The organism is Hungatella sp. SL.1.14 (assembly GCF_024460495.1).
Lineage (GTDB): Bacteria > Bacillota > Clostridia > Lachnospirales > Lachnospiraceae > Hungatella > Hungatella hathewayi.
This window is the reverse complement of record NZ_JANFYJ010000002.1, coordinates 115,344-173,014: the sequence shown is the minus strand read 5'-3', so window position 1 is coordinate 173,014 and position 57,671 is coordinate 115,344. Positions and strand designations below refer to the sequence as shown.

Below are 57,671 nucleotides of genomic sequence, written 5' to 3'. Positions count from 1 at the left end.
TACATTGAGCCCTTCCATGTCCTTCTTGCATTCTTCAATATAACGCTTGGAAATAGTATCGGCATCCACACCCTCTTCTATGGCCTTCTTGATAATCTTGTCGTCCACATCGGTAAAATTGGAAACAAAATTCACTTCATAGCCCTTGTATTCAAAATACCGTCTGACCGTATCAAACACGATCATCGGCCTCGCATTTCCTATATGAATGAAATTATATACCGTCGGTCCGCAGACATACATCCTGACCTTTCCCGGCTCCAACGGCACAAACTCTTCTTTCTGCCTTGTCAAGGTATTAAATATTTTCATAATTTCCTCCTGATTCGTTATTTTCCGCAGCAGCCACCGCCGCATCCCTGACAGCCGCCGTCCATGATTTTATCATCATAACAGTAATCCCCCACTGCCGTCAATAAGGTAATTGCCTGTGCTGAAATTCCTTCCCCGCTGCCCGTAAAGCCCAGACCTTCCTCTGTGGTTGCCTTTACGCTGACACGGTCTGCCGGTATTCCAAGGGCAGCTGCGATGTTCTGTACCATCTGCGGTCTGTAATCCTTAAGCTTGGGTCTCTGAGCAATAATTGTCGCATCGATGTTCTCGATCACGTACCCCTTCTCTTCCAGAAGCGCTCCAACGCGCTTTAAGAGTTCCACACTGGATATTCCTCTGTAAGCCGGATCCGTATCCGGAAAATGTTCCCCGATATCCCCCAGCGCCGCTGCGCCCAGCAGGGCATCCATCACCGCATGAACTAACACGTCCGCGTCAGAGTGGCCTAACAGCCCTTTTTCATAAGGAACCTTTACTCCTCCGAGAATCAAATCCCTTCCGTCCGTCAATTTGTGCACATCGTAGCCCTGTCCGATTCTCATATGATATCTTAAATCCTTTCTGAAATCTATTCTAAAATCTGTATCGTTATCTGAATTACTATTGGCATAGCTGGTGGTATAGCTGGTTTATACAATCATGCGGACTGCCTTTTTGATACACCTCAGCTGTATGTCATTCTGACAGAAACAGCTCTCTCCATCCACATGGACCGCCATCGGCTTATCCACGTGAACCACAGCTTCCCCGCATGTATAAAACCGGGTTCCCTTATTATGGGACTGTCTTCCAAACATGGAATTTAAAAGCACCGGTATCAGTTTTCTCTTTTTTCTGTTGTTCATCACACAAATAGATAGTTTTCCATCGTCATAGCTGGCGTCCGGCGCGAATTTAAAACCGCCCCCTTCATATGGATGGATATGAGCGGAAATAAAATAGGCATGATTAAACTCCACCTTCTGAACCCCATCCAGCAGCAGATAACCCTTGGCGGGCTTCGCGAGAAGGAGCTGTTTGACCCCGATCAGAAGATAGGTCAGCTTTCCTATATGAAGCTTATTTAAAATTCCCTTCGTTCTGGAATAGAGAATATTATGGCAAACCGCCGCATCCATGCCGATTCCTGCACTGACGATGAATCTTCTGCAGGAAATCTCATCTCCTCCATAAGTAAGCACTCCGTAATCCATCTGTTTATGATACTTCGGATACAGAATCTTCTTCAGACAGCGTCCCGGCTTTCTTGGCAGCTTTAAGCTTCTTGCTAAATCATTGCCTGAACCGGCGGGAATATAACCCAGGGTAACGGGACTGCAGAAAGAAAGGCCATCCAGAATCTCGTTTACAGTGCCGTCTCCGCCGACTGCAACGATCACGTGCGGTTCCCTGCACCCTTCTGTCAGCTTTCTGGCAAAAACCTTCGCATCACCCGGCTTCTCAGTTATATACGCCTGATACTGGGCATTCTCACGCTCCAGAATCTTTTCCAGTTTCTTCCATACGTTCTTCCCCCGCCCGCATTTCGCATTCGGGTTTATGATAAAATAGTACATGGAATCCCTCCACCATTTGCTAATCTTAAGTATATCATAAATCGTATAAAATGAATAATAAAATTTTTTTAAAAATATTTCCAAAAAAGTGTTGACAATTAACACAATTCATATTATACTAGCAAAGCAGTCGGGAACACAGAGATAAAAAGTTCCGAGACAAGCATGGGATCTTAGCTCAGCTGGGAGAGCATCTGCCTTACAAGCAGAGGGTCACAGGTTCGAGCCCTGTAGGTCCCACGGATAAATAAAAATTATTTATCACACAATTTTATATGGCGGAATAGCTCAGTTGGCTAGAGCACACGGTTCATACCCGTGGTGTCGAGAGTTCAAATCTCCCTTCCGCTACTGAAAAACCCTTGAAGAATCAAGGGTTTTTTGTTATCTGTTTGAGTACCTTTAAGTACTTCAAATCGCTGCCCATAAGCAAGGAAATTAGTGAGTAACAACACCTCAACGGCAGATCATCCTATGAGATGACCGCCGTTGAGGTGCTGCGATCCGGCTTATTTTCTGTTCGTTTTCTCTGAAATCACCTCGAGAACTATCCGCCGGCTGCCAAGATAGGTTCCCACAAAATAGGTTCCGTACAAAACCAGCACAATTCCGCCTGAAAGATATACATAGTTTAATTGTTCCGCCAAGGAAAGATTTGTTATGGTATTCATGGTATAGGTAATCATGACCCAGGCATGCATCAGCGCCAGAAGGAACGGAAGGGCAAAATACGTGACAACCTGTACCCGCATGGCTTTGAGCATCATGCTTCTTTTTGTTCCCAGCTTTTGCAGCAGGAGAAAACGCTGTTGATTATCTGCAGTCTGAGAAAGCTGCTGCAACGCCAAAACCGCTCCTGCAGTTATTATAAAACAGATTCCAAGATACAGCCCAACATAAGACAGAAGGATATTTGCCATAGTAACCTCTACAAAGGTATCCTGTCTGGTAGTCCAGATCAGATTGGTATTCAAGGCGCGGACAGCCTCCACGAATTTTGTGTACCCTGTATTTTCATCTTTGAAATTGCCGTTCAGCATGGTGCGGTTTGCCGCAAGGCCGGACAACACCTTCTCAGGTACAATCACAGTACCGTTGTTCATCAACACATTTTCAATTCCCATGGTTCGCACATAGACGCCATCTTCCTTTAAATTCAGATCATATCCGTTGATGCGCAGCGGCTTTTTATGATTATTAGCATAATACTGGTAGATGCCGCCATATTCACTCATATTATATGTGATGGCAAACTCATTCTCCCCAAGAGAAATCCCTTCTTTCTTCTGAAGTTCCATCATCCGGTTGTATTCCTCTACACCCACAATGCCAATGGTAAAATTACCAAAGCCTTTCTCGCTCTCTTTCCGGGGATAGCCTTCCACTAAAAATGCCTGTTCCTTTAAGTCATCAGAAAAATAAATGGTCAGCTCTCCATATTCTTTAAAGATATCAGACAACGGAAATCCCAGCCGCTGGAGATTTTCTGTCAAAGAGCCCTCCCACAAGGCACTGTTTTCAACCATTTCATTGCTGCCTGACACATCAGCAGTTCCCCATTGCTGGTCAAGATTCTCATTCTGATCCCAGCCGTCGCTCTGATCCCAGCCGTCATTCTGGTCCCAGCCGTCATTCTGGTCCCAGCCGTCATTCTGATCCCAGCCGTCATTCTGGTCCCAGCCGTCATTATAGTTTTCAGGGTTATATTGATCCCAAGAATCATTATTATTTGCTGTATCATTCTGATCCGAAGAATCCAAATTTACCCAGGGATCATTTTCTTTTCCATAATCTTGATAGCTCCCTGGATAATTTCTTACCAACTCCGCATCATAGGGCATGGCTTGATCCGTACCTTTCACACTAGATTTCCCCAGGATCGGTCCCACCGCCATGGATGCCGCGGATAAAAAAAGCAGAATACAGATGACTGCTATGGACAACCCGGAGCTCTTAATTCTACTGCTGAGCTGCCGCAAGACAAACATGTTCAGGCCCCTGTAATAATAGCTTTTTATATTTCCAAAAACACTCAGCAAAATAGCCGAAACAGAAAAAAAGAACAGTATCGTTCCTACAGAAATCAAAAGAATCCCAAAAACCAGTGCGTTCATCATATTTTGAAGAGGATCATAAAACAAAAAGTAATATCCTGCCAGTGTGAGGAAAACGGACAGAAAAAACGATAATATTGATACAAATCCATTGGTTTTTATAGCTTCATTCTGTTTTTCTGCCTTCAGCAGTTCAATCAGCTTTAATTTCCGTATCTCTTTCTTGTTAAAAAGATGTACAACGGCAAAAAGCACAAAGAAAAACAAAATGCTGCCAGCAATAGCCTCCTGGGAAATGAAAAGCTTTGCCTGTTTCATGGGGATATTAAGCATCTGCGCACTAAAGATCATAAGCCCCTGGGACACAAGAATTCCAATGGGTATACCTACCGCCACAGCAAATATGCCAATCAGCAGAGTTTCCAACATCAAAAGGTCGGAAATATTCCGCTCGCTCATGCCGAGTGTCATATAAATACCGATTTCTTTCTTGCGGCGTTTTAACAAAAAACGGTTGGCATAGACAATCAGGAATCCAATAATCAAACAGACAAAAACCGATATCACCGCCATGGACGAAACAGTAAAGGATATATAGCTTAGGGTATCTGGTATCTTCAGCACTGAGAACTGCTTGCCTATGGAATTAAAAGAGTAAAACAACGCAACACCCAAAGCAATCGTAAAGAAATAGATCAGATAATCCCGTGCACTTTTGCGCACATTTTTAAACGCCATATCAAAAAAAACAGGACTCAGCTTACTTTTCCCATATGTTCTGTTATCCTGATGCACTTTTTTCTTAAAGGACATGATCGCTGTCACCTCCCAAATCAGATACCACCTTCATGATTTTTTGGAAAAAGGCTTTTCTGTCACTATTTCCACGATGCAGCTGGTGGAATATCAGTCCGTCCTGGATAAACAGGATACGGCTGCAGTGGCTGGCTGTAAATGCATCGTGGGTCACCATTACAATAGTCGCCCCTTTTTGCTCATTCAGGTATTCAAAATTATCCAGCAGCATGGATGCTGATTTAGAATCCAGAGCTCCGGTTGGCTCATCCGCCAAGATTAGCGACGGCTCTGTAACAATAGCCCTTGCACAGGCTACACGCTGTTTTTGCCCACCCGAAATCTCATACGGATATTTTTTCAGGATCTGGGTAATTCCCAGCTCCTGGGCAACATCTTTCACCTTTTTTTCGATTTGTCCTGGTCTTACTCCAAGAATAGAAAGGGCCAATGCAATGTTGTCCTTACAATTTAAAGTGTCCAATAAATTAAAATCCTGGAAAATAAATCCTAATTGCTCTCTCCGGAAAGCAGAAAGCTGGTTCTTAGTCATCTTGGTGATATCTTTTCCAGCAATGTAAATATTGCCTGAGGTTACCTCATCAATGGTCGCAATGCAGTTCAACAAGGTGCTTTTTCCACTGCCGGAGGCACCCATGATACCCACATACTCTCCGCGGCAAACCTCAAAGCCAATTCCGTTCAATGCATTTGTGGTATGCCCCTTAGTGATATATTGTTTTATAAGCCCTTCTGCAACCAATATTTTTTCCATGATGTTCTCCTTTTCTCTATCTCCTCGTGTATTCAAGGTATTATTCTTTACCATTGCAGACACCGGCACATGGACCGGCTGCCGTGTCAGAACGATGCGACAAACATGTAACACCCCTGCTATATAAAAATTTCTTAGACTTCCTTTTTATCTTAGCTGTGTTGAGAATACAAGCTTTCCCAAATATAGTCAATGCTCTTTGGAAAGCCTTAAAAAAAATTTAGCGAATATTAAGGAAATAATCCCTTACCTTTTCTTGCATACGACTTTCCTTCTGTAATGAAATAAACCTGAATACTCTTTTATACTGAATTCTATACCAGATACGGAACCTTGCGGCACGGCTAAAAACGATTCTGGAGACTTCACTTCTGAAGATAACCATATATCAAAAGTGAAAACTGTGGAAAATAATGACAAGTTGGCCCTTAATGCCGGTTCTACTGGATAAATTTAGATTATAGCGCAAAAAAACTGTTTTAGCAGGAAGGCGCATGGCTGAAGGAGTTCAGCCTCCACTTTCAGACAGGGAAACTGAGAGGCTTCCGAATTCACCAAGATCACTAAAATGCTGCACTCCTGCCGTTTTTCCATTTCTATTATAACGGAGCTTTAGCAAAGCCACGGTGCAGTATTTTATGATGTTTTGCATGATACTATTCTTATATAATGCCGTCTCTATTGAGCAGTTCCACTGTCCTTACTCTGTTTAAACCGAAAATGCAGTCCAGGGGTGAGACGGTCGCTTTTTCAAAAACTCTTTCAAATAGTCAAGCTGAGGATGGGCCTGTAAAAATGGTTCTACATCGAAGGCTATCACACAGGAACTTCCTCAGCGTGCTGAAAGCTTAAGTTCACGCGCCTGTTTGGAGCAGGCTATGATTCCGTCCACCACGTTCTTCAAGAAAGAGACTGCATCCTCCAGTTACGTTCTCTCGATTACCATCTAACAGTCGGCAAATCCGTTCTGGAACATGGCAGAGCAGGTGCCGGCGGTCATATGGACTGCCTTCAGCTTGTCCATCTCAAAAGTTTCCGTTGGTAGATTCTGGTCCGGATTACCATTCTCGAAAAAGGCCGTTCGATAAAGGCCGTGACCGGAACACTGTTTCCGATATGCAGCTGAACCTTAGCCGCATTAACCGCGGCCGGCAGACGGTATATCTCCATCAGTTCCTTGGAAGTGACCTTATCACAGTCAATATGTTCCACGTGTGCCGCAATTCCGTCCATCAGTGCCTTAGAGCATATGGTCATCGCCCGAATCTGTTGTGAAAATCAGGATATGGTGACGTTCCCTGAACCCCGAGGTTCCCACTCCCAATCTAAAAATTTGACAATATCCCGCATATATTTATCAATAGTAGCTTTACTTTTCTCCTCCAACACCAGATACTGCTTAAACTCTTCCACTAACTGCATTTCATTCCCCAACTCTCTCATTTAAAATTCTCCCTTCAGCCGTTTGTTTTAAAACTTTATTTATTGTAAACAAAAAAAGACCTCCACGCCACAATAGATTCTTTCCTTGTATCAGCAACGAAACTTCATCAGGGAAAAACACAAAGCATGGAGACCTATTCTTTTTTTATGAAACATAATGGTAATGCCTATAATGCCATTTTTGCAGTCTTATCAATAAATATTTCACAAACCGAGATAATGTGAATGAAAAACGCCTCCAGCTTACAGCTTCTGCACAATACTGAGCCACTTTTCCATTCCTGTATCCCGATTAAAATATGATATAAATTACTGTTCTATCGATATCATCTATGAACAACTGCCAGCTATACTGTTATGTTACCCTATCTGACATCATCCAAAAACCCTCAGCCATTAATCACGCCTTTACAAATTTCAAACCAACCATACAGTACTCTCCTGCCATATCCATTTCAAATCCCATAGTTTTTCTCATGGTTTTCCCACGCTCCAGGAAAACGAATTCGAGATGCTTATGATAACGGCCTGCTGATCTGAATTGCTCCTTCGGCTCTTAACGCTTCTATAATAGAAGATACCTTGTCATGCGGTATATACAGTTCATTTGATATTTGAAAAGTTGTCGGCGTATACCCGTATTTTTTTGAAAATTCTTCTGTATATGACAGCACTCTGTCTCTGTTGTTATTCACAGCAAAATACCTCGTATATCCATAATATAGGAAAAGTATTCACCAAAAATATTTCTTTTATTCAGATATGGACATGGATATTCTTTTGAACACACAGCCAAGACGAATCATCATAAGCGATAAGTTGAAGGATTCATAAAGACAAAGTTAGAAAGTACAGGCTAAAAAACTCAAAACCGAAATCCCGGCTATATTTTAGTTTTAATGGATAAGGATACACCAATAAAAGAACTGCCCCAAAAACAGGAAACAGTTCTTTTCACGTTACTTCGCTGTTACAATATTCTTAAGCTTTTCTTCCCCCTCCCTCAAATCTCCGTCTAATTTTCTGCCAACGATAAATCCGATTTTTAAATAGATTTCTTCAAGAACAGATGCAAATCTTATAACCGCATCAAACAGTTCATCATCATCTTTGTTTACACCCGGGTAAAGATGTGTTAGTTCCAATATGAACTCTCTGTAGCTGTTCTCAATAGCGCTTTCGCTTACCTCAATCGTTCCGTTTACCGGCCCTGGCTCATCCAGTAAGCAGGCAATCATACTATCCAGGCTTGCTCTCTCTAAAATCCCTCTGACACTTGACATATTTCATTTCCTCCTCTTGCATATTCTGGTATGCTGTCATTTCATTTTTAGCCGTCATTATAACATTATAATGACGACTCCGCCAAATGGATGAGAAACTTCAAATATTACTAACAAAATATCAAAATTCTCTCTGCCCTTTTTCATTCGACATTTATTTACATTTTTTTCCATTTCTGCTATAATTCTTGTTGGAGGGTTGTACAAATGGTAAACAATAAGATATTAATGTATATGAAGCTAAAGGATATTAATAAAACACAACTGTCTGCTTTAACAGGTATCCCGGCTACCACTCTGAACCGTATCATCAATGGAACCGTCATGAATGTAAAAACCGCTTACATGGAGAACATAGCAAAAGCACTGGGAACAACGATCTACAATCTCTTTGATTTACCAGAACTTAACCAACCTCTCATTACTGCATTGAGACCCGAAGAAGCCGGAACAGTAGTTGAAAAGTTATTATCCGAAGAAGAATCCCTGTTACTCTACTGGTTTCAAAACTCATCTCAGGATTCACGTGCCTCTATTCTAATGAAGGCCAGGAATGAATATTACGTAACCCAGAGAGAAATCAACGAAAAACTATCGATAGGGAAAGCTTTTGTATCTGATCCGGCAGACTATAATCAAATTGAATTTAATTTTAAGCATCCGAACTAAACCGGATGCTTTTTATTATCTCCCTTTCACAAACCAGCACAGGCGGATGACTTTTATTATCAGATGAAAATCCGTCTGACAGGACAAAAGAGACGGGTAAGGTATTTTCTACCTCCCCGCCTCTTTCGAAACAGATTGAATCCGTTATAACTGATAACCCATTATTCCATTATATTTCCCGGTAGTACGCGTCAGCATATACATTCTGATCCATGGCTTCTGTTGGCCGCGGCCCCATCACCTGATCACGCAAAACCCAGTAAAGCTCCACAAAGGTCATTTCATAGTACGGATTAACAAAGATGCCGCCGATACAGCAAAGCATCATTCCCAGCAAATACCAGCCGATAAAGGACAGTTCCAATACAAAGGTATTAAACTTGTTGCCGTCCATCATCTCTTTGCTGAGGCGGAATGCTTCGTGCCTGTCCATCTCCGGATTATCCGCCAGCAGATAGGGAATCATATAATACTCATAGTGCTTATAAATGCCGGGGATAACAAGCAGCAACGACCACAGCCCTTCAAAGAGCCCCTTTAAAAACATGGTCTTTACAACGTTTAAATAGTTTCCTCCGCCAAACGCGAAGAAAATACGGCCGATTCCGGCTGACTGCTGCATAACTGCGCTGTCCATAAAATAGCGCAGTTTACCTACTGCTACAACATTGCTTACAAAAACACCGACTGCAACGGCAATGATGAAGACTACCAGAAAAATCCCTAAAATCAACAAAAAAACCGCGGCATGGCGTCCATCCCGGATACTGCCGATAGAATATGAATTCTCGCTCGCCCTGCTGCCTGTGCTGATACTCACGCCTCCGCCGGAGCTTCCTGCCCCCAGTATTCCGGCGATGAAGCACACCAGAACGCCATACCAGTAATACGGCCTGAGGTCATTCTTTGCCCTGTCCTTTAACTCTGCTCTTGTCCACATACTCCATTCCTCCCGTCTCGGATCACTGTCATATTTCAGATATTACTATCCTATCATATTTTCAACAGATTATCTATTTCTGTTTCTTTACAATTCTCTGAAAAATCATTTGCTAACTGATCGGAGAAGGAACTACTGAAGGGGAGTAATTACTATAAAAATTTCAGTTCCTGCTGGCTGTATTCCTGTTTCGTCTCCAGCAGCACCGGCGTCTGCTTCAGCATTCCGCAGAACTTCGTATCATCCATCACCCAGTCTTTGATCTGATCATGCTCAATGATAAGAGGCATCCGGTCATGGGTGCTGACCATCGACTGATTTGCTTCCGTCGTCAAAACCGTGAAGCGTTTTTCATCTCCAAATACATTGTAAAAACCAGCCAGAAAGATTACCGGTGCGTCTTCCCTGTAAAATGTCACCCTCTCCTTTTTCCGGTTCCACTCATAAAACCAGGTACAGGGAATGATGATTCTTCGATGCAGGACACTCTCACGAAACATCTTCTTTTCCAGCACCGTCTCAGACCTGGCATTAAAGATTACCCCCTTTCCCTGAAATCCCGGGAAGCCCCAGTGCTGCCATTCCAGTTTCATTTCGTGGTTTCCGGCAGCCAGGACCGGCGCCTCATCCGTGGGATGGATATCCCTGCCCAGCCGTTCCAGACGAAGCTTGTCATTGACTGTTTCCACTAATTTTTCGATCTCCCGCGCCGTCTCATCGTCTACATAATATCGTCCGCACATATCATTCTCCTGTTCTTTTCCACTGTTTTACCGGTAGTATGCCATGTTTTCCTGTAAAATACAATATCCTGTCATCAGATTCCTGTGTGACAGGAGCGCTTTCCTCTTACCTTAAAACGCAAAAAAGGCCCCTGCAGCAATCCGGAACCTTTTTCACAATTTTCTATGCTTTACAACTCTTTATTTTTGAAACAGCGATGTAATCATCTTCCAGATCCGGGTAAAGATACTGGCGATCCGGTGGAATACATTTCCCTCCGGGTGGTAACTTTCATCCACCTCGGCAGCGTTACTTTTATCTTTTTCCCTGATCTCACCGGTCCTCAGAATAATCTGTACCGTACGCGGAGACGGGTTCTTATCCGATGTCAGCGATACGGGCTTCGCGTCCATATCAATATTTAAGATGGTCGTATCCTTTGTGGTATACTCATCCCATTTATCGTCGATCACCGTTTTGATAGTGTCTTTGGCATTTTTAAGCACATCCGTCTGATCCAGTCCGTTTCCCAATCCATCCAGCGTTCCTGCAAGGCCGTTTAATGTCTTCTGGGTACTGGAGTTTAAGGAATCGCCGACTGTTTTCAGCTGATTTTCAAAGGAAGTACAGAACACGGTCAGAGATTTTAAACTTCCGGCTGCGGCATCTGTCATACTTCCCAGATCACGCAGAGTCTCCAGCGTACCCTCGTGATAATAATTGACCGTCTTAGTCAGACTGTCTGCATCGGAAATAATATCGTCCAGTGTGTTGCACATACTGGCTGCCAGATGGGCCATGTCCGCGGTATTCTGCAGCATACCCACCGCGTTCCCTTTCTGGGAGGCCGCGGCCTTAAGAAGAACTTCCGTCTGTCCGATCATGGTCTGTATATCTGTAATCAGTCCGGTGTTCCCGGCGGTACCATGGAAGCCTTCAACGATCGCCCGGGCTGCGGCGGCGATATTTCCAGTGTCTGGCTGGGACGTTGTAGCAGTCTCATACAGAGCCTGAGAAGCGTATCTCATGAGTGCGTCTATTTCATCCGCAGCCATCCCCAGCTCATTGCGCAGATAGGAAGCCACCTCATCCTCATCTCCCAGATCCACACCCGCACTCTCCATCTCATCGATAAAATCTTCCAGACTGTCTTCACTGAAATATTCCGCTTTTTTTCCACCCAGTCCTCCGACCTGTGCAAGCAGCCCCGCAAGAGCCGGCGTCAGCGCACTCACGCCGCCATCCAGTTTGGCCTGCGACTGCTTAAAGATCTCCAGATCCGTTTTCGTCTTTTCCATCAGCTGTAAAAACGCCTGGGCTCCTAAATCCACCTGGGGACTGTTTAGCATGGAGCTGATCCCCTGTAAATCATCCCGAAGATCCCGCATGGTCGCCTTCATGTCCTCCAGATCCGGCGACAGATCATCGAGATGCCCAGTCAGTTCATTGACATGGGAATTCATGGTATCGAGATACTTTTCCGCCTCCCTCATATGTCCGGAGAACGGTTTAAACTGCCGGGACAGCTCATTTAAACCTGCCAGCGCTTCGTCTGCATCGGCGTACACCTTTCCCTTGGAATCTGCGAACAGCTGACGGCTGTGATCGAGTCCCCTGAGACCGTCAGCTGAATCTTCCACACTTTTCTGCATGCTGTCAAACGTATCAAACAGTGTGTCCAGACTGTCACTGATGGCATCCGCGGAATCCTCCAGGGTCGTCTTCGCCTCACGCAAATCTCCCACCTTGTCAAGCTGGGACGCAGTCAGCGGCACCATGGTAAAAACAACTCCACTGAAAGAGAAATCATCTGTACCGATCCGAATCGAATAATGCTGCTCTTCCCCCGGCAGTGCGAAAAATATAACCGCATTTAAATTGCCCATTGCCTGAACCTGAGCCCCTTCCGCTTCGAGGCTTAAATTCTTATCCATGTCTACAACGGTTCCGGCCATCAGAACCATGTTATTGCGGTAATAATCCGACACACCTTTATTCGGCGTAAGATCTACATTCACTTCCACCAGTCCGGCTGCGCCGCAGAGTTCTTCCGCCTTCTTTTCCAGTCCGTTTAAGCGGTAACTCACTAAAATATTCCAGGGAAGCTCTTCCTTTGTGGTCTCCGTACCACCTTCAAAATAGAAACGGTCCTCCGGATTTTCCAAATTAAATGTAAGCTTTCCGTCCTGCTCCGTCACAGGCTCGGAGTGATCCGTCATATTGGTAATCCGGTTGTACGTTCCATAATCAACAATCCGGCTGCTTCCGTTCATCGTGTAGCTTTTTACGACACTGCTCTCCTTAATCTCCCCGTAGGGATCCATCGTGATATAGAGCGTTTCATCACAGACCGGAGTGTCTGCCGCCGCTCCCGCCTCCATGGACGGACCGCACGCAAGCACGGCTGCTAAAACAAACGCTGAAATCCGTTTACTCTTTCTCATGGCTGTCATCTCCCTTTTCCTTCTGCTCCGGCTCTTCTGCCTCCGCCTGCGCGGAACCTTCTTTCTGCCCGCATTTTCCATCTGCAAATGTCGGGCTCACATCTGTCGTAAGACCTGCCTCTTCCGGTAACTCCTTCTCTTCCGATAACTCCTTCTCTTCCGATAACTCCTTCTCTTCCGTCACACGCTTCGCTCCCGGCAGACTTTTCCCTGCTGTCAGGTTTTTTGCTGCCGCCAGACGGTTCCGCCTTCTCTCTTTCCGTGCATCCGCCCGCTCCTGCTGCCGTTTGATCTGCTTATCAAATGCGGATAAGAGCGCCGGAAGCAGAGACAGTACCAGTGTCACGCTCAGGAAAGCCCCGCGTCCCACCAGACGCCCCACCTGGGAAATCGCCTGTATGGACGAAGTAAAATACAGCAGATATCCTACCACCATCAGAATACCGCCCGATGTCATGATTGAAAGCGTACTCTTATTGACAGCGGCAACGGCAGCCTCGCGGCGTCCCTTTTCCTTTCGAAACGCCAGGTAGTTGTTTGTCATCAGAATCGAGTAATCGATGGTAGCCCCCAGCTGCAGACAGCTGACGATGATATAGCCGATATAGATCATGGTGTCCCCCATCACATAGGGCAGCGTCATGTTTAAATAGATGGCAACTTCAATCGGCACAATCACCAGAATCGGCACCAGGACCGAGCGGAATGTCAGAAATACGACAAGTGCCACACCAGCCAGAGACAGCAGAGATACATGATTGTAATCCTCTGTCAGAATATCCCTGATGTCAATGGTTGTGGGCGTCATCCCGATCACGTAGGAATTGTCAGGATAATACTTATGTACAATCTCCTCCAGTCTGGCACTGCACTCAAACGCATAGTCGCTCTCCTGTAAGGTATTCATGGAAATCAGCATTCTGGCATAAACATCGCCCCGCAGCTGGCTCGTCAAATCATCAGGAAGGAAGCTTTCCGGTATTCCGTCAGGCATGGTTCCTGACATGGAAATCACATAATTGACAAAATCCAGGTTCTCCAGTTCCTTTGACAGTTCCTTTTCCGTCACGCCGGAACCGTTCGGCACGATGCAGATCGTCATGTTGGACTTTTTAAACAGACGGTCAATCTCCTGCGTGTCTTCGTAAACCCGCGTTCCCGGTCCCGCACCGATCGCATCGTCGCCGTACAGGAAGTGATTCATACCCTGCCCGAAATAACAGGGCACTGCTAAGAGCGCCGCCAAAAGGAACACCGGAATCCTGATCCGGTACATGGCCCGTGCAAATCCATCAAAAGAAGCGATAAGCGGCTTATGCGCCGTTTTCACAATCTTATCGTCAAACCGGAGAATCAGTGTGGGCATCAGCAGAAGCACCGTTAAAAGGCTGCATATGATTCCCTTTGCGAGTACAAATCCTACGTCCTTTCCTATGGTAAACCGCATAAACGCGATAACGATAAATCCCACAATGGTGGTCGCCCCGCTGGCGAGAATCGAACTGCAGGATTCCCTGATCGCCTCCACCATCGCCTCATGGATTTCCATGCCCCTGTTTTTCAATGCCGTAAAGGTATGAAGCAGGAAAATAGAATAGTCCATCGATACCGCCAGCTGCAAAATAGCCGCTGTGGAGAAAGTAAAGAAGGATATCGTTCCAAAAATAATATTCGACCCCATATTCAGTACAATCGCCACGATCATCACGAAAATAAAGAGAAACGGCTCCATCCACGACGTGGTGGTCAGCGTCAGGATCAGCCATATAATCACGATTGACATGGCAATCGCCATGGCGATCTCTCTTGTGATCGAAGCCTCCCGTTCCTTGCTGGATATGGCGCTTCCGGAAAAGCAGCCCCGGTCCTTACCGACGATCCGGTAAATTTCCTCGATGGCCGCATTGGTACGCGGCTCCCCGTCTTTATCTTCAAAGACAATGTCCATCAGGGCGTTCCCGTCTTTATAGTAATCGTCGATTGCAAGCAAATCGACGCCGATGAATTCCGTCATGCTTTCACTCAGAAACGGTGTTCCCATGTAGACATCGGTCGAGACGTCAGAACCGAGAACCAGATCTACCCCGTCAACCGCAGATATCTCTTCCCGGATGCGTTTCGCCTCCTGCAGAGATACGTCTTTTACCATAACACGCGCCATGCCGGGATAACCAAACTCCGCTTCCATCACATCCAGCGCCTGCTTTGTCGGTGCAAAATCCGGCAGGTATTTGCTCAGATCGTAATTCACCCCCACAAACGGGAAACAAACGGCGCAGAGAATTGTGGTTACCAGGAAAATCTTCTCAATGATCTTCCCGTGATACACAATAAAACGAATCACCTGATTGAAAATATCGCTGTTTCTTTTCATTATTGCCCACCTTTTGATTATTGTACAATCATTGACTTTTGAACACATGTGTATTATAATTCAATTGTTGATATATTTCAATAAGCAACGATTCGCTGCTTTGTGTGATAAGCACCACTTATTCGCTTTTGTGTTTAATATCAATCGAAACTGATAAATTTGTTTTTAAACAGGATTGTGAGGAGAAAAATATGGAATCACAGAAAGAGGACCGGAGAATTCGCAGGACCCAGAAAATGTTAAAAGACAGCCTGATTGAGCTGATGACCGAGAGAGATTTTAAAAATATTTCCGTCAAGGACATCACGGAGCGGGCAGATCTAAACAGGGGAACCTTCTACAATCATTACACCGATACTTACGATCTGCTGCAGAAGATGGAATCCGACGTACTGGCCGATTTTCAGGACATGATCGACAATTTCCTGTGCAGTTCTAAGAATGGTTCGCTGATGCCCATCCTGCTGCCAGTCATACAATATATTGAAGAAAATGTTAAAATTGCCAGAATTTTGTTTGAAAACAGCGCATCCAGTGATTTTGTCTACCGTTTCCATCAGCTCATTTCTGACAATGGAACCGCGATTTTTAAGAAACAGTATCCGGGAATCGACGACGTATCGCTTTCCTATTTCATTGAGTTCATCACATTCGGTTTAACCGGAGTCCTGCGCTGCTGGATCAACAACGGCATGAAAGAGTCCAAAGAAAAGATCGCGGAAATCGCAGATAAATCCGCCATGCAGGTGGCACAGAACCTTTGGGGGCACTAGAGTCATAATAAAACAGCAGAGAGCGACGATCAAAATCGTTGTTCCCTGCTGTTTTATTATCCTTTGTACTCATGCATAAATCCGCTCTGTGAGACGCTGCTCATCAGTTTCTCAATATTTTTCATATCATGCTTATCTACCTCTCGCGGCTCATAGCCGGTATGAAAAATCTTCTGCCCTTTCACTGAGATACATGGTATCTTTCTACCATCTAAAACAGCACTGCCAAAATAATCGGCCTCAAATTCATACCAGCCGCCTTCTAAGCCAGCCTGTCTTGCTGTTCCGTCCTCCTTTAAAATAAATGGGTGAATATCGATATAGCTCAATTGGGGATGGTACAGCTCTATACGGACAGGGCTCCAGTCTGTTACTACTTCGTATCCCTTTTCTTCCAGCTTATGCCGTAATTCTTCCGTATACCCGGCATCGAAATCAATGTCCACATCCCTGTGTTCTCTCGTCTGCCTGCCAACAAGCGCATCCACGCCCCAGCCGCCATCCAGCCAGTAACGGATTCCAAACTGCTCTAACATATCAAGTACTTTAAACAAATCAGCCTGCGTTACCGTTTCCTTTTTTCCATTCCACTACCTCGCTTTTCATTTTTATCCTGTCGGTCCGTTTCATCGGCTCATGCACCAGGCACCATTCGCACCTTACCTTATGCTCCATTGCTCTTATCCCCACCGTTCCCCCTCTTAAGGTGAAACGCTCTTCCCTCGTAGACCCGAACAGGATTCCCCCGTTCCAACCTGGTGTGTTCCATCCAGGCCAGGTTCTTTTCCCTTCGCCCGCTTTCCAGGTTCATCTCCGCCAGAATTTCGCACAGGCGGTTTAAGGCAGCCTGCTTATTCATATGCTGGCTCCGCGCCTCTGTGGATACCACCGCAGTCCCCGTCGGTATATGAATGGCGCGGACTCCGGTTTCCACCTTATTCACGTTCTGGCCGCCTTTCCCGCCGCTTTTAAAGGTCTCAAAGCGAACCAGCTTTTCCTCGGTCACCCGCGGCACCGTCTCCAAAATACTGACATCCACATACCAGTTTTTTCGTTTATGTTCTGGCCGGTAAGGGCTTTTGCAAATCCACAGCACACTGCCTTCCAGGCTGGTAAAATCATGTTCCGTCTCAAACATGATGGAGGAAAATCCCTCCCGCTTTTTTCCCTGTGTGAAAGAAAGCAGCCGGATATCCGGCGCTTCCCTTTTCAGTTCCTCATAGAGCAGACCAACCGCCAGCTCGCATTCCGCCGGGCCCTGCCCGGAACTTATCTGTATTCTCATGCGCGCCTCCTTACCCTTTAAACGTGAGAAGCGGCCGCAGTGTCGCAACAACATCAATCAGTCCATAGTCCTCAAGGGAAGCAATCACCTGTTCCACGTTCTTATAGGCCTCCGGCGCCTCGGCAAACAGTAAATTGGTGTCATGGCAGACCACGCGGCTCTTAAGCTTTGTGCTCCTGATGGAATCCCTGTCGTATCTCCGGTCGATTCTGCTCTTACAGATACTTCGGGCCCATTTTCTGCCTGCACCATGGGACACAGAGTCCAGGGACACGGCTGTATCCGCAGCCGGTACACACACATAGCTTAAACTTCCCCTGGATCCAGGTATCACCACGGCTCCCCGCTTCGTCGATACGCTCCCTTTCCGGTGGAGCCAGCCATCTTCCGTTCGCTCCAGATAATTATGGCAGCTCTCTAACAGAGGATTCACCTCACTCTCCACGCCTAGATAAGCGAGCAGCTTTTTCGCCGTTATCATGCGATTCCTTCCGGCCCACAGGATAGCAGAGTCGTGTTCCGCCAGATAGCGGCTGCCCTCCTCTCCATCTTCCGGCAGTCCTTCCGGCGAATAAAACCGGTTTAAAATCTCCTGCCCGTATCCCCGGGAGCCGCTGTGAACCAATAACATGATGCGGCCCTCCAGCAGTCCAAGACGCTCAGCCTCCTCTTCCCTGTAAACGTGTTCCAGACACTGAAACTCGGCAAAATGATTTCCGGTGCCAATCGTCCCCAAATCCTTAACAGGGCAAAATCCCTCATAAGGATTGTCACACGGGATATCCCCCAGCTCCCGAATCGAGTTTAATCTCGTCTCCCATTTCTCCATCCGGAACTTCTTCTGCTTTACTCCTGTGGAAAATAAACTCATTCCGCATCCAATATCATTGCCGATCAAATGAGGATAAAACCGTTCTCTGCTCAACACCGCCATTCCTACCGGTGTCTTTCCCGGATGGAGATCCGGCAGGCCTACTGCCTTCACCACTCCGGGTAACTTGGCAACGCCACGAAGCTGATCGACAGCCGCCTGTTCAATCCAGTTTTTACTGTTACTGATCAATATGCAATTTTCTCTCTCCAAATCAAAATCTCCTTTATGAGCCGACAGGGACGTACCGCCATTTCCCGGAATCCCGAAAAAAGGTACAAAAAAAACACGACAACAAGCCGTGCGCAGTAAATAAAGCTGTCTTACGCCAGTCCCTGTCTTTCCTGTTGTTATCTTGTTTTCACCCATTTCCTATCGTTTGCCAACATAACAATCACTCCTCTTCTCATAAAGGACCGTACGCCCTCTTTATTCTATGGATACTATAAAACGGAATCATCAAAATGTCAATGATATTTTTCTTAACTTTCCAGCTTCGTGCTGCTGTACACAATTTTGGTGTTAATTTTAATTCCCGCGGACAGTCAGCCGGTGAGACGCCCTCATGGAACCAGCCGGGACTGCCGCGAGGGGCAGAGCTCCCGCCGCCCGCGGCACTATAGTTTTAACGTCCTGTCTCCTGCGGCCGGATCTTTGACTTTTCCTCCCAGGAAATCCCGCATGCTCATGGATGGGCTCTACGCGTGCGGGATTATCCCGTCTTGACCAGTTCTTTAATCTCCGGTATCGTCTTTCCGCTTTCTTTTAAACTTTTAATCCGCTCTATCCGTTCTACAGTCTCGACCCTCCGGTATCGTCTCGTGAGATTCTCTTCTTCCTGTTCAAACGGAAGCATTCCTTCTTCTGTATAATACTTCAGAGTGCTGTAACGGCAGCCAGTAAGCCTGGCCAGTTCTCCAATCGATACATATTCGGAGGTACTGATCTTCTCCATGCTTCTCTGTCTTGACATTCCATCACCTACTTATAAACAGGAACCAGATTCGCTCCCTGTACCGGTACCTTATAGTAAACCTTTGTCATGGGGAATACCCGGTAATAATAGTTATCTACCTTTAAAAGGGTCTCAGAACCATTCTTGACCTCTTCCACGTAATGACCCTTTTCCGTTAAATAGTTCAGAATAGCCATACGCCTTCCCGCCACGTCCGTTCCGAAAATAACGAAGTCAATGAATATCGCCTGCCTTCTGTCCAGAAACGGGAACAGGAGATTGACGCCCTCCATATATGGATTCTTAAATAGATTTTTCTTCGCCCCCAGCAGCTGCTGTGACAGTTTCTCCGTCCACCGGTAAATCTCCAGATCCCAGATCACTCTGATAACCGGTTCCTGCTCGGCCAGCTCAATCATACGGGCAGCCAGTTCCTCCTGCTCGTTCACAGAAAATATCTCGTGGATACAACCGCTCTCACGGAACAGCCATACCAGGCAGGCACACTCTAACGTTACGGCACCTCCCTCGAGCATTTCAGCACGAACTCCCTCCGCTGTACGCTGGTATTCCACCTCGTCGCTGCGGTAGACTTTCAGTTCCATATTCATGCTGTTATAATTAATGTCACATGCCATAATATCCGGAACCTCATCAAGGACCCCCTCTGCCTTCAGCGTCTCTGCAACCTCAGTCTCCAGAGCTCGGGCTTCTTTCTTGCCTATACTGCGAATCTCCTTAAAACCAGCTTCCAGTTCCTCCTTCACCGCCTCTGACCCCGGATCTTCGGTTAATACAAGCCGTTCCAGAAGCTTTGCCGCCGCGATACAGCGGCAGACCGCATTCTTTGCCGCGGTTGCATGTATGGAATCCTGGCCATCCAGGCCAATCAGGGCATATTGCTGAGATAATGTATATTCTTTCATAGTAATCTCCTTTCGACTCGTGCGATTTGGTGTTTGCCTGCTGTTCCTGCAGAAAAAATAATGCCTGGCTGTTTGCTTATTACTTACTACTTACTACTTATCACTTACCACTTAGATTATAGCATCTTCCCTCCGTTATTTCAACCAAACTTTCAAACGTTTTTCTTACAAATCAGTTAAAATTCCCGACGCTCACGGGAATAAACGTTCTCTCTGCACGGAGCTTCCCTTTTTCTCCCGGAACACTTACGCAACATCATCATCTTTCCACGTAAATCATCATTTTTTCCACGCAAAAAGGCCGCGATACATGAATCACATCTTCCCGTATCACGGCCTGCTGTACATTTCACTTCAGACTGCGAATCCCATACTGTCTCTTCGCTTCTGTCCTGTCTCAATACCACTTATTCTTAATCTGCTTATAAATACCTTCTGCATCCAGTTCATACTTATGAATCAGCTCAGCAGCCGGACCAGACTCGCCGAATACATCACGTACGCCGATCTTATAGACCGGTACCGGAGCGTTCTCGGACAGAGCGTCGCAGACAGCGCTTCCCAGTCCGCCAATGACGGAGTGTTCTTCCACTGTCACTACCCTTCCGGTTTTCTTCGCAGATTTTATAATGAGCTCCTCATCCAGGGGTTTGATCGTATGAATGTTAATCACTTCAGCATCAATTCCGTCTGCAGCCAGAAGCTTTGCCGCTTCCAGTGCATGACCGACTTCCAGACCTGTTGCAACAACAGTTAAGTCTTTCCCCTCTTTTAAAACCACGCCTTTTCCGATCTGAAACTCGTACTCCGGATTGTCGTTGATTACAGGTACAGCCAGACGTCCAAATCGTAAATATACCGGGCCCTCATACTCGGCCGCGGCCTTGACAGCGGCTCTCGCCTCCACATCATCGGAAGGACAGATCACAACCATACCGGGAATCGTTCTCATCAGAGCAATATCCTCGTTACACTGATGGGTTGCGCCATCCTCACCGACGGAAATACCAGCGTGAGTAGCGCCAATCTTTACATTTAAATGCGGATATCCGATGGAGTTTCTAACCTGTTCAAATGCTCTGCCGGCTGCGAACATTGCAAAAGTACTTGCAAACGGAACCATCCCTGTTGCGGCAAGACCGGCAGCAATCCCCATCATATTGCATTCCGCGATACCACAGTCGATGTGGCGTTCCGGAAATACCTTCTTGAAAACTCCCGTCTTTGTCGCAGCTGCCAGATCGGCATCCAGGACCACAATTTTGTCATTTACGCTTCCCAGTTCCGCAAGAGCGCTGCCATAGCTTTCTCTCGTAGCGATCTTCTTTACGGATTGTTCTTTCATCTCTGGCATAACGCTTCACCTGCTTTCTCCAAATCTGCCATTGCGGTCTGATACTGCTCGTCGTTTGGAGCAGCACCGTGCCAGGCCACCGCTCCCTCCATAAAGGAAACTCCCTTGCCCTTTATGGTTTTTGCGATAATGGCGGTCGGCATTCCCTTCGTATTTCTCGCCTCTGCAAATGCCTGTTCAATCTGGCTGAAATCATGGCCGTCAATGCAGATGACATGGAAATTAAATGCCTCAAATTTCTTATCGATCGGATAAGGGGAACAGACTTCATCCACCGGACCGTCAATCTGGAGTCCGTTATTATCCACGATCACGACCAGATTATCCAGTTTTCTGTAGCCTGCGAACATCGCAGCTTCCCAGACCTGACCTTCTTCAATCTCCCCGTCGCCAAGGAGCGTATAAACACGGTAATCCTTCTTCTGCAGCTTCGCAGAGAGTGCCATTCCGACAGCAGCGGAAATCCCCTGTCCCAGAGAACCGCTGGACATATCCACGCCCGGGATATGCTTTCTGTCCGGATGTCCCTGTAAGTAGGAGCCGGTATGACGCAGTGTCTTTAAATCCTCTACCGGGAAGAAACCGCGGTTCGCCAGTGTAGAATAGTATCCCGGAGCCACATGGCCCTTTGATAATACAAAGCGGTCACGATCCTCCTTCAAAGGCTGTTCCGGATCAATGTTCAGTTCTTTATAATAGAGCCAGGTAAATAAGTCAGCCGCCGACAGTGATCCGCCCGGATGGCCGGACTTCGCGCTGTGAACCGCCGTCACGATGCCTTTTCGGATCTCAACCGCTATTTTTTCAAGTTCCAGATAATCGCTCAATCCCGTATCCTCCTCTTCTACTCTCCGAATACTGCCTTATAGTCAGCCTGGAATTTTGCGATTCCCTGATCGGTCAGCGGATGCTTTGTCATCTGCTCAATCACGCTGTAAGGAACGGTTGCGATGTCTGCTCCGGCAAGAGCGCAGTCGATGACATGGATCGGGTTGCGGACACTTGCTGCAATAATCTCTGTGGTAATTCCCGCCACACGGAACATCTCAGCAATCGTTTCAATTAAATCGATGCCCGGCATGGAAATATCATCAAGACGTCCTAAGAACGGAGATACATAAGTGGCCCCGGCTCTGGCAGCCAGAAGTGCCTGGTTTGCACTGAAAACAAGCGTTACGTTCGTCTTAATGCCTTCTGCCGTTAATACTTTGACAGCCTTTAAGCCTTCCACTGTCATCGGAATTTTGACTACCATGTTTGGATGAATCGCTGCAATCTCGCGTCCTTCTCTAATCATGCCTTCCGCATCTGTCGTAGTAGCCTTTACTTCTCCGCTGATCGGTCCGTCTACAATGGAAGCGATCTCTCTGATTACTTCGTTAAAGTCTCTTCCTTCTTTTGCAATCAGGGACGGGTTCGTGGTTACTCCACAGATAACCCCCATATCATTTGCCTTTCTGATATCCTCTACCTTCGCTGTGTCCACAAAAAATTTCATCGCTGTTCTCCTCTTCTTTTTTATTTTTGAATTAATTTGTTCCTTCGTTTTATGTATTAATTCAATTAATTAATATTTCTAGTTAAACAATACCACATTTCTGGAAAATGTCAACAGGTAATTAGAAAAAAACAGCGATTTTGATTTTACTCAAAACCGCCGTCTCTGATAACAGCTCATTCAGTCCGCGAATCTTTCGTGTTCCCTGGTGATCTGCGCGATCGGGCACTTCTGCAGCCCATGTTGCGTACAGTAAAGATATAAATACCCGCCCTTCCTTACCATCGGCAGTCGGAATTCCGGGTTCTGCTCCGGATACAGCCGGTTTAAATAGATACGGTCATGGTAGACAAGGGCAGCAAAAGAAATATAATGATCCTTGCGCATATCATGATTCACGGTCACATAATACTCCAAGTCAATTTCCCTCAGGACAGCCTTATATTCCTCCGAGCACGAAACCGGAATTAACGGTTTTAACTTTCTCCCGCAGCAGGAAATCGACGCAGTTCCCGTGCTTACAAGAATATTGCCGCAGATGGGGCATACATAGAAGAGTGTTTTTTCCAACTTGCCCACATCCGGACGGTTGGGACTCAATTCTCCCTGAAGCAGTTTTAATATGTCGGCGCCCAGCACCGTGGACAGATCATCCCACAGCGATACATCCGGACAGCCCAGACCACGCTCCCACTTGGAGACAGTCTTGTTGCTGATCCCTAAAAGGTCTGCGACCTGCTGCTGCGTCATTCCTTTTTCTTTTCGGAACTGCATAATCAAGCGACCTACTTTTGCACAATCCATTGTATTTCCTCCATATCATACTTGTTTTTCCTTTTTCATTCAGCTACATAAATTCAACGGTATCTATTGCCAGTGTGTTAAGGTGCATCTTTAATATGTCTTTCGTGATGAGACACAGGGCAAGCCAGGAAGACTTTTTCTGCTCATCTTTCTCGCTCAAAATATGGTTTTCATGATAAAACCTTGAAAAAGCCACAGCGATTTGATAGGCACTTTCACAGATCATATTAGGTGCTTTCTCGTTGTATGCGTTTATAAACACATAGCCACTCAGAGCAAGCTTTATCATGAGTTCCCTCTCCGTATTGGAATAAATGCCATTTAAATGAAGCGAAGTAACATCAAGATCTTCAACCTTTTTTAAGATGGAGTGAATCCGTGCAACCATATAGAGTAAATAAACGCCTGTTTTTCCTTCTGCAGCCATGAATTTCTCCATATCAAAGATACAGTCCTTCGAGTAATGATTGATTAAATCACCGAATTTTATTGCTGCAATGCCGATCTTTTTTGCAGTTTCTTTCTTATCAGCTTCTCCAATCACTTCGTGAAACCTCAGTTTATCATAAGAGCAGCTGATCACCGTATCCAAAAGCTCGGAAAGCTGCATTACACCGCCATCCCTTGTTTTGAACGGTTTTCCATCCCGGCCATTAACTGTCCCGAAACACAGATGTGCCAGTTCCGTAGAGTCCGGGATAAGCTCCGCCTTTCGCGCGGTACGAAAGACCTGCGTGAAATGCAGGTTTTGTCTGAAATCAACCACATACAGAATCTTATCCGGTTTAAAATCACGCTGTCTTTGAAGAATGGTTGCAATATCTGTGGTTGCATATCCCTCCGAACCATTTGATTTTACGATAATTGTCGGCGGAATAACTGCTTTATCACATTCCATGGCTACATTAACAACTTCAGCGCCTTCGCTTTGTACAAGTAAATTTTTATCAGTCAATATTTTTATCAGTTCCGGTACATACTTACTTGAATCACTCTCGCCATACCAATGGTCAAACGAGACATTCAGCCGGCCAAACGTTTCCCTGATATCCTTAATCGAAATATCCACCATTTCCCGCCAGATTTTCGTATAACGGACATAGCCTTTCTGCAGTTTCACCGTCACCTTCCTTGCTTTCTCCAGAAACACACCATCTGCTTTACTCTTTTTACTTGCAAACGGATAAATCTCATTGAGTAAATCAACCGTAAGAGGCGGGAGGTGATCTCCATGACGTTCTTCTAGTTCGGCAAGTACAAGTCCCATAGGCAACCCCCAATCGCCCAAATGAACATCACCGATTGCTGTTCTTCCTGTGGAAATAATAATCCTTTTAAGTGCCTCACCAATAATTGCAGAACGTAAATGTCCGACATGAAGCGGTTTCGCTACGTTGGGATTTCCATAATCCAATACAATGGTCTCTGGATGTTCCGTTTGAGGAATCCCTTTGTGCTCATCGCGAAATACCTGTTCTACATAACCGAAAAGGAACTCATCTTTTATTGTGATATTGATAAATCCCGGCGGAACCACTTCGGCCTTCTCCAGCATATCATTCATTTGAATACGGCTTACGACTTCATTTGCAATGGCAAACGGTGTTTTTTTATACAGCTTCGCCCCTGAAAATGCCCCATTGCACTGAAATTGACACAGATCAAGACGGTCGGAAACCGCCACTTGCCCCAAAACCGCATCATAACCACATTCTGTAAAAGCTGATGCAACGATTGTTGATAGTAAATTTGTTAATAATTTCACCTTTTTAACCTCCTAAACAAAAAACACTGCCAGGCTGTGTTCACCTGACAGTGTTTGAAATATACAATTCCAGCTCACTTTCTATAGGCACACAGCATTTTAAGCCTGTACCTAAAAGATACAAGCTTCATCGTCTGCGTCGAATGGAAAGTGAGATAAATGATTTCATATATAAGTCCTCGCTTTGTTATAATAACTTACTATAACAAATGTACATACAAAAAGCAACTCTTTTTGAATGTAACATTGTATTTATAAATACTGCCCATATCGCACCTTATTGCAAAACACCGCCCGTCACCCGCACACCATCCACTCATTCCGTGGATAGTCATGGAGAACTTTGGCGCCATCCACCGTCATAAATATCTGGTCCTCGATTCGGATCCCAAATTTTCCAGGCAGGTAGATGCCCGGTTCCACGGAGAACGCGAGTCCGGGCACGATCACACTTTTATCGCCGGAAGCAGCGCACGGTTCCTCGTGGGTATCGATTCCGATCCCGTGCCCTGTCCTGTGGGTGAAATACTCCCCGTAGCCGGCTTCAGCGATCACACGTCTCGCCGCGTTGTCAACATCCTCCATCCGTCCGCCCAGGACGGCCGCCCCCTGTCCGGCCTCCAGCGCCGCCAGCACGATTCCATACACGGCCTCGAACTCCCGTCTCTTATCGTTCTCTCCGCAGAAATAAAAGGTTCTCGACATATCTGAACAGTATCCCCTGTATTTGCCTCCGAAATCCACCAGAAGACACGCATCTGCTGAAATGATGCCATCTTTTCCCGTATAATGAGGCACCGCCGCATGGGCTCCCGCACAGACAAGGGCCCCTGCCTCTGATATCCCCCGCTGCTCCATCTCCCTGCAAAGGGCATCGGCAAACGCTCCCTCCGTTTTACCAATCCAGCCGCTGCCGGCCTTCATAACCGCCTTTAACGCTTCCGTGCATCTGCTGCAGGCTTCCTCCATGAGGCTCTGTTCCTGTTCATTTTTATATCGTCTCATCCGGCCCAGGATCTCACGATGGAGGACAAAGCGTGTTCGGGCAAATGCTTCCTGCAGCGGAACCAGGAATCCAGCCGGCATTGATGCGCCGATACCTATTTTCCCGTAAGGAAGCCTCTTTTTCTCCAGCTGCTCCAGAAGTAAGGAGACCGCATTTTCGCCGTCCTTCCACGTAACCACTTCTGTTTCCGGAATGCCCCATCCGGCCACCTCCTGTCCGTATACGTCGTTGACAAACAGGAAGTTTCTCCCTTCCGCCGGCACCACGTAAACATTCAGACGCTCATCCGACATCATGCATTTTCCCAACAGATAAACCATATCTGAGGATGGCGTTATGAGGAGCAGGTCAACGCCCTGCTCCTTCATGGCCTCTTTTACTCTCTCATTTACAGATTTCTTCAATTGCCTCCAACTCCTCCTTTGAAAATTCTGTCCTGTCGATTATTTTTATATTCTCCACAATCTGCTCCGGCCTCGAAGCACCGATTAACACGCTCGTCACGTCACCGTCTCTTAATACCCAGGACAGTGCCATCTGGACAAGCTTTTGCCCTCTTCCTTCCGCTATTTCATGAAGAGCACGGATCTGGGACAACCGCTTTTCAGTCAGCGCACTCTCCTTTAAGAAACGTCCGTCTCGTCTGATCCGGCTGTCCTCAGGGATTCCATGAAGATACTTCTCAGTCAGCATCCCCTGGGCCAGAGGGCTGAAGGCGATAATGCCGCAGCCGTGAGTTTTTGCATACGTCTTTAATCCGTCTGTCTCGATGTGGCGGTCGAATATATTGTAGCTGCTCTGATTGATGATAAACGGACACTTTAAATCTGCCAGTATCGCCATTGCCTCTTTCGTATGCTCCTGATCGTAATTGGAAATGCCCGCATACAGAGCTTTTCCGCTCCTGACGATTTGATCCAGCGCCATCATGGTTTCCACGAGAGGCGTATCAGGGTCCATGCGGTGATGGTAGAAAATATCCACATAGTCCAGCTTCATCCGTTTCAGGCTGGCATCCAGGCTGGAGATCAGGTATTTTCTGCTTCCTCCATCCCCATACGGCCCCGGCCACATATCGTACCCGGCTTTTGTGCTGATTACCAGCTCATCCCGGTACGGATGCAGCTCCTGCTCCATGATTCTGCCGAAATTTTCTTCCGCGCTTCCATACACGGGACCGTAATTATTGGCCAGATCAAAATGGGTAATTCCATGGTCAAATGCAGTGTAACACATTGCCTTCATATTGTCAAAATTATCCCTGCTTCCAAAATTATGCCACAATCCCAGTGATACGGCCGGCAGCTTAAGCCCGCTGCTCCCGCAGTGAAAATACTTCATCTGTCCGTAACGATTTTCGTTTGCCTGATACATCAGATACACCTCCTTGCTGTTTCCAGCACCCATTTGATATGTTCCGGATCGATATCGTCCGGCAGGCTGCAGTCCGGCCCCAATATAAAACCTTTTCTGCCGCCCAGCGCGATGATCCGTCTGGTCTCTTCCTCTATCGCCTCTTTGTCCCCCTTGTAGAGCACTCCGCATCTGCGGTTGTCAAAACCGCCCCACGCCGCTCTTCCTCCGAAGAATTCCCGGATCTGTACCGGATCCAGATGGTCTACATACATGGCCCAGCTGACTAAAGCCGACTCATAATCCTTCCATACCTCCATCCGGTTGGTGGTTCCCGCCTCATCCGCGTCCCAGCCACAGCAGTGGAGAATCGTATAATGCCCGGGAGTATTGGCCTGCGCCAGCACTTTTTTGTCGCTTGGCGTTACCCAGCTGCGGTACTCATCATAGGTGAATCTGGTGATCTCTGCGTTCTGAACACTATAGAATACGCCGTCGCATCCGGCCTCCTCCAGTAATCCCTCCACCAGGCTGCAGACATCCTCCGCTATGATATCACAGGCGTAGCGGACCGCATCCGGATCTTCTCTCATGCATTCCATCATTTTATCCCAGCCCACCTCCAGCCGCAGATAAGACAGCGGACAGAACATGGTGTAAAAAATACAGCATTCTCCCTTTAATTCCCTGACAATGGCTTTCGCCCGCTCGACCTGCTCCCGTATAAAGGGGTGATCCTTTCCGATCGGCTTCATCTCGTAAAGCTGTCTGGCGCTCTCCAGGTTTATAAGCGTCTTTTCCGGCCAGCCAAAATATCCGTCACAGGATATTTTTAAGAAGTCCAGATCCATATCCCTGTAAAACTTGATCTGCTCTCTGATAAAAATCTCTCCATGGCTCTGTTCCGGCGGGAAATGCCGCCAGAAACAGCCCGGAACATAGTCCACTTCCTCGTTATTCAGTGCCGCTAATACACGTTCTCTCTTATTCATCACAATTCCTCCTGATTATCCCCGAATCAATGCGTGGGATTTTCTTTAATCCAGTGCAAGCAGGGTGGCAATATAAATGACAACAGCCTCCAAAAGCTGGGAAAAGTCCAGAGACTCGTCAGGCTGGTGACAGTCGCCCGATGCGCCTGGTCTTTTCGGATCCTGATAAATTCTCTTCTTTTCCAATGACATGCCATACGATACGGCGTTTGGCAGTTTTCTGGCATAGGTTCCCCCACTCATGGTAAACGGCCTGCTGTCCTTTCCTGTTACCGCGCGGTAAGCGCTCATCACCGTTTTCACCGTATCGCTCTCCGGGTCCAGATAATAGGGCTTCTCATCCTTTTTTATGACAGCCTTACAGCCGTAAAGACTGGCCAGACGCACCAGCCGCTCTCCAATCTCTGCCCCCGCAGCCCCGGTAATCGGATAACGGTGATCCGACTGCATCCATACGTACTTTTTCGATCCTTCCTCTTGATACCGCGCTATGTTCAGCGCTCCGCAAAGTGCTCCGGAAAGCTCATCCTCACATGCGATTCCAGCACCTTTTCCATGGAAATCACCGTTCATCCTGCACAGAAACTGAAACAGCCTTCTGTCTTCTTCCTGAAAGAATTCCAGATCCTGCAGCGCTTCCGTCAGGACATACAGCGCATGGACGCTTCCTTCCGGAAATCCGACATGGCCCCCAATTCCAAGCGCCTCCACCTTCAGACTCTCCGGTTCTTCCTCCACGGTGATCCCATTCTTTCCCACATGCTGCAGGGCCTCCATAAGCCCGGGAACCTTTTTGAGCCGGATGTGTGCTTCTCCCGGAATGGAATTCACACTGCTGCCGGCGGACAGCCCCAGTATCAGGCTGTCCGGCTCCAGCTGTTTTTCATAAGTAAGATTTAAAATCCCCTTTTCCCCATGTCCCAGCGGAAAGGCACAGTCTGCCACCAGCTGAAAGCCATCCATTTTGTAATGGCTCATAAAGTACTCCATATCCTCCATGCCCCGCTCTTCGCTGCAGCCTGTAAAGAGTACAAAATTATGACGGAGTCCCAGGCGCTCCTCTTCTTCCTTCAGATACCGCAGCGCGTACAGTGCGCCGGCGGCCGGTCCCTTATTGTCCTGGATTCCTCTTCCGATCAGGAAACCGTCTTTCTCGCTCATCTCATAGGCAGGGAAGGTCCAGCCGTCTCCCGCCGCCACTACGTCCAGATGGTTCCAGACAGAGATCGCATTTTCCCCATAGACGTAAGGGCGCAGTCCCATGCCGGCAAAGTGGTATTCATAATTGTTCGCTGTAAGGCCGTATGAGGCAGCGATCGCCATCATTTCCTCCAATACCTTTTTGCATTCCTTCCCATACGGTTTCTCACCGCTGTCCGGTTCGGAGACACTTGGGACAGCCACCAGCCGTCTTAAATCTTCTTTTAATTCCTCTTTATGGCCGTATACCCATTCTCTGATCTTCTCTAATTCCTGTTGATTGAACTTACACTCCATCGCTCCGCTCCTTAACATGTCTTCTTCGCTACCCCTTCAGTCCAGCCGTGGACACGCCTTCCACAAATGTTTTCTGCGCGACGGCAAACAGGATCAGGCAGGGAAGAATCGCCACGACCGACATGGCCATGATCTGATCCCAGGCATTCTTTCCGGCACTGTCCAGCATCAGCCGGAGCCCCAGGGAAATCGGAAACTTCTTCGTACTGTTGATGTATATAAGGGGATTGAAATAATCATTCCAGCTCCATAGTGACTGGAAAATCACACAGGATACCAGCGCCGGCTTTGCCAGCGGCACGATTAAATAGATCAGGATTCGCAAAGAACCGCAGCCATCCAGCTTTGCCGACTCATCCAGTTCCGTTGGAATTCCCCGTATAAACTGCAGTACCATATAGATTAAAAATGCCGAGCTTCCCAGGGCTGCGGGTATGATAAAAGGCAGGTAGGTATTGAGCCAGCCCATCTTATTGAAAATAAGATATTTGGGAATCATGGTCACAGTACCAGGAAGCATCAGGGTCGACAGCATCATGGCAAACAAAAATCCCTTGAATGGGAAATCAAATCTGGCAAATCCATATCCTACCAAAGTGCTGGATATGACGGTCAGCAGCACGCTGGGGACAACCAGCAGGAACGTATTTTTCATAAAATGTCCCATGCTGTATACGCCTCCGCCCGACTTCCAGCCCTCGATATAGGCATTCAGACTTATATGGGCAGGCAGAAGAGCGGAGGAGCCGAAGATTTCAGCATTCGTTTTAAATGTGGCAAAGAACATCCATACCAGCGGATAAATGAGGACGATTCCCACAGTTATAAGAAACAGATACATCACGCCCCGCCTTATTTTCTTTTTCATCTGGCGCCACCTCCATCGTTGTAAAATACCCATAAGTTGGATGATTTGAAAATCACCAGGGTAACTGTGATCATAATCACAAACAGAATCCATGACAAGGCGCAGGCATACCCCATTTTGTAATACTTAAAAGCTTCATCATACACCTTCAAAATATAAAGATATGTGGACTTCATGGGGCCGCCGTTAGTGATGACAAACGCTCCCGTAAACTCCTGAAATGCGGAGACCAGCTGCATAACCAGATTAAAAAGGATCGTAGGGGTAATCAGTGGGATCGTGACAGACCAGAAGCACCTGACGCTGCCTGCTCCGTCCACTCTGGCCGATTCATAAAGCTCGGCAGGCACATTTTTAAGTGCGGATAAAAATACCACCATAGAAGACCCGAACTGCCAGACTGCCAGCAGACTCAGCGTAAACAGTGCGATCCTGGGGTTACTGAGCCAGCCCACCGGTTTGATGCCGAACCAGGAAAGCATGGTATTGATGGTACCGTTTCCCGAGAACAGGAAGCGCCACAGTACAGCGATTGCCACACTGCCTCCCAGGATCGACGGCAGATAATATACCGTACGGAAGATGCCAATGCCCTTTACCCGCAGATTCAGCAGCATGGCGATAAACAGCGCAAACGCCAGCTTTAGTGGAACCGCTATGGCAACGTAAATGAGTGTAATCTTTAGAGAATGCCAGATTTCTCTGTCCTTCTTAAAAATAGTTATAAAGTTCTCCAATCCGACCCAATTGGGATTCCCCACCATGGCATAATCCGTGAAGGAATAGTATAGTGATGCCAGAAACGGATAGAGCTGAAGCGCCAGAAAGCCTATGAGCCATGGCGATATGTAAATAAGCCCCTCAATACGGCTTAAGCTTTTTATTTTTTTGCCCATTGCAATTCTCCTTTCGCCGGTAAAGCCGCTGCCGCACGGTTTGTATTCTTCCGTGCGGCAGCTTCTTCTTTACTTTTTAATTCTCTGCAGAACCTCTTCCAGAGCAGTAAAAGTCGACTCTACCGCTTCTTCCGGAGTCGCCATCCCATAGGCAACCTTGGAGAATTCGTCGGTAAGGGTATCTCTTAACTCACTGTTTTGCGACGGACCGTTGTCCCTGGCCTGGACATTGCCGTAAGCTTCATCCAGAGCATCGATAACCGGCTGTCTCAGCACTCCATTTTCCACAGCTGCTTTTTGCTGAGCCTCCGTGGTTGGGACTGCACGGACAGACCCGAGAATCTTAGCCGCTTCCGGATCATTAAGCTGCCAGTTTAAATACGTCAGCGCAGTATCCGGTACCTTAGAAGAATTGCTCAATCCGACCAGATAGGTGGGACGAATCTGGGAAGACCCCTGCTTTGCCCCTTCGCCTATGGTTGGCCAGAGGATCATAGTCGCCTCATCCTTTCCCTCCAGCAAATCATCGACCTTGGTAAACTCACTGTTCCACACCAGGCAGGCAATCTCCTCCCCATTGATCCACTTAGGATTAGGTGTGGAAGAACCGTAATAGAGATCCGCCTCCCCCATAGGCTCGAAAACACCCGATTCATAGGCCTGTTTGATAAGATTATACACATACAGTAAATCTTCTTTGGTAAATGCAATCGTAAAGTCATCATTGATCACCTGACCGCCGGTCCGCTGCTTTATCATCGCCAGCAAAGCATTCAGCACATGTCCATGGTCTGCGGAAAAGAAATAGGCGTCGGGATCCTTCTCATGAAGCTCTTTTCCCAGTTCAATGATCTCTTCCCATGTCAGCTGATGATCTATCTTTAATCCGTATTTTTCAGCAGCCACCGTATTCAGCAGCATACCGGAACACTGAACCCCCATGGGAACAGCCAGCAGCTTCCCGTCAAAAACACAGTACTGGTCCAGGAGTTCTTTACCGATGCTGCTGTAATCCAGAATATCCTGCTGGTAAAGGTCTGTAAAGTAATCTCCTCTGCCGACCCACTCCATCATCCAGGGCGCATCGATATGGAATAAATCCGCCACCGTGCCGCCGGCTAACTGGGTAACTACCTTCTCTTGGTATCCGTCAAAGGCGGAATACTCCGGCTCGATCGTGACCTCCGGATGGAGCTCCTTATAAGCTGCCTGAAGATTCGTATAGGCCTCATGGGTAGCGCTGCCTCCCCACCATTCATACCGGAAAGACACCTCCTGCCCTGCTGCGTCCGTGTTTTCAGCCGCCCCTTTCTCTGTGGCTGGCGCTGCCGTATCCCCCGTTGCCGCCGCCGTCGTCGTATCTGCGGCCTTTTCCGGCTGTGCCGCACTGCATCCGGTAAGCATCACCATTCCGGCTGTCAGACATAACGCTGTAACCCGTTTCCCCCATCGTTTCATTCCTTTTCCTCCTTTTCATTAGCGTTTCATCTTGGAAATGTTCATAAGAAAAGTATAAATAAATCTCTTTTTTTATACAACCTGTCCAAGTCGAGATAACTACATCATCGATTGACTAATTTAAAGAGAACGTATCATTCTTTGCTGTTTCTACCTCATTTCTTGACATTGGTATCACCAGCATAACCACAGTACCTTCGCCCTTTCTGCTGGTAATCTTCATCTGGCAGCTTTCTCCATATGCAAGCTGCAGCCTTTTATTCGTATTGAATATTCCGATATGGCTGTCACCCAGCCGGCCCTCTTCCAGCCCTTTTCGCAGACGGGTAAGCTTTTCTTTCTCTATACCGGCTCCATTGTCCACCACATGAATATGCAGTTTTTCCCCCTTCACAAATATCTTTATCCGTATTCTGCCTGTTCCGCCTTCTTTTTCCCTGATCCCATGATTCACCGCATTCTCTAAAAGCGGCTGAAGGACAAACTTTACGACGGGAATTGCAAGCACATCCTCTTCATAGCTCCATTCCACCAGAAATAATTCTCCATACCGCTCCTTTAAGATCTTGATATAGCATTCCGTTACATGAATCTCCTGCTCCAGGGTGGCCTGCTCTCTTTCATCCAGCGAATAAACCAGAATCTCGGACAGATCTTCCAGCATATCATTGGCCGCCGTGCGCTTCCCCGTCTGTTCCATGATCTTCCAGTTGACGGTTTCCAGCGTATTATACAGAAAATGAGGATTCATCTGTGACTGCATCGCCAGTAACTCCGTAGCGCGGAGTTTGTATTTCCGCTCCGATAACTGGACCCTTAAGAAATCCTGCTCGATGAAATTCTGTATCATCTGTCTGGTGATGTAAGCGAAATAGTCAGAGGACTCTTTTACTTCATATTCGTGAATATCCTTGCCTTCTCTGGCCGCCTCCATCAGTTCCTGAAGCGTCTCAAAATTACGATAGCTGAGGCGGGTGGCCGCATAAGCCAGAAGAATACCTAAAAATGTAACCAGCAAAATACATACAAAGGTGTATCTGACAATCAGAAGCGGAAGCCTGTAAAATTCAATCTTGGGAATGGCCGACTGGTAAGACCACTGATACCGTTCTGAATCCATGCTATAGACAACAGAATCCTTTCCATGTGCTTCCTCCAGACTGACAGGGCCTGTCTGAAGGAGGATATCTCCGCTCTGGCCGCAGATAAAGACTGACTGATTGGAAAAAACCTTTGCGGAGTCCAGCAGTTCTTTCATATACCGAGCATCCAGATTGAGAATGACCACGCCATCGTAATCCATCATCTGGTATACGGTAATTAAATCCCGGCCTGTGGTACCCAGCCTGCGGCGTTCGCTCCAGGTCTTATCTTTATTCTTATGCACCTGATAGCTTTCAAACCATCCCTCGTCTATCCCGATTCCCAGCATGCCCCCTCTGTTGTTAGATCGGATAAACCGGTTATAGGGATTGGGATAATAGATATAAATACTGTCTATATACTGCCTGGCATTGACCGGGGCATTGATAAACGTTTCTATGGTAGTTAAATCCTGATGCTCCCGGTAGCCGAGGTACTCTGTATTCAATACGTGATAGCATTTATTGATAATCCCCGGGTTAATATCAAAGGCCAGTATCAGGGAATCCAGTTCACTTAACATCAGCTCCGTACTGTACAGGGTAGACTGCAGAAGCTTCTGGTTCGTCTGGTCCAGCTCGGTTTTTAAATAAGAATATCCCACAGCCGTTCCCACTCCGCCGACCACTGTGATGGAAAGGAGAACCGGGAGAAGAAATTTGATCAGCATATTGTAAAAGTATTTATGCTTATAAAATCTCTGCCTCATGATTTTTTCCTCCATTCGCCTGACTGCCGTTCTGACTGTCGCGGTACTCTCTGGGACTCATTTGACAGAACAGATGGAACGCGCGGGCAAAGTTTTTTTCATTGGTATATCCAACCATCTCGCTAACCTCCCTGATCCGATAACGGGAGTCCCCAAGAAGCCGCTGAGACTCCTTCATCTTCACCTCCATGACGTAATCGGAGAAGTTCTGTCCGCTTTTTTTCTTATACAGCCTGCTTAAATATTGGGCATTCATATTGACGTAATCCGCGGCATCCTCTAAGCTGGCGGTGCGGACATGGGACTCCACATACTTCTTAACCAGGGAGATCACATCCTTTCCCATATTCTCTTCCCGGAACTCTTCACGCTTCCGCTTTTCATCCAGCTTTTCCCTGACATGCCCGAACACTTCCCTGATATCTCCAAATTTGGTTGGTTTTAAAATATAATCCAGGACCCCGTACTGCAACCCCTTCTTCGCATACTCAAAATCTCTGTGTGCGCTTAAAAACACACATTCCATGTCATACCCCAGCTCCCGGACCCTTGCGACCAGTTCTATGCCATCCATCACCGGCATGCGGATATCGGATAAAAGCACGTCCACCGTATGATTCTCCAGATATGCAAGAGCAGCCTTTCCATTGGCCGCGCTTCCCTCCACGATGAACCCCATTTGATCCCATGGAATATAATTGCACAGTCCATTCAGGGTTGCCCGTTCATCATCTACGATTAATAAACGATACATTTGATATCATACCTCCTCCAATTTTTTCTGTTTCCCCCTACTACACCATCATAAACGTTTCTCAGAAAATACTCAACCTCAAACTCACGGGCCGGAGATTCCGGGCCAATCGAGTAGGGGAGATTTTCTCTCCCCTCTCACACCATCGTACATGCCATTCGGCATACGGCGGTTCAACATAACTTCAAAACATGACGCTCATTGTAATAATCAAGACAGCTGATAAGTCCTGTCTTAGCAAATCAGCTTACCCACCATAAACGTCTTATTATCAGGTCTCTGTCCGTAGGGCTACGATTTCGCTATCTCTTCTTCTCGCCTGCACTTCACAATGCAAACCTTAAGAGTCGCTTACAAGTTTGTTGGTAGCTACGCCTAAGTGGACTTTCACCACAGAACACGAGCATGCCCGTCATACAACAAAAGAGACCCCGCAGTTTAGGGTCTCTTCTAAACAACAACCGGCTCTTGTACCAGTTCTTTTATTTCCAGATCTTCACAGCTCTCTCATCTTCCTCCAGGCACTCCTCCCGAAGCAGCTCCAGTTCTTCTGTATGATCCTCACCCGGATCCTCATACTTTAAAACCCTCATAACCGTCTGCTCGAATCCCTCTTCCCCATACTCATTCCACAGTTCCTGCAAATGCCGGTTCGGATGGGACGAGCCTGATAATCTGGCACAGACACTGTTAAATGCCGTTCTCGTATCTCCCGATATTCCCAGAAACGCCTCACCGGTAGCTTTGCACTTAAGAGAGATTACACCCATCTCCGGATGGCGGTTTTTGTATTCCATGATCAGCTGTTTTTTACGTTCTGTATTCATCTTTATCACCTCGAACCCTATTGTACCTGATAAAGTCTACGGGAACAATCCACGCTCCGTAGACTTTCAGAACAAAGATATAAAAACGCTGTCCAGCCGGCAGTTATCTCCCACCCGGCTGGACAGCGTTCTTCATTTACTCTCAATCTTCACTCTCTTTAATAAACTGACCCGGACTGTCGAAAATCCGGTCAATGGCTACTATCGCCGCTCCCGTCAGGATCGGATCGCCCTGGTAGGTGCTGATGGACAGCGTGAGTCCCTCCCACACGTCGTCCAGAACGCCTTCCCGCACAGTTTCACGCACCACAGACTCCATCAGTTCCGGATCCGGCCTCGCCATATCGTCACCGATGATGATGATATCAGGATTAATCACATTGACAATATTGATAATTCCAATTCCAAGACTCTCGCAGGCACGCCGATAGCAGTCGATGCAAAAATTATCACCCTCACGAATCCGCCGTTCTACATCTTCAAAATTGCACCCTGACCGGCCGGCCTGATCACCGTATACGGCCTTCACCAGTTCCAGGGAGGAGGCATACCGCTCCAGACAGCCTTTATTGCCACAGGCGCACGGCCGGCCGTTCCGGTCAATGGTCATATGGCCAATCTCACCGGAGGTTCCCAGAGCGCCCTTATAGATCTTTCCATCCATCACAATTCCGGCGCCAATGCCCTGACCGGCTGCGATATAGACCAGAATGTCATCGCGGTAGGCATCCTTTAAATCCCACATATGGGCGTAAGCGCCCGCATTGGCGTTGTGCTCCAGAAATACAGGGATATCCAGTTCCCGGTCAAAGAATTTCTTTAAATCCACGTCTTTCCAGATATCAGCTCCCGTAATCAGAGCAATCCTGTTTTTCTTGGCTATAAATGGTCCTGGCACAGCCATACCGGCCGCCAGTATGGTATCCTTTCCATATTTCTTCATCAGGGCGCGCATCTCTGCCGCAATCTGATTCAGAATATCTTCCGCATCCGGCTGCTCTTCCGGATTAAAATCCACCCGCTTCTTCGTGATCTGCGTCCCTGTCAAATCGAACAGGCCGACGCTGTAATGTTTTCTCGCAAGGCGCACGCCGATGACCCGGTAACGATCCTGACTGATGGATACGCCGATCGAACGGCGGCCCTTGCTTCCGTTTAAGAAGCCTACCTCCGTAACGATCCCCCAGTTTAGGAAATCCTTCATAATGTTGGTCACAGTCGCCTGTTTCAGCCCTGTTAAGGAGGCCAGATACGCCCTGGAACACATACCTTCTCTTCTTAAGTTTTTCAAAAGGAGAGAACGGTTCATCTCCTGTGTCACGTCCTGGTTAATTCCCCTGTTTTGGACCATGTTGTCTTACCTCGCACATCTAGTATAATTCGCCGGACATCACCGGCCGGGACCATGCCGCGAAACAGCCGCCCCTGTTTTTCACTCACTGACTGTCCCTAGTATATCATGGTCCTGCCGGATCCGTCAAATGAGAAAACTCTGCTGAAAACTTAATTCCACCCCCTTTACATCCGCCTTTTGCTCACGTATAATATTTGTATTACAGTTGTAAGAACAGGGAGGGTATCATGAGCAGGCTGCCGCAGATATCAGAAGCCGAATATGAAGTTATGAAGGTAATCTGGAGCAAAGCTCCCATAAATACTAACGAGGTGACGGACATCCTTTTACAGGCCACTGACTGGAGTCCCAAGACGATCCAGACTCTGTTAAAACGCCTCGTACAAAAAGGAGCCATTACATACGAAAAGAAAAGCCGGGTCTTTGTATACACCCCACTGGTCGTTAAGGAAGACTATCTTAACCAGGAAAGCGAGCATTTTCTCAAACGCTTCTTTAATGGCAATCTGACCTCACTGGTGGCAAATTATATGAAGGACGAGCGGATTTCCCAGGAAGAGCTGGAGGAACTCCGCAGCCTGTTATTACATGACGGGGAAGGAGAACAGTAGATGGCAGAATCTCTGCTTCTTTATCTGCTGCAAAGCAGTGCCGCCATCGCAGTTTCCGGCGGTATCATTCTTTTTATTCGAAACGTATTTTATCGGCACCTGACGGCGGAAATCCGTTACCGATTATGGTTTCTTCTCCTGTTTCTGGCCGCAGCGCCTTTCCTGGCAGCGGTATTTCCAGGGGCCGCCAGGCTGGCTGACCGGCTGATTGGTTTACGATTCCCTGCTGCCGGGGATCCGGGACAGACCGGCGCTTTGGGCACTGCCGGAAACAGTTTCACGGCATCAGGAATACTGAACGATTTTTCCATTTCCGTAAGCCGGGAGATACCTGGTTTTTGGGCAGCCGCTCTTATCTGCCTGTGGGGTGGAGGAACAGCCATCCTCACAGTTCTTACTCTGATTTCCGCAATCCGTGTAAATCATTTAAAAAGGAACTCGCTTCCCGTTCAGGACGATGTGCTGCGGAATCTATATGCAGACTGCATCAGGCAGCTGAGAATCCGAAGGAAGGTTCCCCTGCGTTTTTCTCCCCTGCTTCACTCTCCGGTTACGGCGGGGACTGCAGCCCCGTGTGTGCTGCTTCCCGATTCCCAGCTCTCCGGTCTGTCAGAAAACGAGATACGCTGTATTCTGCTCCACGAGCTTCATCATTATAAGCATAAGGATCTGATATGCGGCGCTTTTTTCCGTATTCTCCTGATTTTTTACTGGTTCCATCCCATGGTCTGGCTGGCCCTGAAGGAGATGGTAAGCGACAGGGAAATCGCCTGCGACACAGCAGTTTTGTCGCTTCTCGGGGAAAATGCCTCCGTCGATTACGGAACCGCCCTGCTCCATTTTGCGGCGCGCCTGTCTCATCTGACCTTCGGGCAGACAGCAGGCATCGGCGGCAGCAGAAAAGAGATACGCAAACGGATTTCATTCATTGCCTCATACCGCCGGGAATCCGGAGGTAAACGGATAAAGAGCCGTATGCTGTATCTCCTCACCGCCGCGCTGGTTCTCTGTACCACGCCGTCCGTCTCCGCCCTCGCCTGTGCCTCAGACCGTTACACCGAAGCGCTGCCCCGGACGGATCAGGAAGATTTAAGTGAATATTTTGGACAGCTTGACGGCAGTTTCGTCCTGTATGACGCTTCAGAAAACCGGTATCTTATATCCAACGAGGAGGACGCACGCACGCGGGTATCCCCGAACTCTACCTACAAGATCTACAGCGCCCTGATGGCTCTCGACGCAGGCATTATCACAGGGACGGACTCTGCCATGGACTGGAATGGAGAAACTTATCCTTTCGAATCCTGGAACAGAGACCAGAACCTGAACTCAGCCATGGCAAATTCTGTCAACTGGTATTTTATGGATCTGGACCGCCGCCGCGGATGGGACTCCACCCGACAGGTTCTCACCAGTCTTTCCTATGGAAATATGGACTTTTCAGGAGGGCCTTCCCGTTTCTGGCTGGAATCCTCCTTAAAAATATCTCCGTTGGAACAGGTAAAGCTGCTGGCCGGCTTATCCGGACATACACTGCCCTTCTCAGACAACGGCATGGAAACGGTTCAGAATGCTCTCTTTCTCTCCTCCGACGGCACGTCGTCGCTTTATGGAAAAACAGGCACCGGCACTGTAGACGGCAAGAATACGAACGGCTGGTTCATCGGCTTCGTGGAATCTGTTCACGGTCCTTATTCCTTTGCGGTCCATATCAGCGGAAAAGACGGGGCGACCGGTGCCAAAGCGGGAGAAATCGCACTGGATATTCTGAAGGCGAAAAAACTGTATGGGGGGAATTGACTGAACCGCCGAACAATTGCCTATACAGAAGAAAGAGTACGGTGAGCCGGACTTCCACGCCGGAGCGCAGCTGCTTCAGCAGAAGCCCTTTCCTGTTACATCAAAAAAATGTCATCAGACAGCAGCAACGTGTTTTGTCTGATGACATTTTTATTCTACTGCACCGGAGGAATATAGGAATCCAGTACGGCTTTCGCCTTTCTCACCACAAGTCCGCTGCCTCCGGCATTCTTGACATCCTCTACCATACTGACCATAAGAATCGGAGTGTGATCCGGACCGTCAGCCGTGTACACGGCAAACCAGCCAAGCTCTGTGCCGGACGTATCTCCTTTCGATGCTTTAATCTCGGCAGTTCCCGTCTTGCCGGCCAGCGTGATATCATTTCGCATCGCGGCGTGTCCGGTTCCGTGTTCCGAACTGACTACCTTCTTCAGTGCAGTCTCTATCGTCTCCGCAGTCTTTTGAGTACAGGCTCCTTTCAGCCATACCTCCGGTTCCCTCTCCTTCTGATATGTGAGATACGGCTTTATGACGTCTCCCCCGTTAGGGAACATGGTATAAAGAGCCGCTAAATGAATCGGATTCATCAGCACCTGCCCCTGGCCGTATCCGCTGTCCGCCAGCTGGATCTCCGTCTCAATTCGTTCCGTGTTGGAATACTGGGACTGAGCGACCGATATCTCAAAAGGCAGATCCTGATTGAACCCCAGACGGTCCAGTCCGGCCATAAAATCATCGTAGCCAATCTTCAGTGCCGCCTTTGCGAAGTAGATGTTATCAGAGTAAATATAAGCATTTTCCAGATTAACCGGGCTGTAGCCGTGAAGTGTCGTCACCTGATACTTTCCCCAGCTGGCGTCCTTCTGCCAGCTAAGTCCCGCATGATCCGTGCCAAAGCTTTCATCCGGAGTCAGCGCCCCCGTGGAAAGCCCGATGACACCTGTGATCGGTTTAAACGAAGAACCAGGCGCAAAACGCTGGCGGAACCGGTTAAACATCGGCTTTCTCTCATCTTCATTTAAGGAGGCCCACTTTTCCTCTGACATACCGAGTATGAAATCGTTGTCGTCATAGGAGGGCGTATTCACCAGCGCCAGGACTTCCCCTGTATAAGGATTCATGGCGACCGTACAGCTCTTAACATCTTCAAACTTCTCATAGATGGTTCTCTGAAGGCTGCTGTCTATGGTCAGAGTAATGTTGCTGCCATCTACCCGAGGTATGGCAGCCAGAACCAGCTTTTCTTCTCCCTCGGAGGTGACGATCGAGATCTTCTCTCCATTCTGTCCCTTCAGTTCTTTTTCATACAGTGTTTCGATTCCGCTTCTTCCTATGACGCTGTCTGATAAATATCCCTCGCCCGGATGCTTCTCCAAATCCTCAGCCGTCACATTCTGGACATACCCTACCAGATGAGCCGCCGCCTCGCCCAGCGGATAGGATCTCACCGGAGTATCGGTAATCATCACGCCCGGTATGGAAAGAAGCTCGTCCTGAAGCGCCTTATTTTCCAGGTTATCCTGCTTTGGATTCGCTGACTGAAGATCAAATTCATCTACCTTCTTCAGCGTTTTGACCGGAACGAGGGAATCTTCCTTCACCCACTTCGCCGCCAGTTTCTTTTCTATACTCTCCACCGAGACACCAAGAAGTTCAGAAAGCCGCTCTAAATCAGGGTTGGCACCGGCTTCCTCTCCAGCCGCTCCGGCCGCTCCGGCAGAATAACCGGCCATTTTTCCCGGCACGAGACCTACCAGAGAAGCACTGCCTTTCCCCGCCAGCAGACCGCCGTTCCGGTCCAGCACCTCTCCTCTCACCGCCTTATCTGTAGAAACACGCACTTTATCGGTACGCCCCAGATTCGGAAAGATAACCTGATCGTTCCAGATCAACCGATATTCTCCCGCATCCTTTTTCCTTTTCGTCTCCTGATTCTCAGATGGCTGCTCCCGGATAAAATCCACCTGATTGAGAAAATGAATCTCGCCGGCGGAACTGTTAAGCGAAGTCTGATAGCTGACCGTCTTTAGCCCTTCGGTCCGTTCCTCTACACTTTGGACCTCCACCTGGAGACCGGAAGTGCCGATTCCTTCATAGATATTTTTATTTCTCGCTGTAAAATCCTCCAGACTGATATTCTTCCGGCTCTGTTCATTCAGCATTCCATACATGGCCTCGTAATTGCCGGTCCTGATATATTCCGTATACTCCATTAAGAGCTCCTCCGGAGTCTTTTCCTTCTCCGTCTCCTCTCTCTTCTGAAACCACAAAATCCCAATTACAATCGCTGCCGCAATCAGAATCCCTGCAGCAATCCCACCGACGATCAGTCCACGGTTACTTCTTCTATGCCTCATAATACGGTTCCTCTCTTTACAGTTTCATTCTTACATTGTTTCACGATTCCGACGTCTAACCTCTGGTTTCAGTCAAAAAATCCGCAGGTAACGGGGCATCAAACATGCAGCCCTCATGTTTTTTACTGAGTTTTTATAAATTATTACACATGTAGGATTTAAAGTCAATATAACGATTCTATTGTTAAGAAAAATGTAACATTCCTCTGATTATCCTCACACTTGATACAGCAGCCGCATATCTGCTCTAAAAAAATGATCCGAAAGATTCCAAATAATTTTTCCCATCACTTGACAGATCGTCAGAACCGTCTTATAATGAACATTGTTCATTTAAGGAGGTACTCACATGAAAATCAAAAAAAATTATCTACTGCTGCTTGCAGGCATCGTCTGGCTCGCAGCCGGCTTTAATATTCTGCGTATTGGGATTATTTCTTATAAAAGCTATGTGACACTGTTTCATCTGGCTCTTTCCGCAGCAGTATTTTTCCTTTTCTGGTTCATGGTTTTCGGGAAACTGGTCCGCAGGCACACCGACCGGATTGTCCGTTACGAGGAAGAGATGCAGTTTATCCTAAAATTCTTTGACCGCAAATCCTTCATCATCATGGCATTTATGATGACCTTTGGCATCGGCCTGCGCACCTCCGGTCTCTGTCCTGACATATTTATTGCAGTCTTTTACTCCGGTCTTGGAACCGCTCTGGTTCTGGCAGGGCTCGCCTTTACCGGCAACTATATCATTCAGGCAGCCGGAAATCGTCAGCATAATCCAGAATAGACGGCTGAAACCTGGATAAGCGGTTAAAACCGAAATATCAAAACAGGCTGTACCGCCTCCCATTCCCGGGATAAGCAGTACAGCCTGTCTTTTTATACTTTTTTACTGATTCACTTCTATTTCGGTTTTTTATTTTTCTTTTGATTTTTCCCTTTACTACGGTCTCCCAGACGTTCTTTCAGCAAACGGTCGAACTCCTCTTCCGTCACGCCCTCTTCCCGGAGCCTCCTGCGTCTCTGTTCCCTGCGGAGCGCGCGCTGCTGCTCCTCTTTTTTGCGGGAATAGGATATATATGCTCCTCCCCCGGCAGCGGCTGCGATCACCACTAATGCGATGATCAGAAAGGGATTGATGGAAAATCCCTTCTTCCCATTCTCTTTCTTATCATCTGTTTCGGGCTGTGTCTCTTCCTGTGATTCCGGTTCTGTAACTGGTTCCTGCACTTCTTTCTGTGTTAAATAGGCGCCTCCTGCTTTTCGTCCGTCATAGGTATACTGGATGAATGCCACGCTTCTTTCCGGATGCTCGTCCGGGTAATCGGTCACCAGTGTATGCTCTAAATCCGTAAATGCCGCCCCTTCAGGAAGTGTCACCGCGCCTGCCGGATCGATCTCCAAATCAGCCGGAAGATAACTTTTTCCGCCTACGTCCACCGCGGCTTCCCCTTCCGTGTAGGCAGACTCATTCTCCGCCACATTGTAATTGGTAAAATGTTCAAATCCGAATTCCAGAAGCGCTTTACCGTCCAGATAATACTGGCCCGGGCTCCCTTTTAAAATAACAGAAATCAGCCGTTTCCCGTCCTTCTCCGCATAGGTAACCAGCGTGTTGCCTGCTTTTAAGAGATAACCAGTCTTACCTCCCTTTACAGGGGGATAGTAGTACTGGCTCGAAGAATCATTTGTGTTCAGAATCAGCTTATTTTCCGCATAAATTGTCAGACCTTCCGGATTATTGATCGTAGGCGGAAACGTGTGTTTTAACGCTGCGCTGATTCTGATAATATCCGGTTCCGCAAACGCCGCTCTGGAAATCGCTGCCATATCTCTGGCTGTTACATACTGTGTATCTCCGTTGAGGCCGGATGGATTGTCAAAATGGCTGTCCTTACAGCCCAGCGCTGCCGCCTTGTCATTCATCATTTTCACAAACGCTTCCTGTGAACCCGCCACATGCTCCGCCAGTGCGTTGGCCGCCTGATTACAGGAATGAACCAACAGAGAGTAGAGACAGTCCTCCACGGATAACTGATCCCCCTCCGCCACATTCAGCTTATTGCCGCTGTCAGACTCCACATTATAAACCGCACTGTTTGAAAATGTCACCATCTCGTCGAGTTTGCTGTGCTCCAGGACCAGAAGAGCCGTCAGAAGCTTGGTAATGCTGGCCGGCGGATACGGTGTATCGTACGCCTTACCTCCTAAAATGGCACCTGAGTCCATATCGATGACAACTCCCGCCTCCGCCTGTATATCCGGTCCCGCAGGCCACGCCGGCGCTGCGTACGCTGTCATAAGAAAACAGTTGCTGATCAGTGTCCAGCAGAGTATTTTTTTCAAAAAATGTTTCATTCCTTAATCCCCTCAATTATGTATAAACGCCCTGTTATTACAATCGTAAGAGCATTTTTTTAATTATACACTGGATTATTCGGCGTGTAAACAGACTTCTCAAATTTTAGAATGAACTGTAAAATGCCGGAAATGACTCTTCGGCCATTTCCGGCATTTTAATTGCCAGCTATCGGTTATCGTAACTGTCATTCTTCTCATCATGAGCCCCGGATACGGACACCGTGACATTTTGAAAGCCGATCTCCTTCGTATGGTTGATTACCCCAAACTCCCGGCACGCCAGTGATACATTTTTAAATACAACGTGCTCAACAGGCTGGTCCTCAAAGCCTTCTATATGGAATGCGCGGCTGATCCCGTTATAATCCGCTTCATTCCGCGCCGTTACATTCTCGATCGTTATATTGCTGACCTTTGTCTTCGGTACTGAATCCGGTATCGCTTCCAGAAGCTTTTTCCAGTGTTCCGGTATCTCTCCCTCATAATCACCGGGAAGTTCACAATAGCTGTATGCCGGATTCCAGTTTAAGAAGAAATGAAATGGATACTTCACATTGACCATGGAAAGGCCTTCTACCCTCACATCCCTGATATAGCCGTGTCTTGCAACGGAGGATTTAATCCGGAAGCCGCAGTCGGTTCCGTGGTAGCGCAGATTTTTCAGTGTAATCTGATAGACGCCGCCCGATACTTCGCTGCCAATGGTAACTCCAAAGCCTGCCCGGATCTCACAGTTCTGCACCGTAATATCATGGCAGGGGCGGTTTACACGGATACCGTCTGCATCTCTTCCCGATTTGATGCAGATGCTGTCGTCATTGCAGTCAGTGACACAGTTTTCCACCAGAACGTCGTGGCAGGAATCGATGTCGATCCCATCGGTGCTGGGACTTTCTCCCCCACACGATGTAATCTTTATGCCATCCACATGGATATGGTCACTGTAACAGATATGGATATTCCAGAAACCGGATCTCATTGATGTAATATCTTTCAGTGTGATCCGGGATGACTCCATAATCACCACATTCCTCACACGCATACAGTCGTAATCGCAGGCCCAGCGAAGCCCCTTTTTATCGTATTCGCCGCGCATTCCGCTCGTTCCGTCATCTCCCCAGTATTTCCGCCACCAATATTCACCCTGGCCGTCTATGGCGCCGTTTCCGCTTATGATCACATCTTTCTGCCCATTGCAGTTTAAAACACCGGGATACCAGTCCATCTCGATCCCTGCTGCCCTGGTCGGAATCACCGGTATCTTTGCCTCATCGGTAGTCCCCTTTAAAACCGCCCCATCCTCAAAATGGAACTCCATTCCGCTCTTCAAAAACAACGGTGCCGTCAGATAGGTTCCCTTTTCCAGAACCAGAATTCCTCCTGCCTGCGACGTCTCATCAATAAGTGCCTGAAGTGCTTCCGTAACCAGACGTTCCCCGGTATTGTCGATATGATATTCTGATGTTTTCCATACTTTTCTCATGAGAGTTCTCCCTTTCTGTCAAGCATTGTCCACTCTTTTTCTTTTTCTGTTCCTCTTTCCCTGGCCGGAAGACGTCAGACAGTATAATTGCGATTCTTTCACTCTACCCCGGAAAAGTCGGTACCACGACAGCATCAGCCGCCGGTGTCTGCTGGGATTGCGGCTCCTGCTGCGGTTCGGCCTCCGGCTGTGCTGCCTGCTGGCCCGCCTCCTGCTTCGGTGCTCCCTGCTGACTGATATCCTGCGGCATCCCTTCCTGCTGCCCAGAACTCCCGCCTTCCGCATTCCCGGCACCGGCTGCCTGTCCTGTATTCTCCTGCGTCTGTCCTCCTGCTGCGCTCTCGTTTGCTCCCGCCTCGGCAGAGTTCTCACCGGTGCCAGCCGCATTCTCATTCTTTTGAATCACCGATGCTTTACCGCGGTACGTCGTATTGTGAAGAGGTGTCTCTTCCACAACGTTTCCGTCCTTCGTCACTACGCGAAACGTCTTCCACACTCCGCCTTTCTGCCCCTGGTCAACGACCTTTTCCGTACCGGCCGGAAGCCCGTCATTAGCCTCATATACCGGCGCCGGAGGCTCGACGTCCCTCACCTTCTCAGAACGCATAGTCACCTTCACGCCATCCTCCAGAATTGGAAGTCCGACAATGGAGATCTTCAGTGTATTATCCTTTAAAGACGCGCGGACCGCCACTGTGGTCTGTGCCGAATTTACAAACTTAAGATCCGGTCCGGCATAGCCGTCAAAGCTGACCATGGCATCCTCTCCCGGCTGTATGTAACTCGGAGTAAAGCTGTGGGAATGACGTTCCGTCGCTGTGAGCCCCGAACTTACGATGGCGTTGTAAAGTGTGGTAGACACCTGACACACACCACCGCCCGGTTCCTCAATCAGCACTCCATTCCGATATGCACCGGCAGGCTGATATCCCTTGTCCTTCGTCCGGTTCCCCGTAGCCAGGTTAAAGGAAAACTCCTCACCCGGCTTTAAAATGCGGCCGTCGATTGCTTCCACCGCCAGGCGGATATTCTCATTCCGGTTTTTATTATTTGTCGTCTTCGTGGTAAAGCTTCCGATTACCTGGTACTGCTCCTTCGCCTGCGCCGCAGTGCGTTTCGGAGAAATCTCCGTAAATTCCGGTATCACGGCAGTATCATAAGTTCCTGCCTTCACTGCCTCCATAAGACTCTGTACCAGTTCGTCCTCATTGAGCGAGCTTCCTGCTTTTGCCTCCGAATACGTGTAGATACCGGTCTCCTTATCAAAAGAAGCCAGTTGGGAATCAACCGCCCCGCGGTTCCATTTCCCGGCAAGTTTTTTCGCAAGAACAGTGAAGGACTCCTTCAGTGAATCCGCATCCAGGGTAAATGTACCGGATTTCATCTGACCGTCCCCATAGATTTTATTCAGAAGTCCTGCGACCGCGTCTCCGGTTACTTCCTCCACAGACACCGTCTCATCCTGCCAGACAACTGACAGTCCCTTCATCTTTTCCTTCAAAAGCGTCTCGGCCTCTCCCCTGCTCTTACCGGTAATGTCAATTCCCTCGACAACTGTTTTTTCATACGCCGTTACCGTCTCTGCCAGATGTTCCGCTATGACTGCCGTACCGTTCTCTGACACGGAGGATTCCTGCCCTCTGACGCCTCCTCTCCGTCCAAACGCCAGACCTGCAGTTCCAAGAACCGCAGTTAATAAGATGACGGTTCCACCATACATTACCATTCTGGCCTGACGACGGCGTCTTCTCGATCTGCCTCTCTTCATATTTATCACTCCAATTCACACCATTCGCCGCTTTTAACGGCAAACTGTAACATTTATCATTTCAGTTTACACTGTAACAATAACAGATACAGTTGATTCTGTCAAGAGTGTTCTTTCAGAAAATAGAGGCCGTTACAGTTCATTCCCCCGAAGCAGGCGGTACAGTTCGCGGTAGTAGTCAGCGTAGATGCTGTCTTTTCTCCATATAAATGTAAAATCATGGCTGAGTTCAAAGTCTTCCAGCTCCACTCGCCTTAAGCTTCCCTCCTCCAGTTCTCTCTTAACAGCCGCCTCATACAAAAATGTGATTCCCCGTCCATCAGCCACCAGACTCTTGATGGCCCCAATGTTGCTGATCTCCATCAGATCCTCAAAATCGTGGATCAGGAGATTCTTGCCTTCCAGATACCGTTCAAACACATATCTCGTACCGGATCCCGGCTCCCGGATAAAGAATCGTTCCCGCGTCAGGTCCTCAATCACCTTTCCCTCGCTGTGAAACCGGTATTCCGGCGAAGCCACAATCACAAACTTCCCTCTGTCATAAACGAGAAAATCGTACTCTTTTTTTTGAAAAAAACCTTCCACCACTGCAAATTCGATCTCCCCCTCGTCAAGACTCCGCAGCAGGTCCTGGGTATCGGCTACCACCATTTTCACGGAAATATCCGGCTGGGCATCCATTAGCCGCATCAGGGCTTCCGGGAGAACGTACTCCCCCACGGTCATGGTCGCGCCAAACACGAGACGGCGTCCCCCGCCTTCCGACATCTGAAGCGCCTGCTTCAGATGCAGTTCGTCGTGCTGCATCGTCGTCGCCGCCGACAGAAGCAGCCGCCCCGCTTCCGTAAGTCCGATCTTCTTTCCGCTGTACTCAAACAGCTTCACCTGATAATGCTCCTCCAGATAGTGAATATGATGCGACACGGCAGGCTGGGTAATGTTGAGTTCCTCCGCCGCTTTTGTAAAATTCATACATCTGCATACGGCAAGAAATGTATCCATTCGAAAATCCAGCATCTGTACCTTTCTCCTTTCGTAAAATACTTCCATTTTTCATATCATAACATATATTTATCAATAAATAAATATTTAGAATTTTATTTAATGGTTATCCTTCTGTATAATGGTAACAGTTTCCATGGCCAAAAATTTTATCCCCATGATATCATGATCATAACAAACAGGAAAGGAATTATTATCTATGAAAAAATATACCGCAGGGCTTCTGATCTGTCTCGCCATCTCCGTTCCGGCCTGGTTTTTAGGCAGGCTCTTTCCGGTTGTGGGCGGTCCCGTCTGCGCCATCTTAATCGGAATGGCAATTGCCCCGTTTATAAAAGGAAAGGAACGTTTCCGCCCGGGAATTGCGTTCACTTCAAAAAAGATTCTTCAGTACGCCGTCGTTCTGCTCGGTTTCGGCATGAACTTATCCGTGGTTCTGGAAAAAGGAAGGCAGTCTCTGCCCATTATTCTGGCTACCATCACTACATCCATTCTCATTGCGGTTCTGCTCTACCGGCTCTTAAAGCTTCCTACGAAGAGCGCAATTTTAATCGGGGTCGGTTCTTCCATCTGCGGCGGTTCCGCTATTGCCGCAACTGCACCGGTCATTGAGGCGGATGATGAGGAAATCGCGCAGTCCATTTCCGTCATCTTCTTATTCAACATTGCCGCTGCGTTACTTTTCCCCGCGCTCGGCGCCGCTCTGGGGCTTTCCAACGAAGGCTTCGGGCTGTTTGCCGGTACGGCCATCAATGACACCTCCTCCGTCACAGCCGCCGCTGCCGCATGGGACGGTCTCTACGGAAGCAACACGCTGGAGGCTGCCGCCATTGTTAAGCTGACCAGAACTCTGGCGATTATCCCGATCACCTTATTCCTGGCACTTTACCGCACCAAAAAAGAACAGAGCGGCTCCGGCAATACCTTCCAGCTTGTGAAAATATTCCCGTTCTTCGTTCTGTTCTTCCTTCTGGCTTCCGTACTGACCACCGTGTTCCATCTCCCCGCCGCAGTTACGGGACCGCTAAAAGATTTAAGTAAATTCTTTATCATTATGGCCATGGCTGCCATCGGAACCAACACAAACCTGGTGACGCTCGTAAAAACAGGGATGAAACCAATCCTTTTGGGATTATGCTGCTGGATTGGAATTACCCTGGTCAGCCTGTCCATGCAGAGTTTTCTGGGCGTCTGGTAAGCACGTTCAATGGAAGCATACGCAATCCTTTCAGCAGTTCAGTCCCGCAATGGGACTGCTGCGGTTCACTGCGCAGGCATGAAGGCGATCTTCAGGCTCTCGCCTTCTACTGCCTCACCTTCCGATTTTGTAATCGGAAGCTTCTCATCTTCCGTAAAGCCAATTGTCTCCCCATCCTGTAACAGGACATCGTCGTAAAGCACGTAGCTGGCAATATCAAAGAGGAATTCGTGAAGTTCCGCCGGCGCTGCCGCGCTTTCCACCACCTCAATCTCATCTTTTCCAAAAGCGGTCATGCCATAAGTATAACCGTTCATCCCTTTTTCCGTCTGATACAGGCCGATATAAATCCAGTCCAGAATCGGATACGTCTCCTCTTCCTCTTTCATCTCCTCTGCCACGGCACAGTACATCTCCGGTTCAAACACGGTCCCGGAGGTATAAATTCCGAGAGCGTTCTCCTGCTTTAAGCAGGCCGAGGAAATCTTTACGTAGAGCTTCCCGGCTTCAAACGGATCCCGCTCCCTTCCCCCTATCACGGCAACCAGAATATGAGCCCGGTGTTCACTGGCGGCATCCACTGCGCCTTTCCAGAAATAGTTGGACTTAGCGTAGTATTCCGCCTCCCCTGCAGGCACAGGCGCCGGCATCAGGCTGATGGCCACCATATAATCATCAGCTTCGAAAACGATGGTATCGTTATCCGAATTCCCACAGTCTGACGCCTCCTGCCCCGGCTGATCGCTGTCCGGCTGTTCTCTGCCCATCGGTTCTCCGCCCGTTCCTTCCTCATCAGCCTCCAGATCCGGTACGCGGATATCCCACTCCTCCAGCAAGTCCCTTTTAAGCTTTTCTGCATCCCACACCGGGGAGGACAGAAGTATACTGCCGACAAACGATCCTTTTTCCTTTTTTTCCATCGTTTTCTCCTATAGTATTTTCTTTTTCTTAAAAAACCATATCTCCACCGCCACAATGGCGATACTCAAGAGAATCATCCCCACATATCCGTACTTCCAGTGAAGCTCAGGCATATTGATAAAATTCATCCCATACCAGCCCACCAACAGGCTGAGCGGAAGAAAGATCGTGGTTACCACCGTCAGCCAGCTCATAATCTGGTTCTGGTTTGAGGCAATCTGGGACTGATACATCTCCCGAATCTGAAACACATACTCCCGCAGCATCTCCACATGATCGTGCAGGCGGCTGGCCCTGCTGGCAAACATGCCAAAGCCGGTACATTCCCCCTCGGAAAACAGGTGATTGTCATTGGATTCCAGTTCCTCTCCCAGAGAAATCAACTGTTCATAGTAGGTGTGGAGAGCAAGCAGCTCCTTCCTGCTTACAATCACTGTCTCATAGAAATTCTTCGGCTGGTGATCCAGCAGCTCGTCCTCCATGTCCTCCAGCTTCTCCTCGTACTTCTGCAGGAAAAGCACATCGTTCCGGATCAGATAATCCATTAACAGAATCAAAAATCCCGCCGGAGCGGCAGCCGTCTCTTTCTCTTTTCCCGTTTCCTCTCCCGTGTGGCCATGACCAGCCCCTTCCTTCGACGCAATGTCCTCCATCCGTCTGAGGATATCCGTCATCATATCCCCTTCGTCGAGCAGAATCAGTTCTGTATCAGTCACATAGAAACCAAAGGAAAATTTCTCTCCCAATAAATCTTTCTTGTTCGGGATCATAAAGGTCCCCATCGTGCAGCCGCCGTACGCTTCCGCTTTACAGTAATGAATGTTCTCCATCGAATGCACCATAACCTTCCGGTGAAGGTACAATTCCTTCGTCTCCCGGAATTCCTCCAGCGTCATGACTGTAATACAGGTGCCGGCGCGGTTCCTGCCTTCTTCGTCGGAAAGTCTGGTCAGCCTGGTACCAAAGCTGTAACGCACCATCGTTATTCCCTCTTTCCTTTCGTACTACGCCTGTCTGATGAAGACGACTTTATTGTTTATCTTATTTTCCCGGATCTCCAGCTGGCTGATGCTCTGCACAAATTTGGAAAATGTGGAGTAGCCGTAATCCTTGACCTTGAAATCTCCGTATTTCCTGTGCATGCCGTTGCCCAGAGCTGCCAGCTCCAGACCGTTCTTTCCGCTGTTTTTCACCAGCTTTATGGCGTAATCATCCAGTTCCTGCTTTCTGGTGCGGTTGTCCTTCATACGAACAGTCACCACATTGTTGGATTTTTTCAGTTCAAAGCTGTCCATCTCCTCGAGAAACTTCGACAGCGAGCTGTATCCGTAGCTTCTGACATCAAAATCAGAGTACTTTTTGACGAGACGGTTCCCGATCTCACCCAGACCTGTCGCCTTGTTTTTGTCATCGTTTTCCAGAATAATGGAAGCGATATCCTGTTCAATCACTTCCCGGCCGACGGTCCCGCCGCCTACACTCTCCTCATCCTGGTCAAGCAGGATCTCTAAATTCGTGAACACGGTACAGGCGGCGCGGAATGATTTCGGAGTTTTCTCTTCTCCCATGCCGATGACTTCCTTCCCCGATTCCCGGAGCCGGCTGGCCAGCTTCGTAAAATCACTGTCACTCGAAACAATACAGAATCCATCTACGTTATCGGTATACAGCAAATCCATGGCATCGATAATCAGCGCAGAGTCGGTGGCATTCTTTCCCACCGTATTGGAAAACTGCTGGATCGGCGTAATGGAATTTTCCAGAAGCTCCTGTTTCCATTTTCCCATCTGGGAACTGGTCCAGTCTCCATAGATCCTTTTGTATGTAATGACGCCGTATTTCGTCATTTCATCCAGAATATAGCTGATGTACTTTGCTGAAATATTATCCGAATCGATTAGTACTGCAAATTTCTTGTCATTCAATGTTTTGATCTCCTGTTATCCTAGTGATATTTATTATTATATTTTATTCCGGCCCATTATACAATAAGGCAATTGGTTATTCTGGCATATTTTTTGCATCGTATTTTTATCCGCACGGCAGATACTAGAAGAGAAGAAACTTTACAACGCAACATGAAAGGAGTGTTCTTATGAATTTGAATTCAAACAGTTCATGTGGCTGCGGAAAATCCGACAGTGACAAAAGCACACCTGCCGCCGCTTTAAATCTGGCGATCGCGACAGTACCGATGCAGCCCTGGGAACAGCCGTATGAGCCTGCTGCCGCTCTGCAGCACGGAACAATCTTCCCTTGTCTCGACTTACCGTTTTATGTGACTGGAGGTGGCAAATAATGGCGGACCGCGAAACGATGTTAAAACAGATTAATGAAATCAGCTTCACAGTCAATGATCTGACCCTGTTCCTCGATACTCATCCACTTGATGACAATGCGTTAAAGGCTTTCAGCGACGCCATGAAGCAGAGGAAACAGCTGATGCAGACGTACGCGGAGAACTTTGAACCGCTGACCGTTGACTGTGTCTGCCCCGATACCAACAACAAATCAGAAACCCACACGAAGTATCCGGGACAGAAGCATTTTACCTGGTCTGACGGCCCGCTTCCGTGGGAAGGAGGTACTGTCTAATGTGGAATTATGAAAAACGACTTCAGTTTCCTGTAAAAATTTCGACTCCATGCCCGAAGACGGCATCTCTCATCATCACCCAGTTCGGTGGTCCTGACGGAGAGCTGGCCGCTTCCATGAGATATCTTTCCCAGCGTTACTCCATGCCATGCAAGGAAGTAGGCGGACTTTTAACCGATATTGGTACGGAAGAGCTGGCTCATTTAGAGATGATCTGCGCCATTGTCTTCCAGCTGACAAAGAATTTAACCCCGGAGCAGGCAAAAACTGCCGGCTTTGACGCCTACTACGTCGATCACACCACGGCTCTGTGGCCCACCGCCGCGGCAGGCGTCCCGTTTAACGCCTGTGAGTTCCAGTCCAAGGGCGACGCCATCACCGACTTAACGGAAGACTTAGCGGCCGAACAGAAGGCCAGAACCACCTACGACAACTTAATCCGCATCATCGACAACCCGGAAGTCAGAGAACCGCTCAAGTTCCTGCGCGAACGTGAAGTCGTTCATTTTCAGAGATTCGGCGAGGCGCTGGAGAAAATAAAGTCCAATCTGGATGCGAAGAACTTCTATTATTTCAATCCGGAATTCGACAAACAGTTTGTAAAGAAGTAACCCACTATAAAAAGCAGCGGTTGATTCATCCAATCGCTGCTTTTTTCTGTTCATCAAAACACAAACAAATTCAAAAATTCGAATAATTTTTCTTGCATTTTTCTGCCAACGTGGTAAAATAACTGTTATGGAGGTGTAGCTCAGCTGGGAGAGCGCTTGCATCACACGCAAGAAGTCGCAGGTTCGAGCCCTGTCATCTCCATGATCAAGAAAGATGCTGAAAACCTGTATTAATCAGGTTTTCAGCATCTTTCCGTTTCATCCGGTATTCCTCAGACATTTTTTTCTAGAATCTGCACTTCATACCCCTTCAGCGTTCCTGCTTCCCCGCCGTAGATCATCCGGTAGGCTGAATCCACCGTGTAGGTTCTCTCCCCTGCCGTATGATTCATGGCAAAGAGCCACCTCTTCCCATCCTTCTCTCTGGCGGCAAGCTCTACCCCCTCCTCTGCACTTCCCAGTTCCGTGATCCCTGCCGCATCAGCCATACAGCCGACCAGGGCGGCCATCAGAGCCTGGTCAGGTTCCGTTCCAACGTAATAGCAGCAGCCCTTTCCGTAATTGTTCCTCGTCACACAGGGCTCTCCCGCGTAGAATTCACCGGCGTAGACTGCCAGAACCTCCACACCCTCTCTCACCCGCATCAGATCACACCAGTTACGGGCCGTATACTCTGTATTTTGACAGATCACCGGTACTTTTACATCTCTCAGGCAGTCGTAATCCAGAACCTCAGAGCCGGTCAGTTCAGACAGACGCCCAGGAAGATCCCGGTCTGTCATACAGAGATTGGTATCGTTCTTGACCCCGGTTCTCATGGTAAGAATCAGATGACCGCCATTCCTCACGTAGTTAAAATAGCGTTCCTCCAGTTCCGGATTCATTAAATACTGGAGCGGCGCAGCCAGAAGCTTATAGTTCCCGAAGTCTCCGTCTTCCGGTACAAAATCGACCGGAATCTGCCTTTCGTAAAAAGCCCTGTAATACTCCTGAATCTGTTCAATGTACGACATCGCACGATTCTGCGGCTGAATCTGAAGGGCATAATTCTGGCGAAACGAGTATACGATGCCAACCTCCGGAACGGGCATGGAGCCTTCCAGCCTCTCCATCAGCGGCGATACATTCCGGATCATTTCCTTTAATTCGTGATATCTGCGGCCGGGATTTCCGCTGTGAGGCAGAATTCCGTGCCAGAACTGCTCCGTTCCCATGGCGCAGACTCTCCAGCGGAAATAGACTACTGCGTCGGCTCCGTGAGCCACCGACTGAAGCGACCACATGGAAAGCTGTCCCGGAGCCGGAGCCCGTCCCATCACTTCCCAGCCGGTAATTCCGGACTGCTGCTCCATAATCCAGAAATTCTGCTTCTTAAAACTCCTGACCACATCGAGCGCAGAGGCAGTCATATCTCCCCGTTCATGGGAAGCGTCGGCGAAAAATCCACCCGGATACTGATCGTGGCTGACAAAGTCCAGCTGTTTTCCCAGGTCATAATAGTTCACCTTATCGGCAAATCCCATATAATTGTGGGTGATAAAATGATTCGGGCAGTATCTGCGGATTATCTCCGTCTGTTCCTTCATAAAATCCACAATCAGGTCGGAACAGAAGCATTTCCAGTCCAGCATCGCAGATGGATTCTCACCTGTCACCGTAATCTTCGGAGTAAAAACCTCTGAAAATTCATTATATTCCTGACTCCAGAATGCAGTCCCCCAGGCTTCATTCAGGCGGTCCACAGTGCCATATTTCTTTTCCAGCCACCCCTGGAAGCTCTTTCTGCAGCTGCTGCACATACATAAATCGTGATGGCTGTTTCCCAGCTCATTATCCGGCTGCCATCCGATGACATTGGGATTATCTTTATAATGGATGGCCATGGCAGTTACAATTTTCCGTACAAATTCCCGGTAAACCGGATTTGACTGACAGTCATGGTGCCTTCCCCCAAATCCTCTCGTTCTTCCCTCCCGGTCCACCGGAAGAATCTCAGGATACCGGTTTGCCATCCAGGCAGGCGGCGCTGCCGTAGGCGTTCCTACAATCGTCCGTATGCCGCAGCTTCCCAGCAAAGCAATGGCATCATCCAGCCAGGAAAAGTCATACCTGCCCTCCTGAGGTTCCAGCTTGTGCCAGGAAAATTCAGCCATACGAACGACTGACAGTCCCATCTCCTTCATAAGTCTGGCATCGGTTTCCCACCGTTCTCTCGGCCAGTGTTCCGGATAATAGTCAACTCCAAAATGAATCCCCATCGTTTCCCCTCCTTGTATTGTTATCGTTTGATGGTTTTCATGCTCAGGTCTCTTACAGAATTCCCCTCAACCAGATACGGCTTAAGGGAGTTAAAAAAGGTTACTCTCCGTCCCTCAATCATGTCCAGAAGCGTGCTGACACAGCACTCTGCCTGTTCTTTGATGTTGAGGGATACGGAAGAGAGAAAGGGCGTCACATACTTTCTGTTCTCAATTCCGTCGATAC

General features: G+C 48.0%; 52 protein-coding genes and 3 tRNA genes (2 of these 55 cut by a window edge). 12 read left to right on the top strand and 43 right to left on the bottom strand.

Annotated features, from left to right (window positions below; genetic code table 11):
• The 3 genes from cysS to NE473_RS03045 all read right to left on the bottom strand — a co-directional run.
• Positions 1-312, bottom strand: partial view of a cysteine--tRNA ligase gene (cysS, locus tag NE473_RS03055; RefSeq protein ID WP_022033002.1) — the beginning only. Its footprint begins 1,092 nt before the window's first position; the window shows 312 of its 1,404 coding nt (coding positions 1-312); its start codon is at positions 310-312; its stop codon lies off the left edge, out of view.
• A gap of 17 nt (positions 313-329) precedes the next feature.
• On the bottom strand, positions 330-875 hold the full coding sequence (ispF, locus tag NE473_RS03050) for a 2-C-methyl-D-erythritol 2,4-cyclodiphosphate synthase (protein WP_006777692.1): 546 nt from the start codon (positions 873-875) through the stop codon (positions 330-332).
• Positions 876-962: 87 nt separating this feature from the next.
• Positions 963-1,889, bottom strand: a complete 927-nt coding sequence (locus NE473_RS03045; RefSeq protein ID WP_022033003.1) for a diacylglycerol/lipid kinase family protein — start codon at positions 1,887-1,889, stop codon at positions 963-965.
• Between the two features lie 167 nt (positions 1,890-2,056).
• Here NE473_RS03045 and NE473_RS03040 point away from each other — a divergent pair.
• Together NE473_RS03040 and NE473_RS03035 are read left to right on the top strand one after the other, a co-directional pair.
• Positions 2,057-2,129 (top strand) — tRNA-Val (locus tag NE473_RS03040).
• A 37-nt stretch (positions 2,130-2,166) separates the two neighbouring features.
• A tRNA-Met gene (locus NE473_RS03035) sits at positions 2,167-2,240 on the top strand.
• Positions 2,241-2,398: 158 nt separating this feature from the next.
• On the opposite strand, the gene NE473_RS03030 is transcribed toward NE473_RS03035, so the two are convergent.
• The 5 genes from NE473_RS03030 to NE473_RS03010 all read right to left on the bottom strand — a co-directional run bounded on the left by NE473_RS03030 (position 2,399) and on the right by NE473_RS03010 (position 8,239).
• A complete protein-coding gene (locus NE473_RS03030; RefSeq protein ID WP_055650280.1) occupies positions 2,399-4,756 on the bottom strand; it encodes an FtsX-like permease family protein in 2,358 nt (785 codons plus the stop codon).
• On the bottom strand, positions 4,746-5,513 hold the full coding sequence (locus NE473_RS03025; protein WP_055650281.1) for an ABC transporter ATP-binding protein: 768 nt from the start codon (positions 5,511-5,513) through the stop codon (positions 4,746-4,748). Before NE473_RS03025 ends, NE473_RS03030 begins: the two co-directional genes overlap by 11 nt.
• A gap of 1,011 nt (positions 5,514-6,524) precedes the next feature.
• Positions 6,525-6,770: a hypothetical protein gene (locus NE473_RS03020; RefSeq protein ID WP_055650282.1), complete on the bottom strand. Its 246-nt coding sequence runs from the start codon at positions 6,768-6,770 to the stop codon at positions 6,525-6,527.
• A 21-nt stretch (positions 6,771-6,791) separates the two neighbouring features.
• Positions 6,792-6,956, bottom strand: coding sequence for a hypothetical protein (locus NE473_RS03015; RefSeq protein ID WP_006774340.1), 165 nt, complete (start codon positions 6,954-6,956; stop codon positions 6,792-6,794).
• A 959-nt stretch (positions 6,957-7,915) separates the two neighbouring features.
• A complete protein-coding gene (locus tag NE473_RS03010; protein ID WP_022033009.1) occupies positions 7,916-8,239 on the bottom strand; it encodes a hypothetical protein in 324 nt (107 codons plus the stop codon).
• 207 nt (positions 8,240-8,446) lie between these two features.
• Here NE473_RS03010 and NE473_RS03005 point away from each other — a divergent pair, with 207 nt between their 5' ends.
• Positions 8,447-8,908 carry a helix-turn-helix domain-containing protein gene (locus NE473_RS03005; RefSeq protein ID WP_055650283.1) on the top strand — a complete coding sequence of 154 codons (462 nt, stop codon included), beginning with the start codon at positions 8,447-8,449 and terminating at the stop codon, positions 8,906-8,908.
• Between the two features lie 169 nt (positions 8,909-9,077).
• Here NE473_RS03005 and NE473_RS03000 read toward each other — a convergent pair whose 3' ends face one another.
• From NE473_RS03000 to NE473_RS02985, 4 genes are all read right to left on the bottom strand, one after another.
• A complete protein-coding gene (locus NE473_RS03000) occupies positions 9,078-9,848 on the bottom strand; it encodes a DUF975 family protein (protein WP_055650284.1) in 771 nt (256 codons plus the stop codon).
• Positions 9,849-10,000: 152 nt separating this feature from the next.
• A complete protein-coding gene (locus NE473_RS02995; protein WP_055650285.1) occupies positions 10,001-10,591 on the bottom strand; it encodes an SOS response-associated peptidase in 591 nt (196 codons plus the stop codon).
• 180 nt (positions 10,592-10,771) lie between these two features.
• Positions 10,772-13,015, bottom strand: coding sequence for a hypothetical protein (locus tag NE473_RS02990; protein ID WP_256265158.1), 2,244 nt, complete (start codon positions 13,013-13,015; stop codon positions 10,772-10,774).
• Entirely contained in the window at positions 13,002-15,389 is a 2,388-nt protein-coding gene (locus tag NE473_RS02985; RefSeq protein WP_055650287.1) for an efflux RND transporter permease subunit, read from the bottom strand. The genes NE473_RS02990 and NE473_RS02985 overlap by 14 nt, the downstream gene beginning before the upstream one ends.
• 191 nt (positions 15,390-15,580) lie before the next feature.
• Here NE473_RS02985 and NE473_RS02980 point away from each other — a divergent pair, with 191 nt between their 5' ends.
• Positions 15,581-16,162 carry a TetR/AcrR family transcriptional regulator gene (locus NE473_RS02980; RefSeq protein ID WP_022033013.1) on the top strand — a complete coding sequence of 194 codons (582 nt, stop codon included), beginning with the start codon at positions 15,581-15,583 and terminating at the stop codon, positions 16,160-16,162.
• Between the two features lie 56 nt (positions 16,163-16,218).
• On the opposite strand, the gene NE473_RS02975 is transcribed toward NE473_RS02980, so the two are convergent.
• The 21 genes from NE473_RS02975 to NE473_RS02875 all read right to left on the bottom strand — a co-directional run bounded on the left by NE473_RS02975 (position 16,219) and on the right by NE473_RS02875 (position 38,474).
• Positions 16,219-16,716 (bottom strand): nucleotidyltransferase domain-containing protein, encoded by a 498-nt coding sequence (locus NE473_RS02975; RefSeq protein ID WP_256265157.1) that lies wholly within the window; start codon positions 16,714-16,716, stop codon positions 16,219-16,221.
• 110 nt (positions 16,717-16,826) lie between these two features.
• Positions 16,827-17,447, bottom strand: a complete 621-nt coding sequence (prfH, locus tag NE473_RS02970) for a peptide chain release factor H (RefSeq protein WP_055650288.1) — start codon at positions 17,445-17,447, stop codon at positions 16,827-16,829.
• A gap of 10 nt (positions 17,448-17,457) precedes the next feature.
• Positions 17,458-18,531 (bottom strand): RNA ligase RtcB family protein, encoded by a 1,074-nt coding sequence (locus tag NE473_RS02965; protein ID WP_055650368.1) that lies wholly within the window; start codon positions 18,529-18,531, stop codon positions 17,458-17,460.
• Between the two features lie 499 nt (positions 18,532-19,030).
• Positions 19,031-19,291 carry a helix-turn-helix domain-containing protein gene (locus tag NE473_RS02960; RefSeq protein WP_022033016.1) on the bottom strand — a complete coding sequence of 87 codons (261 nt, stop codon included), beginning with the start codon at positions 19,289-19,291 and terminating at the stop codon, positions 19,031-19,033.
• An 8-nt stretch (positions 19,292-19,299) separates the two neighbouring features.
• Complete coding sequence (locus tag NE473_RS02955) at positions 19,300-20,199, bottom strand: hypothetical protein (RefSeq protein ID WP_055650289.1); 900 nt, start codon at positions 20,197-20,199, stop codon at positions 19,300-19,302.
• 397 nt (positions 20,200-20,596) lie between these two features.
• Positions 20,597-21,553: a transketolase family protein gene (locus tag NE473_RS02950; protein ID WP_022033018.1), complete on the bottom strand. Its 957-nt coding sequence runs from the start codon at positions 21,551-21,553 to the stop codon at positions 20,597-20,599.
• Positions 21,541-22,380: a transketolase gene (locus NE473_RS02945; protein WP_022033019.1), complete on the bottom strand. Its 840-nt coding sequence runs from the start codon at positions 22,378-22,380 to the stop codon at positions 21,541-21,543. The genes NE473_RS02950 and NE473_RS02945 overlap by 13 nt, the downstream gene beginning before the upstream one ends.
• Positions 22,381-22,397: 17 nt before the next feature.
• Complete coding sequence (gene fsa, locus NE473_RS02940; RefSeq protein WP_055650291.1) at positions 22,398-23,051, bottom strand: fructose-6-phosphate aldolase; 654 nt, start codon at positions 23,049-23,051, stop codon at positions 22,398-22,400.
• A gap of 180 nt (positions 23,052-23,231) precedes the next feature.
• Complete coding sequence (locus tag NE473_RS02935; protein WP_055650292.1) at positions 23,232-23,855, bottom strand: helix-turn-helix domain-containing protein; 624 nt, start codon at positions 23,853-23,855, stop codon at positions 23,232-23,234.
• A gap of 43 nt (positions 23,856-23,898) precedes the next feature.
• Complete coding sequence (gene argS, locus NE473_RS02930; protein WP_055650293.1) at positions 23,899-25,620, bottom strand: arginine--tRNA ligase; 1,722 nt, start codon at positions 25,618-25,620, stop codon at positions 23,899-23,901.
• Positions 25,621-25,917: 297 nt separating this feature from the next.
• Complete coding sequence (locus tag NE473_RS02925; protein WP_055650294.1) at positions 25,918-27,030, bottom strand: M24 family metallopeptidase; 1,113 nt, start codon at positions 27,028-27,030, stop codon at positions 25,918-25,920.
• Positions 27,011-28,000 (bottom strand): L-glyceraldehyde 3-phosphate reductase, encoded by a 990-nt coding sequence (gene mgrA, locus NE473_RS02920; protein ID WP_278320653.1) that lies wholly within the window; start codon positions 27,998-28,000, stop codon positions 27,011-27,013. The genes NE473_RS02925 and mgrA overlap by 20 nt, the downstream gene beginning before the upstream one ends.
• Positions 28,000-28,971: a uroporphyrinogen decarboxylase family protein gene (locus NE473_RS02915; protein ID WP_002603238.1), complete on the bottom strand. Its 972-nt coding sequence runs from the start codon at positions 28,969-28,971 to the stop codon at positions 28,000-28,002. Before NE473_RS02915 ends, mgrA begins: the two co-directional genes overlap by 1 nt.
• A 45-nt stretch (positions 28,972-29,016) precedes the next feature.
• On the bottom strand, positions 29,017-30,468 hold the full coding sequence (locus NE473_RS02910; protein WP_055650295.1) for a Sapep family Mn(2+)-dependent dipeptidase: 1,452 nt from the start codon (positions 30,466-30,468) through the stop codon (positions 29,017-29,019).
• A gap of 28 nt (positions 30,469-30,496) precedes the next feature.
• Positions 30,497-31,336 carry a carbohydrate ABC transporter permease gene (locus tag NE473_RS02905; protein ID WP_055650296.1) on the bottom strand — a complete coding sequence of 280 codons (840 nt, stop codon included), beginning with the start codon at positions 31,334-31,336 and terminating at the stop codon, positions 30,497-30,499.
• The gene (locus tag NE473_RS02900; protein ID WP_002603235.1) at positions 31,333-32,232 is read right to left on the bottom strand and encodes a carbohydrate ABC transporter permease; all 900 of its coding nucleotides are present in this window, start codon (positions 32,230-32,232) and stop codon (positions 31,333-31,335) included. Before NE473_RS02900 ends, NE473_RS02905 begins: the two co-directional genes overlap by 4 nt.
• A gap of 69 nt (positions 32,233-32,301) precedes the next feature.
• Complete coding sequence (locus tag NE473_RS02895; RefSeq protein ID WP_002603234.1) at positions 32,302-33,690, bottom strand: ABC transporter substrate-binding protein; 1,389 nt, start codon at positions 33,688-33,690, stop codon at positions 32,302-32,304.
• Between the two features lie 115 nt (positions 33,691-33,805).
• Positions 33,806-35,542, bottom strand: a complete 1,737-nt coding sequence (locus NE473_RS02890; RefSeq protein ID WP_055650297.1) for a sensor histidine kinase — start codon at positions 35,540-35,542, stop codon at positions 33,806-33,808.
• Positions 35,523-36,296, bottom strand: a complete 774-nt coding sequence (locus tag NE473_RS02885; protein ID WP_055650298.1) for a response regulator transcription factor — start codon at positions 36,294-36,296, stop codon at positions 35,523-35,525. The genes NE473_RS02890 and NE473_RS02885 overlap by 20 nt, the downstream gene beginning before the upstream one ends.
• A gap of 482 nt (positions 36,297-36,778) precedes the next feature.
• Positions 36,779-37,123 carry a GIY-YIG nuclease family protein gene (locus tag NE473_RS02880; protein ID WP_022033021.1) on the bottom strand — a complete coding sequence of 115 codons (345 nt, stop codon included), beginning with the start codon at positions 37,121-37,123 and terminating at the stop codon, positions 36,779-36,781.
• A gap of 142 nt (positions 37,124-37,265) precedes the next feature.
• Positions 37,266-38,474, bottom strand: coding sequence for an ROK family protein (locus NE473_RS02875; RefSeq protein WP_055650299.1), 1,209 nt, complete (start codon positions 38,472-38,474; stop codon positions 37,266-37,268).
• Positions 38,475-38,704: 230 nt separating this feature from the next.
• Between NE473_RS02875 and NE473_RS02870 the strand changes: the two genes are divergently transcribed.
• A complete protein-coding gene (locus NE473_RS02870; RefSeq protein WP_055650300.1) occupies positions 38,705-39,088 on the top strand; it encodes a BlaI/MecI/CopY family transcriptional regulator in 384 nt (127 codons plus the stop codon).
• The gene (locus NE473_RS02865; RefSeq protein WP_055650301.1) at positions 39,089-40,888 is read left to right on the top strand and encodes a BlaR1 family beta-lactam sensor/signal transducer; all 1,800 of its coding nucleotides are present in this window, start codon (positions 39,089-39,091) and stop codon (positions 40,886-40,888) included.
• 155 nt (positions 40,889-41,043) lie between these two features.
• Here the strand turns inward: NE473_RS02865 and NE473_RS02860 are convergent, their stop codons facing one another.
• On the bottom strand, positions 41,044-43,248 hold the full coding sequence (locus tag NE473_RS02860) for a penicillin-binding transpeptidase domain-containing protein (protein ID WP_055650302.1): 2,205 nt from the start codon (positions 43,246-43,248) through the stop codon (positions 41,044-41,046).
• 349 nt (positions 43,249-43,597) lie between these two features.
• Here NE473_RS02860 and NE473_RS02855 point away from each other — a divergent pair, with 349 nt between their 5' ends.
• Positions 43,598-44,032 carry a hypothetical protein gene (locus NE473_RS02855; protein WP_022033025.1) on the top strand — a complete coding sequence of 145 codons (435 nt, stop codon included), beginning with the start codon at positions 43,598-43,600 and terminating at the stop codon, positions 44,030-44,032.
• Positions 44,033-44,148: 116 nt separating this feature from the next.
• Here NE473_RS02855 and NE473_RS02850 read toward each other — a convergent pair whose 3' ends face one another.
• The 4 genes from NE473_RS02850 to NE473_RS02835 form a co-directional block, all read right to left on the bottom strand.
• The gene (locus tag NE473_RS02850) at positions 44,149-45,603 is read right to left on the bottom strand and encodes a D-alanyl-D-alanine carboxypeptidase family protein (RefSeq protein ID WP_055650303.1); all 1,455 of its coding nucleotides are present in this window, start codon (positions 45,601-45,603) and stop codon (positions 44,149-44,151) included.
• Positions 45,604-45,772: 169 nt separating this feature from the next.
• Positions 45,773-47,089, bottom strand: a complete 1,317-nt coding sequence (locus NE473_RS02845; RefSeq protein ID WP_055650304.1) for a glycoside hydrolase family 28 protein — start codon at positions 47,087-47,089, stop codon at positions 45,773-45,775.
• A 103-nt stretch (positions 47,090-47,192) separates the two neighbouring features.
• Positions 47,193-48,857, bottom strand: coding sequence for a VanW family protein (locus tag NE473_RS02840; RefSeq protein WP_242866141.1), 1,665 nt, complete (start codon positions 48,855-48,857; stop codon positions 47,193-47,195).
• 132 nt (positions 48,858-48,989) lie between these two features.
• Complete coding sequence (locus NE473_RS02835; protein WP_055650305.1) at positions 48,990-49,877, bottom strand: LysR substrate-binding domain-containing protein; 888 nt, start codon at positions 49,875-49,877, stop codon at positions 48,990-48,992.
• A 184-nt stretch (positions 49,878-50,061) separates the two neighbouring features.
• Here NE473_RS02835 and NE473_RS02830 point away from each other — a divergent pair, with 184 nt between their 5' ends.
• Complete coding sequence (locus NE473_RS02830) at positions 50,062-51,060, top strand: YeiH family protein (protein WP_055650306.1); 999 nt, start codon at positions 50,062-50,064, stop codon at positions 51,058-51,060.
• Between the two features lie 65 nt (positions 51,061-51,125).
• On the opposite strand, the gene NE473_RS02825 is transcribed toward NE473_RS02830, so the two are convergent.
• The 3 genes from NE473_RS02825 to NE473_RS02815 are packed head-to-tail and all read right to left on the bottom strand — an operon-like array spanning position 51,126 to position 53,906.
• Positions 51,126-51,980 carry a DUF4261 domain-containing protein gene (locus NE473_RS02825; RefSeq protein ID WP_055650307.1) on the bottom strand — a complete coding sequence of 285 codons (855 nt, stop codon included), beginning with the start codon at positions 51,978-51,980 and terminating at the stop codon, positions 51,126-51,128.
• 9 nt (positions 51,981-51,989) lie between these two features.
• A complete protein-coding gene (locus NE473_RS02820) occupies positions 51,990-52,961 on the bottom strand; it encodes a magnesium transporter CorA family protein (RefSeq protein ID WP_022033039.1) in 972 nt (323 codons plus the stop codon).
• A gap of 24 nt (positions 52,962-52,985) precedes the next feature.
• Entirely contained in the window at positions 52,986-53,906 is a 921-nt protein-coding gene (locus NE473_RS02815) for an NYN domain-containing protein (RefSeq protein ID WP_006777257.1), read from the bottom strand.
• Positions 53,907-54,076: 170 nt separating this feature from the next.
• Here NE473_RS02815 and NE473_RS02810 point away from each other — a divergent pair, with 170 nt between their 5' ends.
• The 4 genes from NE473_RS02810 (at position 54,077) to NE473_RS02795 (ending at position 55,389) form a co-directional block, all read left to right on the top strand.
• Positions 54,077-54,280: a spore coat associated protein CotJA gene (locus NE473_RS02810; RefSeq protein ID WP_006777258.1), complete on the top strand. Its 204-nt coding sequence runs from the start codon at positions 54,077-54,079 to the stop codon at positions 54,278-54,280.
• Positions 54,280-54,576 (top strand): spore coat protein CotJB, encoded by a 297-nt coding sequence (locus NE473_RS02805; protein ID WP_002603201.1) that lies wholly within the window; start codon positions 54,280-54,282, stop codon positions 54,574-54,576. Before NE473_RS02810 ends, NE473_RS02805 begins: the two co-directional genes overlap by 1 nt.
• A complete protein-coding gene (locus tag NE473_RS02800; RefSeq protein ID WP_022033040.1) occupies positions 54,576-55,187 on the top strand; it encodes a manganese catalase family protein in 612 nt (203 codons plus the stop codon). Before NE473_RS02805 ends, NE473_RS02800 begins: the two co-directional genes overlap by 1 nt.
• Positions 55,188-55,316: 129 nt before the next feature.
• A tRNA-Val gene (locus NE473_RS02795) sits at positions 55,317-55,389 on the top strand.
• Between the two features lie 70 nt (positions 55,390-55,459).
• On the opposite strand, the gene NE473_RS02790 is transcribed toward NE473_RS02795, so the two are convergent.
• Both NE473_RS02790 and NE473_RS32770 read right to left on the bottom strand, forming a co-directional pair.
• Positions 55,460-57,445: a beta-galactosidase gene (locus NE473_RS02790; RefSeq protein WP_055650308.1), complete on the bottom strand. Its 1,986-nt coding sequence runs from the start codon at positions 57,443-57,445 to the stop codon at positions 55,460-55,462.
• A gap of 20 nt (positions 57,446-57,465) precedes the next feature.
• Positions 57,466-57,671, bottom strand: partial view of a LacI family DNA-binding transcriptional regulator gene (locus NE473_RS32770; protein WP_055650309.1) — the end only. Its footprint extends 835 nt past the window's final position; the window shows 206 of its 1,041 coding nt (coding positions 836-1,041); the start codon falls outside the window, past its right edge — the gene reads right to left on this strand; it ends in the stop codon at positions 57,466-57,468.

Excerpts from the sequence above, each read along its gene's own strand:
- ispF (WP_006777692.1), bottom strand. The coding sequence starts at position 875 with ATGAGAATCGGACAGGGCTACGATGTGCACAAATTGACGGACGGAAGG.
- NE473_RS03045 (WP_022033003.1), bottom strand. The coding sequence starts at position 1,889 with ATGTACTATTTTATCATAAACCCGAATGCGAAATGCGGGCGGGGGAAG.
- NE473_RS03030 (WP_055650280.1), bottom strand. The coding sequence starts at position 4,756 with ATGTCCTTTAAGAAAAAAGTGCATCAGGATAACAGAACATATGGGAAA.
- NE473_RS03025 (WP_055650281.1), bottom strand. The coding sequence starts at position 5,513 with ATGGAAAAAATATTGGTTGCAGAAGGGCTTATAAAACAATATATCACT.
- NE473_RS03020 (WP_055650282.1), bottom strand. The coding sequence starts at position 6,770 with ATGACCATATGCTCTAAGGCACTGATGGACGGAATTGCGGCACACGTG.
- NE473_RS03015 (WP_006774340.1), bottom strand. The coding sequence starts at position 6,956 with ATGAGAGAGTTGGGGAATGAAATGCAGTTAGTGGAAGAGTTTAAGCAG.
- NE473_RS03010 (WP_022033009.1), bottom strand. The coding sequence starts at position 8,239 with ATGTCAAGTGTCAGAGGGATTTTAGAGAGAGCAAGCCTGGATAGTATG.
- NE473_RS03005 (WP_055650283.1), top strand. The coding sequence starts at position 8,447 with ATGGTAAACAATAAGATATTAATGTATATGAAGCTAAAGGATATTAAT.
- NE473_RS03000 (WP_055650284.1), bottom strand. The coding sequence starts at position 9,848 with ATGTGGACAAGAGCAGAGTTAAAGGACAGGGCAAAGAATGACCTCAGG.
- NE473_RS02995 (WP_055650285.1), bottom strand. The coding sequence starts at position 10,591 with ATGTGCGGACGATATTATGTAGACGATGAGACGGCGCGGGAGATCGAA.
- NE473_RS02990 (WP_256265158.1), bottom strand. The coding sequence starts at position 13,015 with ATGAGAAAGAGTAAACGGATTTCAGCGTTTGTTTTAGCAGCCGTGCTT.
- NE473_RS02985 (WP_055650287.1), bottom strand. The coding sequence starts at position 15,389 with ATGAAAAGAAACAGCGATATTTTCAATCAGGTGATTCGTTTTATTGTG.
- NE473_RS02980 (WP_022033013.1), top strand. The coding sequence starts at position 15,581 with ATGGAATCACAGAAAGAGGACCGGAGAATTCGCAGGACCCAGAAAATG.
- prfH (WP_055650288.1), bottom strand. The coding sequence starts at position 17,447 with ATGAGAATACAGATAAGTTCCGGGCAGGGCCCGGCGGAATGCGAGCTG.
- NE473_RS02960 (WP_022033016.1), bottom strand. The coding sequence starts at position 19,291 with ATGTCAAGACAGAGAAGCATGGAGAAGATCAGTACCTCCGAATATGTA.
- NE473_RS02955 (WP_055650289.1), bottom strand. The coding sequence starts at position 20,199 with ATGAAAGAATATACATTATCTCAGCAATATGCCCTGATTGGCCTGGAT.
- NE473_RS02950 (WP_022033018.1), bottom strand. The coding sequence starts at position 21,553 with ATGCCAGAGATGAAAGAACAATCCGTAAAGAAGATCGCTACGAGAGAA.
- fsa (WP_055650291.1), bottom strand. The coding sequence starts at position 23,051 with ATGAAATTTTTTGTGGACACAGCGAAGGTAGAGGATATCAGAAAGGCA.
- NE473_RS02935 (WP_055650292.1), bottom strand. The coding sequence starts at position 23,855 with ATGGATTGTGCAAAAGTAGGTCGCTTGATTATGCAGTTCCGAAAAGAA.
- mgrA (WP_278320653.1), bottom strand. The coding sequence starts at position 28,000 with ATGTATCAGGCAAACGAAAATCGTTACGGACAGATGAAGTATTTTCAC.
- NE473_RS02915 (WP_002603238.1), bottom strand. The coding sequence starts at position 28,971 with ATGAATAAGAGAGAACGTGTATTAGCGGCACTGAATAACGAGGAAGTG.
- NE473_RS02910 (WP_055650295.1), bottom strand. The coding sequence starts at position 30,468 with ATGGAGTGTAAGTTCAATCAACAGGAATTAGAGAAGATCAGAGAATGG.
- NE473_RS02905 (WP_055650296.1), bottom strand. The coding sequence starts at position 31,336 with ATGAAAAAGAAAATAAGGCGGGGCGTGATGTATCTGTTTCTTATAACT.
- NE473_RS02900 (WP_002603235.1), bottom strand. The coding sequence starts at position 32,232 with ATGGGCAAAAAAATAAAAAGCTTAAGCCGTATTGAGGGGCTTATTTAC.
- NE473_RS02895 (WP_002603234.1), bottom strand. The coding sequence starts at position 33,690 with ATGAAACGATGGGGGAAACGGGTTACAGCGTTATGTCTGACAGCCGGA.
- NE473_RS02890 (WP_055650297.1), bottom strand. The coding sequence starts at position 35,542 with ATGAGGCAGAGATTTTATAAGCATAAATACTTTTACAATATGCTGATC.
- NE473_RS02885 (WP_055650298.1), bottom strand. The coding sequence starts at position 36,296 with ATGTATCGTTTATTAATCGTAGATGATGAACGGGCAACCCTGAATGGA.
- NE473_RS02880 (WP_022033021.1), bottom strand. The coding sequence starts at position 37,123 with ATGAATACAGAACGTAAAAAACAGCTGATCATGGAATACAAAAACCGC.
- NE473_RS02875 (WP_055650299.1), bottom strand. The coding sequence starts at position 38,474 with ATGGTCCAAAACAGGGGAATTAACCAGGACGTGACACAGGAGATGAAC.
- NE473_RS02870 (WP_055650300.1), top strand. The coding sequence starts at position 38,705 with ATGAGCAGGCTGCCGCAGATATCAGAAGCCGAATATGAAGTTATGAAG.
- NE473_RS02865 (WP_055650301.1), top strand. The coding sequence starts at position 39,089 with ATGGCAGAATCTCTGCTTCTTTATCTGCTGCAAAGCAGTGCCGCCATC.
- NE473_RS02860 (WP_055650302.1), bottom strand. The coding sequence starts at position 43,248 with ATGAGGCATAGAAGAAGTAACCGTGGACTGATCGTCGGTGGGATTGCT.
- NE473_RS02855 (WP_022033025.1), top strand. The coding sequence starts at position 43,598 with ATGAAAATCAAAAAAAATTATCTACTGCTGCTTGCAGGCATCGTCTGG.
- NE473_RS02850 (WP_055650303.1), bottom strand. The coding sequence starts at position 45,603 with ATGAAACATTTTTTGAAAAAAATACTCTGCTGGACACTGATCAGCAAC.
- NE473_RS02845 (WP_055650304.1), bottom strand. The coding sequence starts at position 47,089 with ATGAGAAAAGTATGGAAAACATCAGAATATCATATCGACAATACCGGG.
- NE473_RS02840 (WP_242866141.1), bottom strand. The coding sequence starts at position 48,857 with ATGAAGAGAGGCAGATCGAGAAGACGCCGTCGTCAGGCCAGAATGGTA.
- NE473_RS02835 (WP_055650305.1), bottom strand. The coding sequence starts at position 49,877 with ATGCTGGATTTTCGAATGGATACATTTCTTGCCGTATGCAGATGTATG.
- NE473_RS02830 (WP_055650306.1), top strand. The coding sequence starts at position 50,062 with ATGAAAAAATATACCGCAGGGCTTCTGATCTGTCTCGCCATCTCCGTT.
- NE473_RS02825 (WP_055650307.1), bottom strand. The coding sequence starts at position 51,980 with ATGGAAAAAAAGGAAAAAGGATCGTTTGTCGGCAGTATACTTCTGTCC.
- NE473_RS02820 (WP_022033039.1), bottom strand. The coding sequence starts at position 52,961 with ATGGTGCGTTACAGCTTTGGTACCAGGCTGACCAGACTTTCCGACGAA.
- NE473_RS02810 (WP_006777258.1), top strand. The coding sequence starts at position 54,077 with ATGAATTTGAATTCAAACAGTTCATGTGGCTGCGGAAAATCCGACAGT.
- NE473_RS02805 (WP_002603201.1), top strand. The coding sequence starts at position 54,280 with ATGGCGGACCGCGAAACGATGTTAAAACAGATTAATGAAATCAGCTTC.
- NE473_RS02800 (WP_022033040.1), top strand. The coding sequence starts at position 54,576 with ATGTGGAATTATGAAAAACGACTTCAGTTTCCTGTAAAAATTTCGACT.
- NE473_RS02790 (WP_055650308.1), bottom strand. The coding sequence starts at position 57,445 with ATGGGGATTCATTTTGGAGTTGACTATTATCCGGAACACTGGCCGAGA.